This window comes from Antribacter sp. NEAU-D49 (assembly GCF_057158775.1).
This window is the reverse complement of the sequence record NZ_JBXTSN010000032.1, coordinates 1-56,990: the sequence shown is the minus strand read 5'-3', so window position 1 is coordinate 56,990 and position 56,990 is coordinate 1. Positions and strand designations below refer to the sequence as shown.

The following is a 56,990-nucleotide window of genomic DNA, read 5'->3' as shown; positions in this document are numbered from 1 at the left end:
AGGAGACGTACGACGGCGCCTCCTGGCCACCCCACAGCCGCTTGTACGAGTTCACGTACTGGTTGGTGATCGCCGTGATCTCGCTCGCGTGCACCAGCAGGCCGGCGATGAACTGGCGCGCGGTCTTGGACAGCTCGTACTGGGCGCCCGGCTCGTGGAAGGCGTTGCGGTCGTCCTCGAAGAGCGACATGTGCGTGTGCATGCCGGAGCCCGGCTCGTTCGCGAGCGGCTTGGGCATGAACGACGCGAACACGCCCTGCTCGAGCGCGACCTCCTTGACGACCGTGCGGAACGTCATGAGGTTGTCAGCGGTGGTCAGCGCGTCGGCATAGCGCAGGTCGATCTCGTTCTGGCCGGGACCCGCCTCGTGGTGGGAGAACTCCACCGAGATGCCCATGGACTCGAGCATCGTGATGGCCGCGCGGCGGAAGTCGTGCGTTGACCCGCGGGCCAGGTGGTCGAAGTAGCCGCCGCGGTCCACGGGAACCAGCTTCTCGTCCGTCGAGGAGATCTGGTTGAAGAGGTAGAACTCGACCTCGGGGTGCGTGTAGAACGTGAACCCCTTGTCGCTCGCCCGGGCCAGCGCGCGCTTGAGCACGTTGCGGGAGTCGGCGAGCGACGGCTCGCCGTCGGGCGTGAGGATGTCGCAGAACATGCGACCCGTGCCGTGCCGGTCGCCGCGCCACGGCAGCACCTGGAACGTGGTGGGGTCGGGCTTGGCGATCATGTCGGCCTCGTACACGCGCGTGAGGCCCTCGATGGCGCTGCCGTCGAACCCGATGCCCTCGGAGAACGCCGACTCGAGCTCTGCGGGCGCGACCGCGACCGACTTCAGCACGCCGAGCACGTCGGTGAACCAGAGCCGGATGAAGCGGATGTCGCGCTCCTCGACCGTGCGGAGCACGAACTCCTGCTGCCTGTCCATGGGGCCTATCCTGCACCAGATCCTGTTACGGGCGCGTATACCGGAGGCCAAGAGCTGATCGTGCCCCGCGTCACACCGCCGCCGGCGCCGGGTGCAGGGGGCGGCGCGCGAGGCCGGGCATAGGCTGGGGGAGGCATCCACGGGGCGACGACGCCCATCCCTCGACCGCAGGAGGACCATGTCCGCGCACACCCCGCCCGCCGCCGGCTCGCCCAAGAAGGTGCGGGTGCACCACCTCGCCGAGGCCAAGGCGCGCGGCGAGCGGATCACCATGCTCACGGCCTACGACGCGGTCACCGCGGCGATCTTCGACGCGGCCGGCCTGGACCTGCTGCTCGTCGGCGACTCGATCGGCAACGTGATGCACGGGCACGCCACCACCATCCCCGTCACGGTCGACGACATGATCCCGCCCGCTCGCGCCGTCGCCCGGGCCGCGAAGCGCGCTCTCGTCGTGGTGGACCTGCCGTTCGGCTCGTACGAGGCGGGCGCGCAGCAGGCGCTCGAGACCGGCGTGCGCATCTTCAAGGAGACCGGCGCCGCGGCCGTGAAGCTCGAGGGCGGACGGCGGAGCGTGGCCCAGATCCGCGCGCTCACCGACGCCGGCATCCCCGTGGTGGGCCACCTCGGCTACACGCCGCAGTCCGAGAACCTGCTCGGCGGCCCGCGCGTCCAGGGCCGGGGCGACGAGGCGGTCGAGGCCCTGTCGGCCGACGCCAAGGCGGTCGAGGAGGCGGGCGCCGTCGCCGTGGTGCTGGAGATGGTGCCCGTCGACGCCGCGGCCCGCATCACCGAGATCCTCCGGATCCCGACGATCGGCATCGGCGCCGGCCCGTCGTGCGACGGCCAGGTGCTCGTCTGGACCGACATGGCCGGGATGACGGACTGGTCGCCGCGCTTCGCCAAGCGCTACGCGGAGCTCGGCGCCGTGCTCGAGCGCGCCGCAGCGGACTTCGTCGAGGAGGTCAAGGAAGGCACCTTCCCCGACGAGGCGCACTCCTTCCAGAAGTAGGCCGGCCCGGCGCGGGCGCGCCACCGGCCATGGCGCCCGCGCCGCTCACTCCTTGCGCCAGCTGCCTTCCTCGTCCTCCCAGACGTCGTTGCGCACCCGCGCGCGCTCGAGCGCCTGCTCGGCCTCCTCGCGGGTGGCGTACGGGCCCATGAGGTGGTTCCAGGTCGATCGGCGGCCCGTCTCGACCTCGCCCGTCTCGGTGTTGTACCAGTACTGTGCGGCGTCGCTCATGAGACGATCCTCGCACCAGGCCGTGTGCGGCGCGCCGCCGGACACGCCCCCACTCGAAGCGGAGAAGCCTTGTCGGGACATCATCACGAGACCGCCCAGCTGGCGTTCGGCATCGACATCGGAGGATCGGGCATCAAGGGCGCGCCCGTCGACCTCGCGACAGGGACGTTCGTGCAGGAGCGCACCCGGATCCCCACCCCGGCGCCCTCGACACCTCAGGCGGTCGCGGCCGTGCTCGCCGAGCTCATCGGCACCTACCACCTGCCCGACGACGTGCCGGTCGGCGTCGCCTTCCCCGCGCCGATGCAGCGGGGAGTGGTCCGGTCCATCGCCAACCTCGACGCCTCGTGGACCGGGGTCGACCTGCCGGCGCTCGTGGAGCGCGCCACGGGCCGCCACGCGGTCGCGGTGAACGACGCCGACGCCGCCGGCGTGGGCGAGCTCCGCTACGGGGCCGCCCGCCAGACCGACGGTGTGGTGCTCGTGGCGACCCTCGGCACCGGGATCGGCTCCGCGCTCTTCGTGGACGGCACGCTCGTGCCCAACACCGAGCTGGGCCACCTGGAGATCGACGGGCACGACGCCGAGTCCCGCGCCGCGGACTCCGCCCGCGAGCGCGAGAACCTGTCGTGGGAGGCGTGGGCCCAGCGGCTGCAGCGCTACTTCGGCGTGGTCGAGGACCTGCTCTCCCCCGACCTCATCGTGATCGGCGGCGGCGTCAGCAAGCACCACGAGAAGTACCTGCCGCTGCTCCACCTCCGGGCGCCCGTGGTTCCCGCCCAGCTGCGCAACGCTGCGGGGATCGTCGGGGCGGCCTCGCTGGCGGCCGACGCCTGAACACAGACATCGAGCAGGCCCTCACGTCGTCGACGTGAGGGCCTGCTCGATGTTCGTCGTCGTGTGCGGAGGCAGCGGCTCAGCCGGCTACGGCTCCGTAGTGTGACCCCGAGGTCTGCGCGAAGACCGAGTCCACGCCCAGCATCTCGAGGACGTCCGACACCACAGTCGGCGGTTCGAGGAGCCGGACCTGCAGCCCCTCGCGTGTGCCGAACGTGTAGAGCTGGACCAGGAAGGCGATCCCCGTGGAGTCGATGAACGTCACGCGTGACGTGTCAATGACGACGGGTACGTCGCGTTCCAACGCATTCGCGAGGGCGGCACCGGCCTCGCCCCGCAGAGCGACGTCGATCTCGCCCCACATGTTGACCAGGCTCGCCTCCGGAGTCTCCTCCAGCGCGATACCCCCGGTGTGCCCCCCAGCATGATTCATGGTGTAGCTCACTCACATCGCCCCTGCTCCTTGCTCCCGACTGGTGCTGCCGGTACTGCTGGCCCCCCGACCCCCGGCAACTAGGGAGATGCGACGCCCTCGTCGCGATCACGGGAAGCGTACAACGGCTTCACGCGGTAGCGGAACACCGTGGGAGGGGTTTCTTTGAGGAATTTTCCCTGGTATAGGCCGGGAAATGGCTACCGTGAATCAGCATCACGGGCCAATAGGCTCTTTACGGGCGAACTGGAATAGCGTTGCGGAACAGAGCATCCCGGATGTTGGGATACCCGCACTCCGCTCAGTCGTTGCCGCGCTCCGAGCGTTCCCCGGCCCCGTTCTCCCGGCGGCGGGACCCCGTGGCGCTCTCCTTCTCCCATGCGTCGAGCTGCATCGTGAGCGCCTTCGCCAGCTCGAACACCTGCTGCGGCGGGATGCGCACGCGCGACACCACCCGTCCGGGCACCACGACGTTGGTGACCTCGCCCGTGTCCGGGTCGGTCGTCGGGCTCGGTGGCTGCTTCACCGCGATGAAGTCCAGCACGAACGACGTCGGCGTGTGCCACACCGAGGCGAAGTCGGCAGGGACGCCGGTCTCCATCTCGTCGGGCACGTCGATCTGAAACTCCTGCGGGATCTCGTCCGGCACTGTGCCTCCTGGGGTGCGGCGATCGTCCGACGCTAGCGCGCCGTGGCCCGCTCGCACGGTGGCGCGCCGCGGACTCGGGCGATCTGCAGCAGATCGGTATGAACTGCGTAGGTATCAGTATCGCCGTCCGGCCGCGATCACGTGACCTGACCGCCGCACTGACCGTGTCAGCCGACGGCGTCTGCGAGCTCCGGTGGCACGCCGGCGTCGTGCTCCAGCCAGCCCACCAGCGACGCGTGCACCACGATCCGGTGGTCGTTGCCCCACGCGCCGTCGGTCACCGAGTGGCACGAGACGAGCGTGAGGTAGCGCCCGCCGGGGGCCAGGCCCGCCGGCGCGTCGGCCACGACGTCGGCCCCCTGCTGGGGCTCGACCAGCGTGGCCGGCGCGGTCACCTCGTAGACGTACCAGGCGTCGGCGGTCTCGACGACGACGGCGTCGCCCGTGACCAGCGCGTCCACGTGGAGGAAGTTGTCGCCGTGCGTGCGACGGTGCCCGGCGAAGGCGGTGTTACCCACCTGCCCCGGCAGGTCCGACTGCGTGAACCGGCCCGCCGCCCCCGTGTTGAGCACGGCCTCTGTCACGCCCTCCTTGATGGGGGTGCGGGCGTCCATCAGCTCGCCGCGGGCGCCGGTGGTGCCCGCCCAGGACGGGACCCAGAGGGTCCCCCAGGTCCCGGACAGGTCGCCCGGGACCGGTGCGGCGTCGAGGTCGGTGCGGAGGGCCGCGGCGGCGTCGGGCAGGGGGTTCGCCTCGCTGAAGGCGGCGAGGTCCTGGGCCTCCTGGCGGTCGGCCACCCAGGTGGTGCCGACGTTCTGCCAGGTCCAGCCGCCCGCGGCGGCGAGGCCGCCCAGCAGGACGACGATCGCCACGACCTTCACGGGGTCGGGCCGACGACGGCGCGTGCGCACGGGGAGTGTCTCCTTCGGGTGCTGGTTCGCGGGGGTCTCGTCCGCCGGAGCGCGGGACGGCTTGCGCGGCCGGCTGAGCCGGTTGCCGCCCACGCCCGCGAGCGCCACGCCGCCGACGAACGCGACGGCCCACCACGGGAACCCGGCCTCGCCGTCGCGACCGGCGATGACGGCCTCGGCATCCTCCTCGGGGACGGGGTCGAGCCGGACGCCGCGCACGGCGAGGCGGTGGGAGTTGATGCCGGTGGGGGTGCAGGTGAGCAGGGTGACGAGGTCGCGGCCGGGCTCGGGCTGCATGGTGCTGGTGTCGCCCGGCTCGACGACGGTGATCTGGTCCACCTCGTAGGTGATCGTCCGGCCCACCACGTCGATGCTGAAGTGGTCGCCGAGGTCGAGGTCCTCGAGGTGGGTGAAGAGCTCGGCGTCCACCAGGCCGGACTGCGCCGAGAGCACCGGGTGGTTCCCGGTGCCGCCCACCGGCAGCGCCGACCCGAACAGGTGTCCGACGCCCCGGCTCAGCGAGTCCTCCCCCGTGCCGTGGTAGACGGGCAGCGTGAGGCTGAGGTCGGGGATGGTGAGCTGAGCCATGACGTCGCCGGGCTGGGGGGCGAGCTCGCCGCGGTACTCGGCGTCGGGCGTGTCGCCCGAGCCGGTGAGGCCCTGGGCGAGCCGCTCGTTGTAGGCCTCGGCGGACGCGAGCATCGCGTCCTGCTCCGCCGACGGCATCGCGTCGACGGCGTGGGCGCAGCCCGTGAGCTCGGAGGCCTGGTCGCGGACGGCGAACCAGTTGGCAGCCGTCGGGTAGAGGAGCAGGCCGAGCCCGAGCGCGGCGAGGACCATGACGGCGACGGTCTGTCGGTTCATGGTTCCTCCCGTGCTCGGGCTCGGTGACGTGCGCCGGGACGCGGGCCTCGCGGCCCGCGCCCCGGGTGTGGTGCGTCAGACCTCGTCGGTCTGGCGACGCGACCGGGCCACGAGGACCAGGGCCGCAGCCAGGACGACGACGCCCGCACCGGTCAGCAGGGCCGTACCCGAACCACCGGTGAGGGGCAGGGTGAACCCGGCGTTGTGCTCGACGTTCTCGACGACCACCTGGGCGTCGCCGCCCACGGCGGTGGCCGCAGCGGTGACCTGGAACTCGACCGGGTCGGCGAGCAGCTCGTAGCCGCTCGGCGCCTTGGTCTCGACCAGCCAGTAGGTGCGCGGCGTCGCGTCCGTGGCACCGTTCTCGTAGTCGCTGTAGCGCAGACCGTCGATGACGACCTGGCCGCTGCCCGAGGCGGTGGTGAAGGTGCTCACGCCGTTGATCGAGACCGGGTTGGTCTGCGCGGCGGCGTCCTCCGCGGAGGTGAACACCTGGAACTCGGCGCCCGCCAGCTTGGTGGCGCTGGTGGCGGCGTCGACCTTCTCGAGCAGGACGCCGCCCCACTTGGTGTCGACCTCGTTGGAGACCTCACCCTTGTCGTTGTCCACCGACCACTGGTTCGGGTACAGCGTCGCCGTGTTGGGGATCACGCCCGAGGCGTTGACCTCGGTGGAGATGACCACCTGGACCTGCTGGTCGCCCGCCGCAGCGGCGTCCTCGAGCTTCTCGAGGCCCGACGCGGTGAAGGTCACGGAGACCTCGGGACCGGCGTCGGTCGCTGCGGCCGGGAGGACCGTGTAGTCGGCCGGGTCGAGCGAGATCGTGCCCTCGGTGAGGGACACCGTGATCGACACGTAGTCGAGCTTGGCGTCCAGGTCGTCGACGATCTTGTAGGCGTCGATCTCCCCGTTCTCGTTCTTCGGGATGTCGGCGAGGATCGTCCACTCGACGAGGTCGTCGTTCACGACGTAGTCGTCGGCGTCAGCCACCGACTTCACGAGGTCCACCACCGAGTTCTTCGGGTAGACGTACACGTCGTACATCCACTCGTTGAGCGCCGTCGGGTTGGTCATCGGGAGGGTGACCAGGAACGGGTCGCCCTTCACGACGCCGGCCGGCGTCGCGGTCTCCTGCACGTAGTACAGGCCGATGGGCAGGTTGGCCAAGTCGACCGTGCCGTCCGCGGCCGTGGTGCCGGTGGCCGCGTTGCCGAGGGTCGCGCTGCCGAGGCTGCCCGTGCTGTTGTAGGACGCGGCGAGGTCGGCCGCGGCCTGCCAGCCGGCGTTCGTCGACAGGTCGATGCCCTCGACCTTCTGCACGGAGAACGTGACGTCCTTGATGCTTCCGACCACGCCCGGCTTCTGCGTGCCGTCGGCCTCCCCGGAACCCGGGGTCTCGGCCTTGGTGATGTGCAGGTTTCCGGTGCTCTGGGTCGGGAGCCCCTGGAGGGGCGTCGCGGACTCGGTGGGCTCCGGGTCGGCGCCGGCCGCGGAGGCCGGGAGGCCGAAGGTGCCGACGCTGAGCGCGGAGGCGGCCATCACGGCCAGGACTCCCGCCCCGGTACGCCGGTTCGATCGGATGGTGCGCATTGTTCTTTCCTTTTCTCTCTTCTATCGGTGCCCGGCGTACCCGGGCTTGGTCTGAAGGGCGCCACCGACCGCCGCCACCGCCCGGCGCAGGGCGCGCCTGGGGAGGCCGTCGGCTACAGAGGGGGGACGTTGCCGTCGGCGGGGCGACGGCGGTCGGCGGCGCGGGCGCCGTCCGGCACGGGCGAGGGGAAGCCCGGCTCAGTGACGGCGCGGCACGCTGCGTCGACGACGCAGGGCCAGTACTGCGGCCAGCACGGCGGCGCCGAGCGTCGCCAGGCCGAGGGTGCTGAGGGTGGCGCCCGGGCCGCCGGTGAAGGGCAGCGTGAGCACCGGGCGGTCGACCACCTGGAGGGTGTCGTCGATCGCGCCGCCGTCGGCCGAGGTGGCGGTGACCTGCGGGTGCCGCTCGGGGAGGGCGACCTGCACGGAACCGTCGGAGCCGACGAGGAACTGGACCGGCTCGGGCAGCAGGTCGTACCCGGTGGGGGCCTTGACCTCCTGGAGCCAGTAGGTGCCGGCCGGGATGGCCGTCAGCTCTGCGGCTGGCCGAGCTTCTGGACGGAGATGTCCGAGGCGAGGGGCGCCGTCTCAGCGGTGTTCGTCAGCCTGACGGTCAGGACGGCGCCGTTGATCAGCGTGGCCCGCTCGGGGCTGAACTCCGGCGTGCCCCAGGTGACGCCCGGGACCTGCGGCAGGTTCACCTCGGTCAGCTCGATCACGTCGCCGTGCCGGAAGGCCTCGGTGCCCGACTGCGGGCTGGTCCACGCGGTGCCGTCAGCGCTGAGCGTGAAGGTGCCCTCCTTGCGGGCCGCCACGTTGACGCTGGGCCCGGACACGACCTTCCAGCTCACGGTGAAGACGGTGCCCTCGGGGACGAGCCCGGCGGCCTCACCGACGATCTCCTTGTGCACGGAGAACCGGGCGATCTTGGGGTTGGCGGTGTTCCTGACCACCACGGCCGGCACGTCGAGCGTGCCGTCGTTGTTCGCGTCCTGGCCCAGGGTGATGGTGGACGGGGTGACGACCCCGGAAGTCGCGGCCGCCCAGTTCACTCCCGACACCGTCGGGTACGGGGTGACCTCGCTGAGCTCGACCACGTCGCCGACGGCCAGCACCGGCCCCTGGACCACGGCGCCGTCGGCCGTGATCGTCAGCGTGCCGGTGGCGCGGTCGGTCCCCGCGCTCGGGCCGGAGGTCACGGTGTACGCCACGGTGAACTCGGTGTCGCCCGGCACGAGCCCGGCGCCCGGGCCGGCGACCAGCTTCTGCACCGTGAAGGTGGCGGCCGTCAGGGCCGTGTTGGTCACGGTGACGGTGACCTGCGCGTTCTCCGCGATCGTGAACGAGCCGTTGGCGATCTGCGGCTGGCCCCAGGTCACGCCCGCCATGTCCGGGAAGGTGGTCTCCGTGACCACCACCTCGGCGCCCACCGGGATCTCCGGGGAGGTCACGACCGTGCCGACCGGGACCGTCAGAGGCGGCTGCGGTACGCCGTCGACGGTGTAGTCCACGGTGAACACGGTGCCGGGCGGCACCGACCCGGCCTGCTCGCCGCCCACCTGCTTGGTCACCTGGAAGGTGCCCGTCGGGGGCCGGTTGGCGGTGTTCTCGATGGTGACGGCCTGGTGCTCGTTCCAGCCGCTGCTCCACTGGACATAGGTGGGGTAGAGCTCGTAGTCGCCCCACGAGACCCCGGCGAGCTCGGGCATGTCCTCGGAGGTGAACTCGACACGGTCGCCCTGGAGAAGGACGGGGCCCTCGGACGGCGTGCCGTCGGCGGTGACGCGGATGCTGCCGCTGGCACCCTGGCTCGGCCCGGACACGACGGTCCAGCCCACGATGAACACCGTGCCGGGCGGCACCAGGTCGGCGGTCTCACCCCAGATGACCTTGCTGAGCGAGAAGCCCGCGGCGGGCACCAGGCTGTTGTGCATGGCGAGCTCGATCACGCCGTCGTCACCCAGGGTGAACGAGGCCCAGCCGTCGCCCGTCAGGGGCAGGGGCTGGCCGTCGACGGTGAAGACCGGCTTGGCCCACTGTGCGCCGCCGGGGGCGGCCGGCATGGGACGCTCGGAGTTCCACTGGACCTCCTGGACGTAGATCACGTCGCCGGCCTTGAGCGGGACCGGCTCCTCGCCGACCCACCCGGGGGGCGCGGTGTCCGGCGCGTCCACGATGGTGCCGTCGGCCCGGAGAGCCAGGAAGCCCACGGCCCAGCGGTCGTTCACGCGGTACTGGAGCCAGAACACGGCGTCGTCGGGCATGGCGTCCGCGGCGCCCTCCAGCTCCTTGTGCGCGGCGAACCCGACGCCGGGCCGGCGGGCGGTGTTGGTCACGGTGACCAGCACCGGCGCCTCGTCGTCGGCGGTGAGGGTCAGCGTGTCACCGGCCAGGGGCTCGCCGTTCACGGCGAACGTGACGGCGCCCCACACGACCCCGTCGAGGGCGGGCGGCGTGGCCTCGGAGAAGGTGACGGTGTCGCCGTAGGCCAGGGTGGGCCCGCCCACGACGGTGCCGTCCGCGCGCAGCGTGAGCGTGCCCGTCTGCTCGCCGCCGTTCACGGCGTAGTTCACCGTGAACTCGGTGTCGTCCGGCACGGAGCCGGCGGCCGCCCCGGTGAGGTCCTTGTAGATCGAGAACGTGCGGTCCACCGGCACCGCGGTGTTGACGACGGGCAGCGCGTAGGGCGACTGCGCGCCGCTGTGCACGGTGAAGGTGCCCTCGAGCTGGGGGTCGGCCCACTCCACGCCCGTGAACTGCGGCACGTCCTTCTCCGCGATCGTGATCACGGCGCCGTCGGGCAGGTCGGGGCTCAGCACCGTCTCCCCCGCGCGGACCGTGATCGGCTCGGCGGCGGGCACGCCGTCGACGGAGTACTCGAACGTGTACGTGGCGTCGGGGTCCACGAGGTCCGCGCCGTCACCGGCCACGGTCTTGGTCACGGCGAAGCGGGCGGGCTTCTCGGTCAGGGTGTTCACGGCGGTGAACGAGGCGCTCGGGTCGTGCCCGCCCACCGTGACGGTCTCGGGGCTGAGCGACGGCGTCCACTCGCTCGCCGGGCCGGGGTCGGGCAGCCCGGTCTCGGACACGGTCACCGTGGTGCCGGTCGGGAACAGCACCGGGCTCCCGTCCACGGTCGGGCTGACCGTCCCGCCCGCGCCGACCGTGACGGTCCCCGTCGACGCCCCGGCCACCGGGGCGGCAGGGCCGCCGGCGGCGGGCACCTGGTAGCCGGTGGCGGCTGCGCCGTCGGGCCCCGTGGCCGTCCAGGTGAAGCCGAACTGCGCGTCCGTGGTGGTGCCGACCACCTGCTTGGTGAGGTCGAAGGAGCCCAGGAGCGTGTTGGTGACGTCGACCGAGACCTCAGGCGTCTCCTCCGTGACGACGAACGTCGTCGAGGCCTGGCCGCCCACGGTGATGGTGGGCTGCGCCCAGGTGAAGCCCTGCGTGTCGAGCGGGCTGCCGTCCGTGAGGTAGAGGGCCTGGCTGCTCGGTCACTGTGCATGTGGCCCCGAAGGGGATGCCGTCGAAGTAGACCGTACGGCCGGGGGCGAGGGTCCAGTCGCGCTCGAAGAGGACGGTTCCGTCGGTGTCGGTGCAGACCAGCTCGCCCTGGGCCACCACGACGCCGGGCATCTGCGCCAGGAGGTCGTCGACGAACGACCCGGGCGTGAGGTGCTTGGTGAGGTAGACCTCGCCGGACACGGGCGTGACGGTGTTGTCGTCGCAGGCGCTGGCCGACGCGCCGTTCCACGGGTAGTTGTGGTGCTCGGCGTGCGCGGTGATGTTGGGCATCGAGTCGCCCATGTCGTAGCTGCCGCCCACGTAGACGCGTCCGTTGGTGCTGATGACGTCCGTGGTCAGGTTGCCGTCCGGCACCAGGATGCTGCCGAGGAAGTTGACCCCGTCCTGCGTGCTCGCCAGGTCGACGGAGCCGGCGTCGGGGAAGTTCCACATCACGGCGGACGACACGTTGCCGAGGTCGGCGCCCGTGGTGAGCGGGCCGGCGACCATCGTGCCGTTCACATAGGTGCTGTTGTTCACCGCTGCGACCGGGCCACCGGTGATGTTCACGACCACAGGCGGGTAGGAGCCGTCCGCGTTGACCGGCAGGCTGTCGAAGTCGACCCGGGTCGCGGCGCCGAAGTCGGCCGCGGGGACGGTGAACACCTGGCGTCCGGCCGTGTCGGGCGTGCCCGCGGTCAGCACCAGGGCGGTCTCCCCGTCCCGGGTCTCCAGGGCGCTGGTCCCGTTGGCGGCCAGCGCGTCGAGGGCCGACGACAGGGCGTCCGTCTTGGCGCCGAAGTTCTGGTACTGGGCGAGGTGCTGGGCCGCGGCCTCCTGCGTGAGGACCGGGCCGCCCTGCGTGTCGACGGTGCCCGAGATCTGCCCGACGACGGCGACGCCGCCCCCGATGATGTAGCCCACCATGATCGAGTAGCCGGGCTTGACGGTGAGGTCGCCACCTACGCTGAGCATCACGGACATGGGCTCCGGTGCGATCTGCGAGCCGACGCCGACCACGCCGAAGTTGAAGCCGTACCAGCCGTCGTTCGCCACCGTCTTGGACATGGTCACGTCGCCCATGACGACGGTGGTGCCCTCGGCCTCGGCGGTCGCGCCGGTCACCGTGAAGTCGCCGCCGACCCACGTCGAGACGGCGTTGTCCGTGTAGAGAGGACCGTCGCCGGGCAGGTTGGTCCACGAGGGGATGTCGCCCGACGGCGGGCAGACAGGCGCCTGGGCGGCGGCGGCCGGCTGGACGGTCCACGAGGTGGAGACCACTGCGCCACTGAGCGCGAGCGCGGCGGTCGCGAGGGCGGCGGCGGCCTTCCGCAGGGGCGACGACACCCTCCGCGCATGAGGTCTGACCTCATGCGCCGAGCGTCCGCTCCCTACGCCCTACATCGCTCCCCACTCCTCCGCCGCCCTCGTTGCCTCGGGCGATCGAGCCGCTGGTCTCCGGTGGTGCCCGGAACTTCAACGACTCCAGGCTTGCATGCTTGTGCATGCTTTCACAAGCGATGGCGGTGTGGGTTCCGTCACCTCGGGCGGATGTGTCAGAAACCCGGCGGAGTCAGCGAGGCTTGTTAGCACTTGCCCCGCGCCCGATCGGGAGCTGACGAACGCGAGTCTCGTCCTCACCGACAACGGCGATCGCGCCGGCTTCGAGGTCCTCGGCGATGGCAGGGAGGTTCGCCACCAGCAGTGCGGCGAGATCCTCGGCTCGGCGACCGTTCGTCCGTCGCAGCAGGACGAAGGACGGCCGCGACCGGTTCCCCGCCGCTAGCAGCGCGCCAAAGTCGGAGTCGGCCGACACGAGTACCTGGTCCGACGACGCCGCCGACTCGAGCACGACTGCGTCGGTGGCTGCAGCGAGCCCAAGATCTCGGACGTGCTCCACCTCATGACCCGCCGCGGCGGGTCAGGTGGACCAGCCGCACGGACAGGTTGTTGTCCAGCAGGAGCCTCATGCTGCCGAGGTCAGAGGCAGGTGCCGTTCGCGTGCGAGATCCGCCGCAAACCGAAGCGCAGCTGCGACATCCTCGGCAGTGAGGTCCGGCAGGTCGGCGACGACCTCGTCCGCCGTCATCCCGTCCGCGAGCATAGCGACGACCGTGGCGACCGGGATGCGGAGCCCGCGGATGGTCGGAACCCCGCCCATGACAGCGGGATCGACTGTGATGCGCGAAGTCGTCATGGGAACACCATAGGACTCCAGTCAGGGCTCGTCTCCCCCGGCACGCCCAGGGGCCCGCGCTACCGGCCGCTGCCGATCTGGCCCTCGACCGGTGCGCCCGACCCCGGGTGCACCACGTACGGCATCGGCACGCCGACCCGGTCCGCGTAGTCCGCCCCGTTCAGCAGGTCGGCGATCGACCCGGCGTCGCCGTCGGCCATCACGGTGACCACCACGGTCGGCGCGTCCGCCGACGGCGCCACCCGCCGGGCACCCACCGACCGCACACCCTCGACGGCGGACAGCTCGACCAGCACGTCCATCACGTCCGCGTGCGGCATGCGGCCCTCCGGCCAGCCCTCGACCAACCCGCCGCCCGCGATCGCGAGCGTCCGGACCGGGCGGTCCTGCTCCCGCGCCACCGCGACGACGGAGCGGGCGGCGCTCGCGGACTCCACGGTGACGTGCGTGCCGTCGAAGTCGGTCCGCACCCGGGTGACCGCTCCCCCGTCGACCCCGAGGAGGGTGACGGCGGCGCCGAGCGCGTCCCCGCCGAGCCGCTTGGCCTGCGGGAACTGCGTGGCGGGGTACAGGAGCGACACGTCGAGCGTCGCGGTCTCCTTCGTCTGGGACGTGCCGGTGAGGAGCCGGAGGTTGATGTAGTCCGTCAGCGGTGTGCCCGGCAGGTCCACGGGTGACGCGGCGGCGATGACGTCGAGGATCTGGTCCGCGAGCGCCGTCGCCTCACGCGGCGCGGGAAGCGGCTCGGCGAGGTAGACGTCGATGCGCGGGTAGGCCCAGTCTTCGCTGGACCCGGCGTCGGCCACCCCCGGGATGGCCTTGAGCTGCTCCACCACCTCGGGGTACGGGCCCACCGGCTCGGGAGAGGGTGGCGGTGTGGGGCTCGGTGTGGGCGACGGCGTCGGGCTGGGACTGGGGCTGGGCGGCGGAGGCGTGGGCGAGGCGGACGGCGGCGTGGCCGCCTCGCCCTCGGTCAGGCTCCCCAGCAGCGGCAGCACGAGGGCGAAGAAGGCGGCCAGCACGACGACGACCGCGGCGCCGACGATGAGGACCGACCGTGGCACGGGCATCCGGCCCTCACGCGGCGACGTCATGCGGCGGAAAGTACCAGCCGGTGAGAGCAGGTGAACAGGCTTCTCACGGCCCTCCGCCGATCCCCGAACGTTTTCACCCGGCCGCGGGAGTAGCGGCCGGCCGCGGCCGAGCCCCTCGGTCGACTACCTCACCCGACCACGAGGACGGCGACCGACACGACCGCCGACACGACGAGGAGGCTGAGAACGACCCGCTCGTACCGCGAGGCGCCGAAGCGGTGGAACGCCCGGGCACCGGCCAGCTGGCCGAGGAGCGCCGCCGCGATCAGCGGCGCCCACCACTCGTAGGTCTCCCACGTGCCGGCGAGGAGGAGCGCCGCGACGCTCAGGGGCAGGCGCACCAGGGAGAGGGAGACGAGCGTGTCGCGCATCGCGTGCGGGCCGAGGTCGCGGTGGATCAGGTAGTAGACGCTCGGCGGGCCGCCGAGGGACGTCGACGTGCTCAAGATCCCCGAGAGCAGCCCCGCCGGGGCCGCCCACGCCGGCCTCACCACGGCACCCCGGTCACGGGAGCGGACCCGCAGCACCACGGCGCCGAGCACCACGCAGGCGACGAAGACCTGCAGCCCCGACGGGGGCAGGGACGCGAGGAGCCAGGCGCCCGCCAGCATCCCGGGCACGGACCACGCAGCCAGCGCCCACACCTCACGAGCGACGGGGCGGGGGACGCTGCGGCGCATCACGAGGATGGCGACGTCGCAGGCGGTGCCGGTGAGGATGATCGTCGACACCGCCTCCGGACCTCCGACGGTCACGGCGAGGAGCGGGGCGCTCAGCAGCGCGAACCCGAAGCCCGACAGGGACTGGAGGACGGCGCTCAGGAAGATCAGCGCGAAGAGGAACGCAAGGAGCGTGCTGCCCTCGAGAAGCATCTGCCGCACCCCCTCCCCCCGCAGCGCCCTACGGCAGCGTGGCGGCCGCGACCCTAGCGCTGCCGCATCACGAACCCCGCGTGGTGCAGCACGCCGTCCACGAACTCGCCGAACGCCCAGAAGCCCTGGTCGTCCAGGTACGTGATGCGGTCGCCGTCGAGCCAGAACCGCCCCGTGTACGCGTCCCGCCGTCCGCTGCGGGTCTCGCTGTACCGTCCGTCGGCCGTGAGGTGCCGCTCCAGGGCTTTCCCGGGGTCCACCCAGGTGCCGAGCCGCGGGTCGTCCGGCGCGGTCCCTGCCGCTCCCGCATGCCGGGTCGGCTCGCCGTGCGACGCCACGAGCGTGCCCTCCACCAGGACGGCGAGCAGGTCGCGCGGCGGCACCACGAGCATCTGCGTGATGCGGGACTCGTCGACCCGCCCTCGGACGGCGGCCAGGGTCGCCGCGTTGCCGGGTGCGAGGTCGTATGCGCTCCGGGCGGCGGACCGCTGCGCCCGCAGCGCGCTGTCGACCTGCAACGGGACCAGGGTTGCCCCGGACGCGTCGGTCACCAGCGCGTCGTCGGGGTAGGGCGGCCTGGGCGGCCCCACGTGGGTCACGGTCCCGTCGATGGCCCACAGCTCGGCGTCGACGGTGCGGGACGGCGCCACGCGCACGCTCGCGTCGGTGAACACGATGGTCCGGGGCTGCTCGGTGGCCGGTGAGGAGCTCATGACGTCAACTCTCCCGGTTCGACGACGGGCCACCAAGGCCGTGGCTCTCCGGGGTGCGGTGCTCCCGGGTGGGCCGGGGCCACCCTCACGTCGTCCCGGGGGATGACGGGGATCAGCCCTGGGACCGATGCCCTGCGCGACGACGCTCGATAGCGTCACGCCATGACCGCCGCCACCCGGACACCGCATGCCGCCGCGCCTCCTCGCCTCCTGCTCCGGGCCGGGATCGTGGTGCTCGTCAGCTTTCTGCTCGGCGGAGCGACCTCCTGGGCGCAGGGCTTCCTGCCGAGCGCGCTCGCGTCGTTCGCGAACTCGGCCAGCGGCTGGACCGTGCTCACGGCGCTGCTGGTGTTCTGGTCCCGGGCACGCACCGCGCCGGCCGCCGTGCTCGGCGCCGTCAGCTTCGTCCTGCTCGTGCTCGGCTACTCCGCCGCATCCGAGCTACGGGGCCTCTCCTACGACCCGCTCCTCTTCTCTGCCGTCGGGGTGGCGGCAGGGCCGTTCGTGGGGGTGGCGGCGTCATGGCTGCGTTCCGGGGGTGTAAGGGCAGCCCTCGGCGCAGCACTGCTCGCGGGGATCGGCATCGGCGAGGCCGCCTACGGGCTGACGGTCGTCCATGAGACCACGAGCCCGGTGTACTGGACGCTCATCGGCGTGACCGGTCTCGCGCTGCTGGCCGTCACGCTCGTCCGTCACGTCCGCGGGGCGCTGCCCGTCGCGCTGGCCGTCGGTGGCACGGCCGTCGTGGGGACCACCTTCTACCTCGCCTACTCGAGCCTCAGCTAGACCGGCGGAAGCGCACCGCCGGCCTGTCCCCCGTGCGAGCTACCTGCGAGTGTCCACCCTGCGGTGACGACCCTGGGCTGCCCGATCCCTAGCGTCGGGGTAGCCCGCGGCGCTCAGACCGCGGCTTCTCGCGAAGGAGTCATCGTGCGCCTGATCTGGCAGCTCGTGGCAGTCCTGGCCGTCTCTCTCCTCGGCAGCCAGGCGGTGATGGCGGTCCAGGGCAACCCGTGGCTGACGCTCGTCGTCGGGGCGGCGACGGCGGCGCTCGCCGTCCTGACCTACGCCTGGGTGGTGCGGCGGACCGAACGCCGCAGCCCGGTGGAAGTAGCTCTGCGGGGCGCCGCGCCGGCGGTCGGCTGGGGCACGCTGATCGGCGTCGGGCTGTTCAGCCTGGTCATCGCGAGCATCGCCGTCCTGGGCGGGTACACGGTTCACGGCCTGGGCACGCCGACGGGTGCCGTCGGGCTGCTCGGCGCCATGACGGCGGTCGCCGTGACGGAGGAGCTGATGTTCCGTGGCGTCCTGTTCCGGGTCGTCGAGGGGTGGACGGGGACGTGGGTCGCCCTGGTACTGACCGGCCTGCTGTTCGGGCTCCTGCACCTGATCAACCCGAACGCCAGCCTGTGGGGCGCGATCGCGATCGCGATCGAGGCGGGCGGGATGCTCACCGCCGCGTACGTCGCCACGCGCAGGCTGTGGGTGCCGATCGGCCTTCACCTGGGCTGGAACGTGGCCGCGAGCGCCATCTTCAGCACCGAGGTCTCGGGCAACAACACTCCGCAGGGCCTGCTCGACGCGACGACGTCGGGCCCTGCGCTGCTGACCGGCGGTGCCTTCGGGCCGGAGGGCAGCCTGTTCTCCCTGGTGTTCTGCGTGCTGGTCGCCGCCGTCTTCATGCGGCTGGCTTACCGCCGCGGCCACGTGGTGCCCCTGCGACGCGCCGCACGGCCCGACGCGGCCGTTACGCTCGCGGAGTGATCGATCTCGGGCGGGTCCCGGAGCGCTGGCACCGGCTCCACGTCTCGCTCCGGGACCTGCCGCTCGCGCTCGGGCTCGCGGGGGCGGCGTTCGTGCCGTTCCTGCGGGACTACGGCACCCAGGTGGGCGAGGCGCCCGCCCGCCCGCTGGACGGCTGGACCGTGGTGGTCGTCGCCCTCGAGTGCCTCCCGCTCGCTGTGCGGCGGCGGTTGCCGGCGGTCTCCGTGGTGCTGGTGGCGCTCGGCTTCGCGCTGGGCCAGGTTTCCGGCGCGCACACGTTCGCGGGGAACGCGCTCGGTATCGCGCTGGTGAGCGCGGGGGCGCACCTGGGGCGCCGACGTCGGCTCGTCGCCGCCGGTCTCTCGGTGGCGTACGTGGCACTGGCCGTCGTGCTCGACCGGCTGACCGGGGCCGAGCGGGTGGACGAGCTCGTGACGTTCTACCTGGTGATGGCGCTCGCCTGGGGAGTCGGCACGTGGCTCCGCACCACCCGCGCGGCCGAGGCGGAACGCCGGCTCCGGGTCGCCGACGAGACCCGCGCCGCCGAGCGGACCCGGATCGCCCGCGAGCTGCACGACGTCGTGACGCACCACGTGACAGCGATGGTCGTGCAGGCCGAGGCCGCGCGGTACCTGACCGCCGCGCCCGGCCGGCTCGACGAGACCCTGACCGCCGTCGCAGACACGGGCCGCCGTGCCATCACCGACCTGCGGGACCTGCTCGACCTGCTCGACCCGGGCCACGAGGGCGGAGCCGTCCGGACTCCGCCCGGCGGCGGTATCCGCCGGCTCGTGGAGCAGACCCGGCAGGCAGGCCAGCCGGTGGAGCTCACCGAGGTGGGCGCGCCGTCGGAGCCGGCCGGAGGCGCCGAGCGGGCCGTCCACCGGGTGGTGCAGGAGTCGTTGACGAACGCCCTCAAGCACGCCCAGGGCAGCCCGACGGCGGTCAGCGTGCGCTACGACGACAGGGAGATCACGGTGACGGTCAGTACCGAGGGGCCCCGGCCGGGCCCGCTCTCGGCGGCCGGGCAGCGGCCGTCGCGCGGCGGGTCGCCCGCAGGGTCGCGCGTCGTCCCGGCCGGAAGCGGCCGGGGCCTCACCGGGCTCCGCGAACGGGTCGCCGCCCTGGGCGGCGAGCTCGACGCACGACGACGGGACGACGGCGGCTTCGTCGTCCAGGCTCGTATCCCGACGCGGAGCCGGCCATGAGCGCGGCCACCCGGGTGCTGGTCTGCGACGACCAGGTGCTGATCCGTACGGGCTTCACGACGATCATCGACGCCCAGCCCGACCTGGAGGTGGTGGGCTCGTGCGGGGACGGGCGGGCCGCCGTCGACCTGGCCCGCCGGCTCAGGCCCGACGTCGTGGTGATGGACGTCCGGATGCCGGTGCTCGACGGCATCGAGGCGACCCGGCTGCTCGCCGGCGCCGGGGTGGAGCACCCCATGAAGGTGCTCGTGGTGACGACGTTCAACCTCGACGAGTACGTGTACGAGGCACTGCGTGCCGGGGCGAGCGGGTTCCTGCTCAAGGACGCCCCGGCGGCGCAGCTGCTGCACGGCATCCGCACCGTCGCGGCCGGGTCCGCGCTGCTGGCGCCTGAGGTGACGAGACAGCTCGTCGGCAGGTACGCCGCACGGATCCGGCCCGTCGACGAGGCGCACGACGACACGGCGCTGACCCGGCGCGAGCTGGAGGTGCTGCGCCTCATCGCCGACGGGCTGTCCAACTCCGAGATCGCCGCGACGCTCGTGATCAGCCAGGAGACGGTCAAGACGTACGTGTCGCGCCTCCTGGCCAAGCTGGGGCTGCGCGACCGGGTGCAGGCGGTGGTCTACGCGTACCGCCACGGGCTGGTGCTGTGACGGTGGCTCGCCTGCCGTCTCCGGCTCCCTGAGCGGGCCGTCGCCCTCAGCGGTGCTGGTCCGCGCTGTCGTGGTGGGCGAAGATCCGGCGGGTCGTCAGGTCGGCGCCCGTGAGGATGCCCGCCCGGCCGAGCAGGCGCCCGTTCTGCCAGTTCGACAGGCCGAGCTCCGGCTGGTGGAGGGCGTACTGCCCGTCGGCCCAGCGGGTGAACCCGTCGCCGACGAACGGGGCGTTCACCGTCTCGCGGAAGCGGGCGTGGGCAGCAGGGTCCTCGGAGACGAGCGCGGCGACGAACTGCGGGCTGTAGGCGTTGAAGAGCCGCACCGCCTCGTCGACGTCCTCGACCACCACGAGGCTCAGCTCGGGGGTCTCCTCCCACTCCCACTCGGTGCCGAGCTGGTCCACGTCGAGGAGGGTGGCGCGGGGCTCGGCCACGGTGCCCTCGGCGCGCCGGACCTCGATGGGGCGCGCCAGGTCGCCGTCGGGCAGCCAGGCCTCGCTGCCCTTGACGACGTGGACCCGGGCGACGCCGCCCCGGGCAGCGGCGGCCTCGTCGGCTGCCGCGAGCAGCAGCGGGACCAGCTCGCCCGCCCGCTCGCGCACGACGACGGCCACGTTGAGCGTGTTGCACACCTTCCGGTCGAGCGAGTGCCGCACCACGCCGGCGAGACGCTGAGGGTCGGCGGTGCGGTCGGCGACCAGCCAGGCGCCGCCCGTGCCGTGCGAGCTGACGGGGATGCCGCTCTGCCGGGCGACGCTGCTCAGCTCCGTGACGGCCGAGCCGGAACCGCGCACGACGGCGAGCGCCAGCCGGCTGTCGCTGAACAGCGCCCAGCCGGCCGAGCGTTCCCGGACGGGGACGAGGCAGACGGCGCCGTCGGGCAGGCCTGACGACTCCAGTGCCGGCCGGAGAGCGTGCTCGTGGATCGCCTGGGCGGTGGCGAGCGCGTCGCCGCCGATCCGCAGCACTGCGGTGTTGCCTGTGGCGAGCACCCCGGCGGCGTCGGCGAACACGTTGGGGCGGCCCTCGAAGACGAAGGCGATGACGCCGAGCGGCGCCGTCACGGTCTCGACGACCCAGTCGTCGTGCTCGACGCGGGAGACGACGTCGGTCCCCGGGCTCGCCTCGACGTGCGCGGCCCAGCCCCGCAGCCCGGCGACCATGTCCTCGCGCATGCGGTCCGACACCCGGAGGCGGGTCGTCGACCGGCCCAGGGACTCGGCGCGCGCGACGTCGGCCGCGTTGGCCTCGGCGACCCGCGACCAGACGGCGTCGTCGGCCAGCGCGTCCGCGAAGGCGACGTAGAAGGCGTGGACCGGCCCGGGACCAGCCGTGCGGAGGCGCTCGAACGCGGCCACGGCCGCGTCCACCTGCTGGCCGACGGCGGCGCGCACGGCCGCCGGGACGTGGAGCAGGGCACCCGTGGTCTGCACGACATGGAGGTGGTCACCGGGCTGGAAGGCGGCAGCCACGTCCGCAGGAACCGTCGTGAACCGGTCGCCGCCGAACGGGATGACGGCACCCGCCTCGAGGTGGGTGAGACTGCCCGGGGTCATTGCGGCCTCCTGCGTGCGAAGGGTCTGGGATGCGGCTCATCCTAGGACGGACGCGGATGTCGCCGGGTCTTACGGGCCCGGACTATGCTCCCCGTATGACTCTCCGGCGGAACTGGTGGTGGCTGCGCACGCAGCCGTGACCAGACGCGCCCGACGCCCGTCCCGAGCTGCCTGCCGCAGCCCGGGACGCTTCTGTTTTCAGGGAGCCGACGGCGGTGGCAGGCCCGAACCCCTTTTGAGGAGCCACCGATGACCACCGAGACAACTGCACGCGCCGACGAGCGGGTCCACTCCACCGAGTCCGTCCGCACCGCGCGCGAGCGCTCCGCCGTGCTGGAGCAGCAGATCGCCACCGACCCCTCCCGCTTCCGGGTGCTGACCGGCGAACGGCCCACCGGAGCCCTGCACGTGGGCCACCTGATCGCCACCCTCGACAACCGGGTGCGGCTCCAGGCCCGCGGCGTGGAGGTCTTCCTGATCGTGGCCGACTACCAGGTCATCACCGACCGCGACGTCGCCGGCGACCTGCCCGCCGTCATCCGTGAGGTGCTGCTCGACTACCTCAGCGCAGGGATCGACCCGGGCGCGACGACGATCTTCACGCACTCCGCCGTCCCGGCCCTGAACCAGCTGCTGCTGCCCTTCCTGTCGCTGGTCACCGTCGCGGAGCTCGAGCGCAACCCCACCGTCAAGGCGGAGACGCTCGCTGCGGAGGCGCGAGGACGACACGGGATGTCGGGACTGATGTTCACCTACCCGGTCCACCAGGCGGCGGACATCCTGTTCTGCCACGCCAACCTCGTGCCCGTCGGGCAGGACCAGCTGCCGCACCTGGAGATCAGCCGCACGATCGCCCGCCGCTTCAACAACCGCTATTCCGCCGGGCGGCCCTACTTCCCCGAGCCGGACGCGCTGATCGTCCAGACCCCGACCATCCTGGGGAACGACGGAGAGAAGATGTCGAAGTCGGCGGGCAACGCGCTGGAGATCCGGGCGTCGGAGGATGACACGGTCCGGTTCGTCAAGTGTGCCAAGACCGACTCCGAGCGGCACATCACCTACGAGCCCGACCGCCGGCCCGAGATCGCGAACCTCCTGACCATCGGCGCGCACTTCGCCGGGACGACGCCGGAGGCGCTGGCCGAGTCCGTCGGCGCTGCGGGCGCCGGACGGCTCAAGCAGGTCGTCACCGAGGCGCTCGTCGAAGGGCTGCGCCCGATCCGAGCCCGCCGGGCCGAGGCGGCGGAGCGCGGTCCCGAGTACCTGCAAGCCCTGCTCGCCCGCGGCAACGAGCGGGCGAACGAGATCGCCGACCGCACCCTGAACGACGTGCGTGACCTCATGGGGATGCGGTACTGAGCCGCAGGGCGGGGCACGTCGGCGATACGCCGCCGACGTGCCCCAACAATTGGAATGCCCGAGAGCCTACCCGTGGCCGGGCGAACCCCCGCGCGCGAGCGCCCGCTCAAGCCAGTCAGCGGGCCTGTGCATCCTGTCTGCTGGGATGTCGTAGAAGATCAAGCCGTGCTTCGCTGCGAGGCGTGCGACCAAGGCATGCATAGCGCCAGCACGCGAGTAGACCATTTGAAGGTACATCCAGTCCGGACCGTGTTCGAGGGGCGTGGCAGTCCACGGGCTGACTGCGAGTTCGTCGTCGTCCATGTCCTCGTCGTCTGGATGGATCGACGTGACCTCTGCATGGAAGGCAGCGATCCGCGGGTCCGAGTGCGACGGGTCATCCACGTCGTCCTCTGTCCCGTCCTCAAGGGACTCAAAGATCGCGTCCACGCGCGCCCGCACGGCATTGTCATCGCCGTCGACTGCAAAGACGGCCAGGTCGTAGCTCATCGCCTGAGGGTAGCGGTGACGTCTGGCGCGTTGATTCCGCAGATCTCCGGCTCGCCGTGGCGTGGTCGCTGCTCCGCCCGGGCCACCCCGTGTGATCGGCAGCGGCCGACGGGCGGCCGGCAGCGTGCGGCTGGATGCATGGGAGCGGACGAGTCGGTCTGTACGCCGGGTTCTGTCCCCGCGCGCGGTTGCCCCCGCGCGGGTGACGGCCATCCATCTAGGCCCTGCGTTGCCGCAGGGCTCGAGCGGTCTACCCGACTGTGTCTCTCCGAGGAGAGTCGGGCGGGCAGCCCTCAGACACAGTCTGTCTGACCTTGCTCCAGGTGGGGTTTACCTAGCCGCCCCCGTCACCGGGAGCGCTGGTGGTCTCTTACACCACCCTTTCACCCTTACCGCCGGCCCTGGGGCCGGAGGCGGTCTGCTCTCTGTGGCACTGTCCCGCGGGTCACCCCGGGTGGCTGTTAGCCACCACCTTGCCCTGTGGAGCCCGGACGTTCCTCGCCCCCGGTTGCCCGGGGCCGCGACCGTCCGACCGACTCGTCCGCCTCCCAAGACTACCTGGTCAGGGCCCTCCGGTCGGCGGCGGCGGTCACACCTCGACGCGGTAGCTCAGCGCCAGCTGGTCCCCGCTCACGCCCCGGATCCCCCAGTTCTCGCGCGGGCTCTCCACGATGATCAGCTCGAGGTCGTCGGCCGACAGCCCGAGGGCAGGCGCGACGTCGTCGTACATCGCGGCGATCAGGGCGCGGCGCGCCTCGCGGCTGCGGCCCGTGAAGCACAGCACCTCGACCACGAGGTAGGCGTCGGAGCGCGGGGCGACCAGGTCGTCGTCGTCCAGGAGGAGGAAGCGCTGGAAGCGCTTGTCCTCCGGGAGCCGCCACGTGGAGACCAGAGCCGCGTGGAGGAGGTCGGAGACCTCCTGCCGCCGCGCACCCCAGACCGACCGCCTGCCGTAGACCTTCACGTGTGCCATCCCGCCACCGTAGTGACGCCCGTCGCGCCACGGCCAGGACGCCCGCCGGCCGGGCGCGCTTAGGCTTGACGCGTGCTCCTCCTGCTCCCGCCCTCCGAGGGCAAGACGCCCGCGCCCGACGACGCCGCTCCCCTCGACCTCGCGGCCCTCGCGCACCCGGAGCTCACGGCGCAGCGCCACCTCGTCCTCGACGCGCTCGCCACTGTCAGCGCCCGGCCGGACGCCACCACGGTGCTCGGCGTGAGCGACGGCCTCGCCGACGAGGTGGCCCGCAACACCGGCCTGCGCACCGCTCCCGCCGCCCCCGCCACCCACGTTTACACCGGGGTGCTCTACGCGGCGGCCGGGCTCGCCCGCCTCGAGGGCGCGGCTGCAGCCCGCGCGCAGGAGTCGGTCCGGATCTTCTCCGGACTGTGGGGTGTGGTCGCCCCTGGGGACCGCATCCCGGCGTACCGGCTGAGCATGGGCGTCACGCTGCCCGACGGCGTCGGCCCGCTCGCCCGGGCATGGAAGCCCGCCCTGGCCTCGACCCTCGACGGGCGGGCGGCGGGCGACGTCGTGGTCGACTGCCGGTCGGCAACCTATGTGGCGGCGTGGCGCCCGCGCGTGACCGGCGACGGCGCCGCCGACTGGGTCGAGGTGCGCGTGCTGCGCGAGGTCGACGGGAAGCGGTCGGTCGTGTCGCACAACGCGAAGCACACGCGCGGCGTGCTCGCGGGCCACCTGCTGCGGCGGGAGGTGGAGCCGATGTCGGCGGAGGACGTGCTCAAGGCCGCCCAGGAGCTGGTCGGGACGGTCATCCTCACGGAGATCGGGAGCGGGCGCGACCAGACCCTCATCGAGGCGAACCTCCTCGACGGCCGGGCGCGCGGGCCGCGCACGCTGGAGCTCGTCCTTGCCTGATCTCCTGGCCTGATCCACCGTCGGCTGGTTGTATTCGCCCATGAGCAGCCAGGGGAACCTTCGCACCGCCCGAGTGGCGGTCGCCGCGGCCTTCTTCGCCCAGGGGTTCGTGTACATCAGCCTGACGACGCGGCTCCCGCGGTTCCAGGAGGCGTGGCTGCTCGACGAGGTGATGCTCTCGCTCCTGCTCCTCATGATGGTGCTGCTCGCCGGGCTGGGCTCGGTCGTGGCCGAACCTGCCGCCCGGCGCCTCGGCAGCGCGACCGTGCTCCGCGCGGGACTCCTCCTCGCCGCGATGGCCGTCCCCGTGCTGGCCCTCGCGCCCAGCCAGGCGGTCTTCATCGCGGCGATGGCGGCGTACGGGGTGGCCCTCGGCCTCGTGGACGCGGCGTCGAACATGCAGGCGGTCGCAATCGAGCACCGGGCCGGGCGCCCCATCCTCCCGTCCACGCACGGGTACTGGACCGTCGGCGGAGTTATCGCCGCGGCGCTGGCGCTGGCGTTCGGTGCCATCCCGGTAGCGGCCAGCGCGGTGGTCGCCGTGGTGCCGCTCGCCATCACCTTCGCGCCGTACCTCGCGCGGGCCGACGTCGCCGCGGCGGCGCCTGCCGAGGTGACGTCGCCTGCCGCGGGGACCAGGCCGGCGTCGGGCGCCATGCCGGGCACCGCACCCGTTCCGGTGCCGTGGCGGCCCATCATGCTCGTCGGCCTGGGGCTCGTCGTGTTCTACATGGTCGACACCGCCGCCACGACGTGGGGGCCGTCGCTGCTGGCGCGGGTGTTCGACACGCCGTCGGGCCTCGTGGCTCTGGCGACCTTTCCCTACCTGGTCGCGACGATGCTGACCCGCCTGGCGGGCGACCGCCTCGTGGTGCGGTTCGGCGTGGCACCCGTGCTCCGCGTCGGGGCGCTCGTGGCGTGCGCCGCCCTGGCCCTGGTGGTGCTGGCACCCTCGTGGCCGGTGGCCGTCGCGGGCTTCACGCTGCTCGGTGCGGGCGTGGCGGTGGTCGCGCCGCTGAGCTTCTCCGCCGCCGCCCGGATCGCGGGCGGCGGGCGCGAGCGGGTCGACGCCGTCATCGCCCGGTTCAACCAGTTCAACTACGCGGGCGCGCTGCTGGGGTCGGTGCTGACGGGGCTCGTGGGCTCGGACTCGCTCCGCGTCGGGTTCGCTCTCCCGGCGGTCCTGGTCCTCGCGCTGGTCCCGCTGGCCCGGGCCTTCGCGGCGCCGCCGCGGGTGCTGTAGGCCTCGGCTGCGGTAGACCGCTGGTGCCGTTGCCCGGGCCGGCGGGCGATGTCGGCCGCGGGCGCCGCGGCGCTCAGCCGTCCGTAGGGTACCCCGCCACGGTGACCTCGCTGGTGCCGTCCGACCAGAGCCGCAGCACGGACAGCGACGCCGGCGGCACCCGCAGGCGCGACCAGTGCGACGCCGGCGCCCCGTACGCCACCCCCACCGCCGTGCGGATCTGTACCGCATGCCCCACGACGACGACCGTGCGACCCGCTCCCCCGTCGGCCAGGGCGGTCAAGCCGTCCCAGACGCGCAGCCCGCACTGGGCGTACGACTCGCCGCCGGGCGGCGCGTACGTGCCCGTGGAGTGCCAGAGCGCCAGCTCGCCGGGCCACCGCTGCTCGATCTCGACCCCGGTGAGGCCCTCCCACTCGCCGAACCGGCACTCAGCGAACCGGTCGTCGGTGGTGACGGGCAGCCCCAGCCGACGACCGATCGCCGCCGCCGTCTCCTGGGTACGCACCAGCGGCGACGCGACGATCTGGGTGGCCCGGGGAAGGTCCGGCCACAGGCGGCGGCCCTGCCCGCGGCCCATCCGGAACACGGCGTCGGCCGCCTGGGCGGCCTGGGTTCGCCCGCGCTGCGACAGCGGCGGGCCGGGCACGTCCGAGCCGGAATAGCCGCGCGCCTCGGTCATCGGCGTCACCCCGTGGCGCACCAGCACCACGGTGAGCGGCTGGGCGTCGTCGAACCGGGTGACCGCGCCCAGCGGGCGCACGTGGGTGTCCCTGCCGGGTGGGGCGCCTGCCCCCGAACCGGTCGGGTCCCGCCTCACCGTCATGACCTGCCCGGGCGGGCACCGCCCCGGCCGGAGCGGTGCACCCGGGTGCGCGCTGCGTCGTCGGGCACCCGTTACTCCTTGACGCCGCGAACCAGGATGCGCCCGCACTCCTCGCAGCGCACCACCTGCTCCGGCGGGGCGGTGCGCGCGACCTGGAGGTCGGACGGGTTCAGGTCGAGGCGGCAGCCCTCGCACCGGCCGCCGCGGAGCGCCGCGGCGCCGAGGCCGCCGAGCTGCCCGCGCAGCTTGTCGTACAGGGTGACGAGGCCCTCGTCCAGCCCCTCCGCCAGGCGGGCCCGCTCCGTGGCGAGCGCCGCGACCTGGGTGTCGAGCTCCGCCCACGCGGCGTCCCGCTCGGCCTCCACTGCCGCCTTGTCGGCGAGCAGCTCGTCGTTCGCCTTCTCGAGCTTGGCGAGCGCGTCCTCGTGCGCCTCGAGGCGCTCCATGACGTCGAGCTCGACCTCCTCCAGCGCCGCCTGACGGCGGCCCAGCGAGGCCAGCTCGTCGGTGAGGGCCACCGCGTCCTTGGCCCCCACACCGCCGCTCTCCAGGCGCGCCTGGTCGCGGGCCGCACGGGTGCGCACCTGCTCCACGTCGGCCTCGGCCTTGGTGAGCTCGCGGCGCAGGTCGGCCAGCCGGGTGCGCGACTCGACCAGCGAGCCGTGCAGGTCGGCGATGCGCCCGTCCAGCTCGGCGATCTTGGCGAGCGCGGGCAGGTTGCGACGCTGGTGGGCCAGCTGCTGGGCACGCGTGTCCAGCGCCTGGACCTCCAAGAGCCTCAGCTGGTCGGCGGGCGGTGCAGTGGTCACCGGCGGTTCCTCTCGGTCGATGCAGTTGTGTGGTTCCGCGGGGTCGGGCTGCGGGCTGTCCGGCCGCGCTGCCCTTTCCGGCTTTCCGGCCGGGGCCGTCAGCGACCCGGGGACGCGACGCGCGCGGTCCAGGGGTCGGTGGACAGCGTGCTCACGCGCGTCTCCACGGTGGCCACGCTACCGTGCGCGGCCGTCAGGGAGGCGACGAGGTCGGCGGCCGCGTAGGCCAGCCACGGCCACTCGCTGGCGAAGTGGGCCACGTCGACGAGGAAGGGGGTGCCGGCCCGGGTGCCGGCGATGCTCCGCGACGCCTCGAAGGCGGCGCGCTCGCGAAGCTCCGAGGCGGGATGGTGGCGCAGGTCGGCAGTGACGTACACGTCGGCCTCGGCGGCACGCACCGCGTCGAAGAGCGAGTCTCCCGAGCCACCGACGACGGCGGCGCTGGTCACCAGTGCGTCGAGGTCGCCCGCCACGCGGATCCCCTGGGCGGTGCCGGGCAGGGCCGCAGCCACCCGCTCGGCGAACGCCGCCAGGGTGACCGGCTCGGCGAGTCGACCCACGCGGCCGATGCCACGCTCCTCGTCCGCGGCCGAGACGACCAGCGGGCGGCGGTCGACCACGCCGACGAGATCGGCGAGAGCGTCTGCCACGCCGCGCGGCGCGGAGTCGGCGTTGGTGTGCGCCACGTGCAGGCCGACGCCGGCCGAGACCAGTCGGTGCACCACCGAGCCCTTGAAGGTGGTGGCGGCGACCGAGTGCACGCCGCGGAGGAAGAGGGGGTGGTGGGTCACGACGAGGTCGGCGCCCCACTCCAGGGCCTCGTCCACGACGGCGGCGACCGGGTCCACCGCGAACAGGACCTTCCGGACCGGCGCGGCAGGGTCGCCGGCGACCAGCCCGACGGCGTCCCAGCCCTCCGCGGTGGTGGGCGGGTACAGGTCGTCGAGGACGGCGACCACCTGCGCGAGGGACGGTGCGGGGGCGGGTGCCGGCGTAGCGCTGCTCACGTCGGCAGCGTAGCCCGGCGGGTGCACCGCTGATCGCTTCGGCAGGCCGACGCGGCCGCGCGCACATTGCTTCGGCAGTTTGTCGTGGCCACGCGCACCTCACATCGGCAGTTAGTCGTGGCCACGCGCACATCACTTCGGCAGTTTGTCGTCGGATCGGCAGTTCGAAGTGCCGATCCGACGACAAACTGCCGAAGTGATGTGCGCGGGCCCCCCCCCCCCCCCCCCGGCGGGGGGGGGGGGGCCCCCCCGCCCCCCCCCCGCCCCCCCCCCCCGACAAACTGCCGAAGTGATGTGCGCGGGGCCGAAGTGATGTGCGCGGGGCGTCGTGGCGCGGGCCGCTGGCGCCGGGTGACATTGCGTAATCGTTTAACAGCCTCGATTCGACAACGTTTTCGTGCCACGCTCGCCGCGACGCGGTCCCGCCGCCAGCGACGGGTCGCTCACCACCGATGCACCTCGACGAGGAGGACGACATGAAGGACCTCAGCCCGCACGGGGCGAGGCGGTTCCCCTGGCGCAGCCTGGCCGGAGCCGCCGGAGCGCTCGCGATCACGGCGAGCCTCGCCGTCGGCGCCAGCACCTCAGCACAGGCCGCCGGCAGCACGCTGCAGGCCGCAGCCGCGGAGTCCGGCCGGTACTTCGGTACGGCCATCGCCGCGAACCGGATGAGCGACAACACGTACATCACCATCGCGAACCGTGAGTTCAACATGATCACGGCCGAGAACGAGATGAAGATGGACGCGACGGAGCCGTCGCAGAACCAGTTCAACTACACCAACGGCGACCGCATCGTCAGCTGGGCCCGCTCCAACGGCAAGCAGGTGCGCGGCCACGCGCTGGCCTGGCACTCCCAGCAGCCGGGCTGGATGCAGAACATGAGCGGCACCGCGCTGCGCAACGCCATGCTCAACCACGTCACCCAGGTCGCCACGCACTACCGCGGCCAGATCCACTCCTGGGACGTGGTGAACGAGGCCTTCGCCGACGGCTCGACCGGCGCCCGCCGCGACTCGAACCTGCAGCGCACGGGCAACGACTGGATCGAGGCCGCGTTCCGCGCCGCCCGCGCCGCCGACCCGGGCGCCAAGCTCTGCTACAACGACTACAACACCGACGACTGGACGCACGCCAAGACCCAGGCCGTGTACAACATGGTCCGCGACTTCAAGGCCCGCGGCGTGCCCATCGACTGCGTCGGGCTCCAGTCGCACTTCAACGCACAGAGCCCCGTGCCCAGCAACTACCAGACCACGCTGTCGAGCTTTGCCGCCCTGGGCGTCGACGTCCAGATCACCGAGCTGGACATCGAGGGCTCCGGCACCGCCCAGGCGGACAACTACCGCCGCGTGGTCCAGGCCTGCCTGGCCGTCCCGCGCTGCACCGGCATCACCGTGTGGGGCGTGCGCGACACCGACTCGTGGCGTGCCAGCGGCACCCCGCTCCTCTTCGACGGCAGCGGCAACAAGAAGCCGGCCTACACGGCCACGCTGGACGCGCTGAACGCGGGCGGCACCGGCACCCCGACCCCCACGCCCACGCCGACCCCCACACCGACCCCGACGCCCACGCCGACGCCGACCCCCACCCCGACTCCCACCCCGCAGCCGGGCGGGTGCACGGCGGCCTTCCGGCTCGTGAACTCGTGGCAGGGCGGCTTCCAGGGTGAGGTCGTCGTCACGGCGGGCTCTGCCCGCACGGGGTGGACCACGTCGTTCACCCTCCCGAGCGGCACCACCATCAACCAGCTCTGGAGCGGCACGCTGACGTCGTCCGGAACCACGCACACGGTCCGTAACGTCTCGTGGAACGGCAACCTCGGTGCCGGCCAGAGCACCACGTACGGATTCACCGGCACCGGCCCTGCGCCGTCGGCCACGACGGTCACCTGCAGCTGACCCTCCTCCCCCGGTGGCCGGGGCGCGCCGAACCCCTTCTCGGCGCGCCCCGGCCACCGGCCTCTCCGGGCGACGGCCCGCCCTTGCCGGCCCTGCCAGCCCCTGCCGGCCCCGCCCGCCCTCGCCGATCCGACCGCTTGGCACGCTATTTTGCGTCAGCGTAGCTCTCGACGACCGCGACGCTGAGCGGGAAGTCCACCGGGAACCCCGCGAACAACAGCTGCCCCGCCTCCTCGGCCGCGGCGCGCACCTCGTCGGCCACCGCTGCCGCGAGCGCCGCCGGCGTGTGCACCACCACCTCGTCGTGCAGGAAGTAGACGAGGTGCGGCCTCCGTGCGAAGGGCTCGGGCGTGAGGCCCGGCTCGAGGTCCGCCTCGCCGAGCGCCCAGAGTCGCCGCCGGATCGACGCCACCCAGCACAGCGCCCACTCCGCGGCGGTTCCCTGGACCACGAAGTTGCGCGTGAACCGGCCCCAGGCGCGCGTCTGGGACCGGGCCCTGGACTGCGCGTCGGCCCCGGCGTCCTCGTCGAAGGCGCTGCCCTGGACGCTCGCCCAGGACTCGCCGGGCGGCGGGGACGAGCGACCCAGCCGCGTGCTGACCACCTCGCCCCGCTCCCCCGCCCGTGCCGCCCGCTCCACGAGGTCGATCGCGGCCGGGAACGCCTTGGCCAGCTTGGGCATCACCTGCGCGGACACGCCGGTGGTGCCGCCGTACATCGCCCCGAGCATGCCGACCTTGGCGTGCTCGCGCGTCTCGACCGCGCCTGTGGCGACGATGCCCGCGTACAGGTCGGTGGGCGTCCCGTCGTGGGTGCGGCCCGCTGCGGCCATGCGCTCGTCGCGGGCGAGCCCGGCGAGGACGCGCGGCTCGAGCTGCGCCGCGTCGGCCACCACGAAGGTCCACCCGGGGTCGGCGAGCACTGCCTGGCGCACGTTCTTGGGAAGCTGCAGGGCGCCGCCGCCGCTGGACGCCCACCGTCCCGTCACGACGCCGCCCACCACGTACTCCATGCGGAACCGGCCGTGCGGCGCCCAGGTGTCGAGCCAGGACCAGCCGTTCGCGGTCCAGAGCCGGTACAGCGACTTGTACTCGAGCAGCGGCTCCACCACCGGATGGTCGAGCCGTTCGAGCTCCCACTTGCGCAGGCTCCGCGCGCCCACGCCCGCGTACTCCATGGCCTTGAGCAGGTCGGGGTGCGAGTCGGGGTTGAGGGTGGGCGGCGCGTCGAGCGCTTCCCGGATGCGCTGGGCCAGCGCCTCCAGCCGCTCGGGGCGCGCACCCAGTCGCGGACGCGGGCCGAGCGCGTCGGTGAGGATCGCGTCGTGCACGTCGGCCCGCCACGGCAGCCCGGTGTGGTGCATCTCGGCGGCGGCGAGGGCGCCCGCCGACTCGGCGGCGAGCAGCAGGCGCAGCCGCCCCGGGTCCGCACTCGCCGCGACGGCGGCGAGCTGCGCGGTCAGCTCGGCGAGCGGGTCCAGCCCGTCGCTGGATGCCTCGCTGCCCGACGCCGGTGCCTCGCCCCCCGTACCCGGCCCACGTTCGCCGGGCCTACCCGGGCGGAGGGTGCCGAGCCGCCGGACGGCCGCGGCGCCCTCCAGCTCGAACAAGGGCTCCGCTGCGGGCTCCCCGTGCAGACCGGCGCTGGTGGGCCCGGGCGGCGTGGGCGCGAGCCGGTCCCACGGTCCCCGAGGCGCCGTCGCGAGCGTCGTGCCCGCCGTGAGCGCGGAGGCGCGGAGGATCGCGTGGGCCAGCCGCAGGTCGTACGAGCGGTCCACCCGCACCCCGGCCGTGAGGAGCTCGGAGTACCACCTGTTGGTGTCGTCCCACGTCCACCGGACCGGCCCCGGGGCGGACCGGACCTCCTCCGCGAGGCGGGCCGCGGGCAGGTGGCGCGTCTCGCCCAGCGGGGCGCCGTCGTCGGGCACCGCGATCTCGGGGACCGCGACGGAGCCCACCATCCCGGCGGGCTCCTGAGTGAGGACGACATGCACGCGGCCAGTGTCCCCCGAGCCACTGACACCCGTGCCCCGCCTCTCCCTTACCCCGTGTGATCGGCAGAACGTCGGATGATCGGCAGCCCGGGCTGCCGATCATCCGACGTTCTGCCGATCACACGGGCGGAGCAGCGGCGACGCGGGGAGGTCACACGGGGCGGGCGTGGCCCGACGCCGCAACCCGGCGGGGCGGGTCCGTCAGGAGGGGCACGGCGTCGACCCACTGCTCCACGGCGCCCTCGGCGGGCAGCGCCCGGACGGCGCCGTCGGTGATCGCCTCGGCGAGCGCCTCGGGGACGCCGCGCACGCCGTGGAAGGGCCGGTCGTAGAACGGGCCGGTGGCCGGGCCGTCGAGCGCGGGGAGACCCGTCTCCCGCTGCCGCTCGTGCACGGCCTCGCACGCGGCGGCCAGGGCAGCGTCGCGCTCCTGCCAGGTGGCCGCCGCGAGCGCCGCGGCCAGCGGCGGCCCGGCCGTGGCCGCGACGGGGAGCCGGGCGAACAGCGTGCCCGACCACTTGGGGTACGGCGGCCAGCTCCGCTCCAGGAGGAAGCCGAGGCGGACGAGGCTCCCGGCTACGCGGGCTGCGACGACGCGGGACCCGAGGTCGTCGCCCCGGTCGCCCGCCCGGCCGACGAGGGGCAGCTCCTGGCCCACGCGGCGCCACTCGGCGGCGAGGACGTGCAGCCAGACGTCGTGCGGGTACCACGCGAGGCGTTCCCGCACGCGGGTGATCTCACCGGGCCCGTCCTCGAAGACGGGGCCGGCGACGACCTCGAGGACCGACTGCCCCGTGAGGGCCAGCCAGTCGCCCGGCGCCAGGTCCTGGCTCACGTCCAGGCCGGTGCGGGACCGGGCGAAGCCCGCGGCGTCGGCCACCTCGACCCGGTGCGTCACCCGGGGATCCCAGGTGGTGGCGAAGCGTGTCGGCAGGCCGCGGAAGGTGGCGGGGAGCCCGGCCTCGAGCAGCGCGTCGATGTCCGCCACGCGGTCGGCGGGGACGATCAGGGTGAGCCGCAGGCCCCAGTCGTGGTCGCGCGAGGTCTCGTCGTCGAGGCCGAGCACGTCGGAGCCGGAGCCGAGCCTGCCTGCGGCTCTCGGCAGGCCGGGCGCCGCCCGGTCAAGGAGCGGCCGCACCACCTCCGCCCAGTACGCGCAGGCGAGCTCCGTCCCGGGACCCTGGGGCACGGTGTCTGTCACGGCCGTGATCCTGTCAGCCCGTGGCGCCGGGTCGCCACCGCATTCCCTCCCGCCGCCGAGCCTGCGACAATGCGTCGGTGCGCAAGATCCGTCAGAGCCAGAAGCTGCGTGGCGTCCGCTACGACGTCCGCGGGCCCATCCTCGTCGAGGCCGAGCGCCTCGAGGCGGAGGGGCACCGCATCCTCAAGCTGAACATCGGCAACCCGGCGCCGTTCGGGTTCGAGGCACCCGAGGCCATCCTGGCCGACGTGATTCACCACCTGCCGCAGGCGCAGGGGTACAGCGACTCACGGGGCATCTACTCCGCGCGCACGGCGGTGGCGCAGTACTACCAGTCCCGCGGGCTGCACGACGTCCACGTGGACGACGTGTTCATCGGCAACGGCGTCTCCGAGCTGATCTCGCTGGTGCTCCAGGCCTTCGTGGACGACGGCAACGAGATCCTCGTGCCGGCGCCCGACTACCCGCTCTGGACGGGGGCGGTCACGCTCTCGGGCGGCAAGGCCGTGCACTACCTCTGCGACGAGTCGAACGGCTGGATGCCCGACCTCGCCGACATCGAGTCGAAGATCACCGAGAACACGCACGCGCTCGTGATCATCAACCCGAACAACCCCACGGGCGCGGTCTACAGCAAGGAGATGGTGGAGGCGCTCGTCGACATCGCGCGTCGCCACGAGCTGGTGGTCTTCGCCGACGAGATCTACGAGAAGATCCTGTTCGACGACGCCGTGCACCACCACGCCGCGACAGCCGCCGGCTCCGACGTGCTGTGCCTGACGTTCAGCGGCCTGTCGAAGGCCTACCGGGTGTGCGGCTACCGGGCCGGCTGGGTCATGATCTCGGGCCCCACCGAGATCGCGGAGGAGTTCCTCGAAGGCCTCACGCTCGTGGCCAACATGCGCATGTGCGCCAACGTGCCGGCGCAGCACGCGATCCAGACGGCGCTCGGCGGGTACCAGTCGATCGACGAGCTCATCGTGCCCGGCGGCCGCTTCTACGAGCAGAGCATGCTGGCGCACCGCCTGCTCAACGAGATCCCCGGCGTCACGTCGGTGAAGCCGCGCGGCGCGCTGTACTGCTTCCCGCGGCTCGACCCGGAGGTATACCCGATCGACGACGACCAGCAGTTCGTCATCGAGCTGCTCCGGGCGAAGAAGCTTCTCGTCACGCACGGCTCCGGGTTCAACTGGCCCCGGCCCGACCACTTCCGCCTCGTGACCCTGCCCGACGTGGACGTGCTCGAGGACGCGATCACCCGGATCGCCGAGTTCCTCGCGGTCCGCCGCGCGGGCTGAGGAGTCCCTGGGCTGCGCACCTCGTCACCCCGCCTGAACCTGCACGACGGCGCGCGCCCGGCCCACCACGAAGGCGGTCCGCAGCACGCTGCCGGGGTCGAGCGCCTCGGCGCCGTCCACCAGGTCGGCGGCCGTGCGCTCCAGGGTCACCAGCCCGAGGTCTCGCGCCAGGGTGCGGGCCTGCTCGGCGTCCGACCTCTGCCGCGCGGAGAGCCGCGAACGCCCCGTCGCCGCGACCGCGGTCAGCACCTCGCCCAGCAGCAGGCAGGCCCGTTCCGCAGGAGCGGGCGGCGGACCCGACGGCGCCACGACGGCCGCCTTGCTCCGGAGAGCCCTGAGCCGCGCCACCCGACGACGCCAGCCGACCCACCACCGGGCGCCTGTCTCCAGGCGCCAGGCGGGAGTCACCGTCGGGCTCACGAGCACGATCCGTCCGCTCGTGTCCCGGGTGAACAGGCCGACGGGCTCGTCGCGGCCGTCGTGCCGCTCGACCGTCACGGCTACCAGCGGGTGCCCGGCCGCCACGACCGACAGCAGCGTCTCGCACGCTCTCTCGTCGGCGGCGGGGAGGCGGAGGAGGACGGCCGCGCCGTCGGACCCTGTGACGCGCCACGTGAGGTCCTGCCGCACCTCGTCGACCCCCACCTCCCCCGCGTCGCGGACCATGACGAGCCGCACCTGGGCGGGCCGCCGGCCGAAGCCGACCACGTCCCGTGCCGCCGTCCCCGCTCCGGTCCGGGTCGCGACGTCGACCAGCTCGTCGGGTTCGAAACCGCCGAGGGCCGTCAGCCGGGGGCTCCCGCCCGCGCCGAGGGCGCCGTCGGGCCGTAGCCGGACGTCCCGCAGCGCGACCGGGCCCGCGGTGAGCCGCTCGAGCGACGCTCCCCACAGCACGGGCGTGTCCCAGCTGCGCTGGAACGACGGGTCGGTGCCCGACGCGCGGCCGGTCACCACGGTGCGCACCCGTCCCTCGGCCGGGTCCCAGCCCACGTACGACAGGCCGCGCGAGCCGCTGGGCGCGGTCCACCACCGCACCCCCAGCGGCAGGAACCGCTCGAGGTCGGCCTCGTCATGGTCCTTGCCGGTCTCGTCGCCGCCCGGCGCCGAGGGCGGCGAGCCGGGCGCGCCGGCAGTGCTCGGCGTGGCGAGCACCTCGCACAGCGCCCACACCTCGGCGAGGGCGTCGAGGACGTCGCTCTCGTCCACGCTGTCGTCCCGGGTGACGAGGTCTTCCACCAGCCCGGCCGCGGTCCGCACCAGAGCGTCGAGCCGCACGCCGTGGACCCGCTCGAGTCCCGCGAGCCGGGAGCGGCCCGCGACAGCGCGGAGCTCGTCCGCGTCGTCCCTGCCCAGGTGCGACAGGCCCGTCTCCACGAGCTGCGCGACGGCCGAGCGCACCTCCGCCAGAGTGTCCTCGCGGCGGCGGGCGGCGGCCTCCTGGGCAGCCGCGCGGGCGGCGAGGGTGCGGGCGGAGACGGCGCGCGGAGCGGGGGCGGCCTGCGCCGTGACCCGCGCACCTGCGGCCTCCCCTTCGGGGACCGCGGGTGCGACCTCGCGCGCCCAGAGGCACGCGGCGACCACGTGCTGGCAGACGCCGGCCGTGGGGCAGTCGCACGCCACGGCCGCAGGGCCCCGGCGGTCCAGCCGCACCCGGAACGCACCGACCGAGAGGGTCGCCCCCTTGGTGTCCTCCTCCGCGACGGCGACCTCGTCCTTGCGGGCGCGGCGCAGCAGGCCCGCGTTGCCGAGGGCGACCAGTGCCGCGTCGTCCAGCCCGGCGTACGCCGCCGCCCAGGCCCGTGTCCCGGTCCCGCTCACGTGAGCACCTCTCCCAGCCACTCGGCGAAACGCTCGGGGGTGAGCGCCGCGATCTCCATGCCCGCGTCGGCGAGCCGCCGCGCGGTGGTGCGGTCGTAGACGGGCTCGGCGGCCTCGTCGAGCGCCGCGAGGCCCAGCAGCTTCACGCCCGACGACGACAGCCGCTTCACCGCCGCCAGCAGGCCGGACAGGGAGCCGCCCTCCTCGAAGTCGCTGACGAGCGCGACCACCGTCCGCGACGGGTTGCGGACCTCCTGCTCCGCGTAGCGCACGGCCTTGCCGATGTCGGTACCCCCGCCCAGCTGGGCGGTGAGGAGCACCGACACCGGGTCGTGGGCCAGGTGCGACATGTCGACGACGCTCGTGTCGAACAGCACCAGCCGCACGTCGATGCCGGGCAGGCTCGAGAGGATCCCCGCGCACACCGCCGAATAGAGCAGCGACGCCGCCATGGACCCCGACTGGTCCACCAGGACGATGACGTCCCACGTGAGCGCGCGCTTCGACCGGGCGGAGAACCGGAGGTCCTCGACCACCATGCGGCCCTGGCCGTCGATCCGGCCGAGGTTCGCCCGCAGGGTCCGCTTGCCGTCGAAGTTCCGGGCGACCCGGTGCATCGACCTGCGGGAGCGGTCCAGGCGCCCGCCGACCGCCGTGACGAAGCGCGGCCGCAGGCGGCGCACCACGTCCTCGACGACCCGTTCGATCACCCGGCGCAGGCCCGCCGCCACGCCCGGCTCGAGGCGTCCCCGGACCTGGAGGAGCGCCGTGGCGAGCTCGCGGCTGGGCTCCAGGGCCTCGACCGCTCCCTCGTCGGCCAGCAGCTCCGTGAGCCCGTACCGGCCCACCGCCTCCACCTGCATGCGTTCGAACGTGTCGCGCGGGAACAGCGACCGGGCCTCCCCCAGCCAGCCCAGCGCGCTCCAGTCCACGCCGCGCGGCGACGACGGGTCGAGGGACCCTCCGCCACCCGGCCTGTCGTGCTCGCTCCGGCCGGTCCGGTGACCGCGGGCCGTGTACTCGCGGTCGTAGAGGTAGCGCAGCGTGCGTTCCAGGCCCGCGTCCTGCTGCGGTACGGCGAGCTGCTCGGCGGCGTACCGGCCGAGGACCAGCCGCCAGCGCCGGGCCGCCTCCTCGTCGGAGACGCCCGTGGTCGTGGGGCCGGTCGTGGTGCCGGTCGTGGTGCCCGCGTGGGCGTCCGTGCTGCTCATCGCTCCGCTCCGCTCCATCGCGCGAGCCCGTCGCGGGCCAGGACGGCCGCCAGCTCACGCTCGAGGACCAGGCCGGCAGCCAGGTCCTGTTCCGTCAGGTCGACGCGCACGTCGACGTCGTGCGCCCGTACGCCCGTGCTCGCCGCCACCCGCTCGGCGAGCCGGTGCGTCTCCGTGGGGCGCAGCCAGGTGAACGCCCGGCGCAGGTCGGGCAGCACTGCGAGGAAGGCCTCGGGTGCCAGGTGGCGCAGCGCCTCGTCGACCGCGTCGAACAGCTCAGGCGTGTGCAGCAGCAGGTCGGGCACCGCCCGCAGCACGCCACCGAGGAACCGGGCCGCCAGGCTCGGGTCGGCGCCCGCCTGGAGAGCACCGCGGACCCGGGCGACCAGGACGTCGTCGGGCACCTCGCCGTCCACGGAGCCGAGGGCCACCAGCGCGCCCCGGACCGACGGCGCCGTCGCCGCATCCTCCCGGAGGCGCGCGAGCTCGCGGGAGGCGGCGGACCCGCCAGGTCGGCCGGTTGCCGCAGCGTCGGTCGGTAGGTCGACCGACCCCGCGACAGCCGGCCGGCCGCGCGAGTCGCTGTCCCGCACTGCGCGCGCCGCCTCCCGGACCAAGGTCCGGAGCGCCACGACCGTGGCGACGGCGGTGTCCTCGTCCTCGGGCCGCGCACGGCCGAGGTCGGGCACCAGGTACGCCGCGGTGGCGAGCGACTGCTCCACGAGGTCGAGGAGCGACGCGGCGTGCGCCTCGGCCCCGAGCTCGGTCCGGGCCCGCCAGAGGTGGAGCAGCCGCTGCCCGCCCGCGACCACGGACGCCAGGTCACGGTCCACGTCGAGCGACGACCGCAACAGGTCCGCCAGCCGGGGCAGGTGGTCTCCCAGGCCCATGACGAGGGCCTGGGCCATCAGGGTGGCGGCGCCGTCGACCGCCCGGGAGCCGAGCGCCGGCTGGCCCGGTCCCTGCACGCTGCCCGGCGCCCCGCCCGACGCGGGCGCGCCGGACGCCGCCGTGCCGGCGGCGGGCGTCCCGCCGGACCCGCCCGACGCGGCCTCCGCCAGGCGCGCCTCGGCCGCCCGTAGCCGCGCGAGCGCCACGGCGTCGAGCGTGGCACCCAGGTGCGACAGCTCGACGAGCCGTGCCTCCACGAGCGGTGTCCACGCGTACTCCCACTCTTCGAGCAGCAGCCCGAGGCCGCGCCCCGCCACGTGGTCGGGGCCCGACACCCGGCGGCCGAACCCGCTGCCCACGAAGTCGAGCAGGGCCAGCACCTCCCGCCGCTCCCGGTGAGCCGGGGTGCGGCGGGCGTCGAGACGCGTGGTGCGTGGCACGGAGTCGTCCACGGTGAGGCGGACCCGCCGAACCCGCTCGCGGGCGTCCCGGACGAGCGGCGGGGACGTGCTGCCGGGCGGGACGTCGCCCAGCTCCCTGCCGCCGAACACCTCCGCGACGGCCAGCCCGAGCGGCCGGTCCACGCCCACGCCCCCGTCGTCCTGGAGGAACGACGACGTGATGGCGTCCAGCACGTCCGTGCGGCCCGGGAAGGGGCGTCCACGCAGGTCGGCGAGCCGCACGGCCTGCTCCGCTCCCGCCGACACCTGCGGCAGGCTCACCGCGTGCCCGCGCGCGACGGCCGCGCGCGCCACGTCGACGAGCAGCTCGGTCGCGAGCCCCGCCGCGTCGGTCCCTCGTCGCGGTGCCGGTCGGTCGAGCGGCCGACGCCGCGACGACGGACCCGCGCCGCGACCTCCCTCTGCGTCAGGACCGGGACCCGCCGCGCGTGCGAGCGCCGCCTCGTGCGCCGCGAACAGCCGCTCGTAGTAACCCGGCGTGGGCATGCCCGCGCCGTAGCCCCGCAGGCCGTCGAGCCGCTCGTGGTCGTAGCGCACCAGCCAGGCCTCGGCCGAGGCGACGTCGCCGTAGCCGCCGTCGGGCCACCGGTCGCGCACCGGGGCGCCCTCGGCCGCACCGGCGAGCGCCTCCACCAGGGCCAGGGTGTGGAACGCGCCGGTCACGACGAGCACCGGCCCGGAGCCGGCGAGCCGCTCGGCGTGCTCAGCCACGCGGGCCGACATGCGCGCCTCGCGGTCGAGCGAGCCGTCGGCGGCCAGCACGGCGTCCTCGTAGTCGAGCCGCGCGAGCGCGGCCCAGGCGAGGACGTCGTCGAAGAGGACGCGCCAGTCGCTGAGCTCGCCGGCGGTCCGCGCCTCGAACAGGTGGTCCCAGACCTCGTCGTGGTCCCGGCAGCCGAGGCGCCGCGCCACGGCGGCGATCGACTCCGAGTGGGCCAGGTACCGCTCCGACATGAGCGTGGTCTGGCCGTCCTCGCCGCCCTCCGGCGGCCCACCGGGCCCGCGCTCGCCCGGCCCTCGCTCGCCCCACGGGCGGTCCACGAACGCGAGCTCCGCGCCGACGGCGTGGCCGGTACGCAGCGCCACCCACTCCGGCGAGAACCGCGCCAGGGGGTAGAAGCCCGAGCCGGAGTCGCCGAGGCTCAGCACCGCCACAGGAGGCCGGGTCTCCTCGTGCAGGAGCGCCGGGATCAGGGCCGTGTACTCCTCCGGTCCCTCGACCAGCACCGCCGACGGCCGCAGCTCCTCGATCGCCGCCCGCACCGCGACGGCGCAGGCCGGGCTGTGGTGACGCACGGGGGCGAGGTGGATGCCGCGGGCACGCAGCACGCCGATCGCCTCCGCCGCCCGGCGGAGCCGGTCGGGAGCGGCGCCCCATGCGGCCCGGACCGTGTGCGCCGCACCCGGGACCTCGGGGGCGGTCACCGGCGTCACCGCCACAGCGGTTCGGCCGCGGTGAAGAAGTCCTTCCACCGGGCGTCCGAGCGGGCGCGCTCGCGCACCACGTTGTCGACGTAGTGGCGCAGGCGACGGGCGTCCTCCTCGTCGCCCTTGAGGGCCACTCCCGCGACCTGGCGCGCCACCTCCCCGGCGGTGACCACCCCGTCGCCCAGGTAGCGGGCCTCCAGGCTGGCCGCGACGGCGACGTTCACGGCCTCGGCCGTGGACATCACGGTCTCGGGCCGCTTCACGGGCGCGCCCTCGCGGGTGGTGCCCACCCGTAGGTCCTGGAACACCGTGACCAGCACCTCCAGCACGTCGCGCGAGAGGGGCGGGCGCTGGCCCGCGGGCCCGAGCTCCGCCGTGAGCTGGCGCTCGACCAGCTCGATCTCGAAGTCCCGGTCACGCACCGGGGCCACGGTCTCGAAGCTGAAGCGGCGCTTGAGGGCCGCCGACATCTCGTGCACGCCCCGGTCCTTCAGGTTTGCCGTGGCGATGACGTTGAAGCCGGGCCGCGCGGCCACGCGCGCCTCGCTGCCGAGCTCCGGGACCATGAGCTGCTTCTCCGAGAGGATCGACACCAGTGTGTCCTGGATCTCGGGCGCGCAGCGCGTGATCTCCTCGAACCGCACCACCTTGCCGTCGCGCATCCCGCTGTAGATCGCCGACGGGACGAGCGAGCGCTCGCTCGGCCCTTCCGCCACGAGCAGCGCGTAGTTCCACGAGTAGCGCACGTGGTCCTCGGTGGTGCCGGCCGTGCCCTGGACCGTGAGGTTCGAGGTGCCGGACACCGCGGCCGCGAGGAGCTCGGAGAGCATCGACTTGGCGGTGCCGGGCTCGCCCACCAGCATCAGGCCCTGCCGCCCGAGCAGCGACACGACCGCCCGGTCGACGAGCGGGTCGTCGCCGTAGAACTTGCGCGACACCCCCAGCGTCTCGTCACCCACGATGAACGCGCGCACGGCACGCGGGCTCAGCCGCCAGCCCGGCGGCAGCTCAGCGCCCCGGTCGGCGTCCCAGCGCGTCAGCGTGGCGAGCTCGTCGGCGTAGCGGACCTCCGCCGGCGGGCGGAGCTCGGCGGCGGGCGCGGTGGTGGTCTCGGTGGTCATGTCGTCCTTCGTCGTGGTGGTCATCAGTGTCCTTCGTGGCGTCCGCCGGCACTGTCTCGCTCGGACCCTGCGGGAGGCAGGGGTCAGTACTGGCTCTTTCGCTCCCAGTCGGCGTCGAACGCGCCCGCCTCGGCCACGGTGACGTAGTCGCGGTAGGCCTCGGCCACGAGCACCGGCGGCACGTCGGCGACGGGCACGAGCCCGCGGTCCCCGTAGGTACCGGTGCGGCGGAACACGAGGTCGGTCACGGCGGCGGCGATGTTCTCCTCCGGCAGGAACGCGCCGGTGAACTCGATCTCCACGGTGATCCCCGCGCTCGGGTACTCCTTGGTGTAGGCCGTGAACCAGCCGGCGTCCTCAGCCTGGGACCGGGAGTAGCCCAGCTTGGTGGCGCGGCCGCGCACCGAGAAGCTGTCGGTCAGCCAGCCGCGGTGGTCGCTGATCCGCACGGCGTCCTTCGCGAGCTCCGGCAGTGCCACCCCGAGCTGGTCGAACAGCGGCGTGATCTCGTAGTCGGCAAGGTGCTCGCGCCAGGCCGCCGCGTCCTCGCCCGCCTGGCCCGCGGCCAGGGTGACGGCGTGCGCGAGGGCGACCGTGGCGTCGTCGGGCAGCGTCACGTCCTCGTCGTCGACGGCGATGAGCGCGCCGCCGTCGCCGGGGCGGAACGCCCGCTGGGCGTCGGTGCCGGGGGCCACGAGCCAGACGAGACGCGCCGCGAGGCGCGACATCACGGGGTGGTCGAGCACGAACTCGCGCCACTCCTCGGCGGTCCAGCTGCGACCGGTGCACATCGCCTCGTAGAGCCGCTGGGTCTGGAGCGTCACCACGGCCTTGAGCTCCTTGCGGCTCGTGGCGAGCTGAGACTTGGCGGCGGCGTACTCCTCGGCGTCGTCGCCGGCGCGCTGCGCCGGCAGGGCCTTGATCACCTTGCCCTCGGCGTTGCGCAGCTCCACGGTGTACGACGGCGTGATGCGGCCGGTCACCTCGCGACCGCCGAGGTCGAACCGGAGGATGCCGTCGTCGTCGAAGCCGGCCGTCTGGACCGTGCGGTCGGCGAGCTGGTCCGCACTCCACCCGCGGCGCTCGGCGAGCTCGGCCGCGAGCGCCCCCGCCACCTCCTGGACGGTCTTCTGCTTGAACCGCCGGGACACGGCGAGGAGCTGCTGCACGGCCGCCCGCTGGCCGTTCGCGGCGAGCGCCCGGACGAGCGACTCGGCCTGCGACCGGCGGCCCTGGTGCGCCTTGAGGTACTGCTGGGTGACGGTGGCGAGCACCGCGCCGTCGGCCCCGACGGTGAGGGCGAGCAGGCCCTTGTCCTTGGTCGCGGAGCCGAGGTACGTGCCCTGGTGCTCGCGGTACAGCTCGCGGTAGTGGTCCTCGACGGACTTCGTGGCCTGGTCCCCGTAGTACTGGGGGTACTGCTTGGCCAGCCGCTGGGCGCTGTCGTAGCGGCGCTGGGCTCCGGCCTCGGCGTGCTGGCGGCTCTCCTCGGCGGTGGGGTTCCGGGTGTCCTGGGCCACCCAGGCCCGGAGCACGAACGAGCCGAGCGCCGCGCGGGACGGCTCGTCGAGCAGCGAGACGTAGCGCGCGATCAGGCCCTCGCCGCTGGGGTCCTTGAGCTTGCAGGCGAGCACCACCCACCAGCGGGCCACCTCCCGGGGCACGGCGCTGCCCGTGGCCCAGCGGAGCTCCGGGAGGCCCTCGAACGGGAACCAGGTGAGGCTCGCGGGCATCCGCGCGCGGAGGCCCTTGGTGGCCTCGGCGAGGAGCACGTCCGGGGCGAGGTCGGCCGAGATGTCGGCGCCGAGCGACTCCAGGGCGGTGAGGAGAGCCGCGCGGACCGCCTCGCGGCGCTCCGTGGTGAGCGCGGCCCGGAGCGCCGGGACGGCCGCGGGGTCGCCACGTCGCGCGAGCCAGGCCGCCGCGGTGACCCGGATCTCGCTCTTGCCGTCGCCGAGGCCCTGCTCGGCGAGGGCGCGGGCACCCGCGTGGGACTCGAGGGCCTGCTGGGCGGCGAGGCGGTACGTCTTGCCCTCGCCGAGAGCCAGCGCTGTCACGCGCGGCAGCAGGAGGGACGGGATCGCCGGGAACTCGGCGAGGATCCGGAGCACCCTGGCCGGCGAGCCGCTCATCTGGCTGCCCTCGGAGCGGCCGAGATAGCGGTCGAGGGTCTCGACACGCTCGGCGAAGTAGGCCCACATCGCCCGCGGAGGGATCTCCTCCACCCCCCACCAGCGGTGGAACACGAGCTCCTCGATCGACGTCTCGGGCTGCCGGTCGCCGAGCCGCACCAGCACCTCGTGCAGCTGGCGCAGGTCGGTCACCTCGCCCAGGTGCTCGCGGACGTGCCACCACAGCCGGTTCTCGGACCGCCCGACGAGGAACACCACCCGCAGGCGGTGGACCAGCGTGGCGTCGGGGACCTGGGCGAGCGAGCGGTCGAACAGCCAGGCCGCGGCGGACGTCTTGCCCGCCCGGGACCAGGCTGTGACCGGCTCCCGCCCGGAGAGCAGGTCGGCGAGGTGGCGCAGGTCGCCGTCCGTGATCTCCGAGAGCTGCTTCAGCGTGGCCAGCGCACCACGCAGGGGCCACTTCTTGGGGTCGGCGTCGGGCAGCTTCCTGGCGTTCTCTACGGCCTCCTTCGCCTTGGCGATCTGCTCGTCGAGCAGGCGGCGGGCGGTCACCGGCCAGTCGGGCCCGAGATCGGACTCGGGCAGCGGCTCGTACGGCGGCACGTCGATCGCCGGCGGGGCACCGGGCGAGCTCCCGGCCCCGGCCTCGAGGGCGTGGGCCCGCTCGATGGTCTGGGTGAGGAGCTTGAGACGTGCAGCGGAGGCCTTCTGGCCGGCCGCCTCCGCGGCAGCCGTCTCCAGGGCGGCGATACCGCCCTCGGCGGCCGCCAGACGTGTGACCACGGTCGCGAGCCGGGCGGGGGGCGTGCTGGCGAGGAGCGGGGCCAGGAGCCGCACCTGCTCCTCGTCGGGCAGTGTCACCAGCAGGGAGTCGGCCGCCTCGCGGACCGACTTGGCGGGGTCGGCCGCCAGGGTCGCCACCAGCTCCGCATGGGCGGCCAGGTTGCCGGACTCGCGAACGTACCCGCAGACATCGACCCGGCCGTGGGAGGTGAGCGACGGCACCGTCGCGGCGACGGCTCCGGCGTGCGCCACCAGGAACTCCGTGGCGCCCGGCGCCCGGAGCAGCCCGGCGAGCGGGTTGGGGCGCCAGGACGGCGCGGAGTCGCGGTCGAACAGCGCGCGGACGACCACGGGCACCACGTCGTCGTCCGCCACACCGCCGTCGCGCGCGAGGCCCGCGATGAAGGCCGGCGTCCACCGCTCGCGGACGACGGCGTGCTCCGACCCTGACGCCCGCCGCTTGTCGTTCGAGTAGCCGATCATCGCCACGTCGTTGACGAGCACGGCGAGCCAGGCGGGCAGGCGGTCCGAGGCCCGGTCGACCTCGGCGGAGGTCGCCGCGAGGAACCTGCCCAGGCGCACGAGCTGCGGCACCGTCGTGTCGCCGTGCGCGTAGAACCGCACCCTGGCCTGCCGGCTCTGCTCGGCCGTCCACCCCGCGTCGACCGTCTTGAGCCGGACCGTCAGCGTGTCCGGCACCCAGCTGTACGGGGAGAGTGAGCCGGGCCTGATCAGGAGGTGATCGAGGTCGGTGGTGGACCGGCCGCTGAGCTCGACGAGGAGCTCCGCCCCCGAGCCGTCACGCACGAAGGCGAGCGCCCGCTCGTACAGGTCGTCGCCCTCGACCCGCAGCACCCGCAGCGCGTCGGCGAGCGCCCTCGCCCCGTCGTCCTTGCGGCCGAGCAGCCGGTCCGTCAGCTCCTGGAACATGTCTCCCCATCACCTCGTCGTCCACGCCCCGCGGGTGCACGTCGGTGCACCTGCCGAAAACCGGGGCCCGCCGCATCAGGCGGCGTGCGGCACAAGGTAGCGGTCCCCACCGACACGCAGGTGAAGTGGTTCAGACAGCGACGTCGATGTGGGTGGCGGGGCGTAGCGTCGGCCCGATGGACGACCTGACCTCCTACCGGCTCCACACCACCGGACGGCTCACCCTGCGGGCCGTCTCCCTCGACGACCTCGAGACGCTGCACGCCCTCCACGCCGACCCGGCTGTGTGGAAGCACTTCCCCTCCGGAAGGCACGAGACCCTCGACCGCACGCGGTCCGACGTCGCGCGGTTCGTCGCCGGCTGGGAGGCGGACGGGCTCGGGTACTGGACGGCCTGGCGGCGGGACACGGGCGAGTTCGTCGGCGTGGGCGGGGTGTCCGTCCGGCTGGGGGTCGCGTGGAACGTCTACTACCGGCTGTCACCAGCGCAGCAGGGTCACGGGTTCGCGCGCGAGCTGGCGGCCGCCGCGGTCGCCGCCGGCAAGGCGGTGCGGCCCGACCTGCCCGTCACCGCCTTCCTGCTGGAGCACAACACAGCGTCACGCGCGGTGGCCGAGAAGTCGGGCCTGCAGGTCGTCTGGCGTGGGCCCGACGTGGGGAACCCCGACCCGGCCGCCGTGCGGCTCGTCCTCGGCGACCGGCCGGTCGAGACCGGCACGCTCACACCGCTCGTCACGCACGCGTGACCTCGGCGGCGGGCTCGGGCGTCACCGCCGAGGACGTGCGGGGCCAGGTCCAGGCGGAACGCAGGACGAAGACGAGGAGGAGCACCTCGAGGCCGATGGAGAGGCCGTAGAAGGCGGTCCAGGACTCACCCACCCCGTTGAACACCGAGACGGGGATGTACAGCGAGGCCACGACGAGGTTCGCTACGCGGCTGACGCGGGCGGGCAGCGTCATGGAGAGCATCACCATCAGGCTCGGGACCGCGACGAGCGCCAGGAAGGCGACCAGCAACGTCTGGCTGACGTCGAACTCCCACACGACGCCGCCCCGGATGTCGTCGATCGCCCCGGGCTTGTACAGGTGGAAGTAGTCCACGTAGATGTACAGGAACATGAAGCTGGTCCAGGCGGCTGCGAGCTTCGCTCTGACGGGTGCCGGCGCATCGTGCAGTTCCGCGGCGGACCTGGGGTCTGTGCTCATGGGTCTCTCCTCGTGATGTAGGGCGCGTGGACGCCGTTTCGTACACCGTACGTCGTACGCTGTACGATCCTCGTACGCTGTACGGTTGTCAAGGCCGTTCGAGCTGAGGAGTACGCGTGTCCGCGAGAAGAGAACGCCAGGTCGCATCCGATGCGGGGCTGAGCAAGCAGCGGGTGATGGTCGAGGCGGTCCGCATCGCCGACCGCGAGGGGGTCGACGGACTGAGCATGCGCCGGCTGGCCGGGGCGCTCGGCGCGGGCGCGATGTCGCTCTACCACTACGTGGCCAGCAAGGACGAGCTGCTCGACGCCATGATCGACCTCGTGTTCGAGGAGATCGAGCTCCCGTCCGAAGAAGCCGGCTGGCAGCCGGCGATGCGACGGCGAGCGATCTCCGCACGACAGGTTCTCGCACGCCACCCGTGGGCGATCGGCCTGATGGAGTCGCGCACCTCGCCGGGGCCGGCCAACCTCCGCCACCGCGAAGCGGTCACCGCCTGCCTGCGGAGGGGCGGCTTCTCGGTCGTGATGGCGACGCACGCCAACTGGCTGCTCGTCAGCTACGTCTACGGGTTCGCCCTGCAGGAAGCCAGCCTGCCGTTCGACACCGCCGACGAGCTCGCGGACCTGACCGAGGACGTCTTCCTGCCCCAGCTCCCGCCTGACGAGTTCCCCTACCTCAACGAGTCCGCCGCCGCGCTCGTCGCTGCCGGCTACGACCCGGCAGAGGAGTTCACGTTCGGCCTCGACCTCATCCTGGCAGCCCTCGAGCCCTTGAGAACGTCCGCCTAGCGGCGCCCAGCGGAACGGGGCCCCCGCCTGTCGGCGAGGGCCCCGCGAGAGAGGTCGTGACGGTGGGTCAGTCGGTCCAGCCGCCCCGCTCGGACGACTCGCCCTGCTCCGTCTCCTCCGAGCCGCCGGACTGCTCCGACCCGTAGCCGGTCGAGCCGGACCCGAACTCCTGCTCCTCGCCCGTGCCGACGCTGTCGGCCGGCTCGGACGACTGCGGCACCCCCGACGGCCGCTCGCTCGACGTGCCGCCGCCGGACGAGCCCGCCTCATAGCCCGACGGAGCGCCGACGGACTCGGACCCGCCACCGAACGGGGAGCCCTCGCCCTCCGAGGAGGTGCCCTGCGTGCTGCCGAACGACCCCTCGGACGAGCTCTGCTCACCGCCGAACCCGCCCGACGAGCCCTCCTCCTGGGAGTACCCGCCCCCGGACGAGCCCTCCTGCGAGTAGCCGCCGCCCGACGACTCCGACGAGCCGAACTCGGTGGTCTCGTCCGCCTCGAGGCCGCTCCCGGCGCCGTAGCCGGTCGACGCGCCCTCCGAGGTGGTGTCGGACGAGCCCTGCTCCGAGAAGGTGCCCGACGACTGCTGCTCCTGCTCCGACTGCTGGGAGAACTCGTCGGCCTGGTCGCCCTGGCCCTCGTAGCTGTTCTCGCTCATGGTCGACTCCTTGCTGATCGCGCCCAGGGCACGCCTGGAGGCCCGCCCCCCTGCGGGTCCCGGAGGAGTTCCAGGCCCGTGCCGAAACTACCGCCGCTTTCACCCGTTCGCATCAGTTGACCCCCCGGCTGCAGCCTCTCGCAGGTCAGCCGCGCGGCAGGCGAGAAACCGGTGCGCGCCCCGGCGACGACGCCTAGCCTGGACGTATCGCCACGACCTCGACACGCCCCGAGACCGCGGGCGAGGCGCTGTCCCTCGCGGTCCGAGGGCTCGTGCGCCGGATCGAGGACGGCATCCCTGCGGCGCTCGCCGACGAGCCGGACGCCGTGCACCGCCTGCGCACCTCGATACGGCGGTTGCGCAACGTGCTCGCCGCGTTCCGCAGGTACCTCGACCGGGACGCCACCGCGGCCCTCCGTGCGGAGCTGAGGACCTGGGGCGACGCCCTCGGCACGGCTCGCGACCTGGAGGTCCGAGCGGGACAGCTGGCGGAGGCGGCCGACGCCGTCGGCCTGGACGTCGAGGACCGCACGGCGCTCCTCGACGAGCTGCGGATCGCGCACGAGCGGGCGCACGCCGCGGCGGTCCGCTGGACCAGGTCCCGCCGCGGCCGGGACCTTCGTGCAGCGCTGGCGGCGTGGGCGGAGTCTCCCCCGCTGACCGACCGGGCGGACCGGTCCGCGAAGAAGGCGGCACGGCGCGCGGTGCGGCGTCAGGCCGACCGCACCGTCGACGCCGCGGGCCGGCTCGACGAGCCCGAGTCCGTCCACGACCTGCGCAAGGCGGCGCGGCGTCTCCGGCACACGGACGACGCCGTCCGGTCGGCCGGGCTGCTCGGCAAGCGCGCCAAGGCGCTCGGCCGGGCGGGCCACCGGATCCAGTCGCTCCTCGGCGACCACAGGGACGCGCTCCTGCTCGCCGAGCACGTCCGGTCCCGGCCGGGCGGGCCCGCAGCACCCGCGCCCGCAGCACCCAGGTCCACGACGCCCGGTTCGGCCGCGGACGGATCCCCGGCGCGCGACGCCGTCGTCGGCTGGTGCCAGGAGCGGGCCCTGGCCGCCCTGGCGGACCTCCCCGCGGCGCTCGCCGACCTCCAGGCCCGCCGCGACGCGCTGCGCTGACCGCCCAGCCCTGCACGGCCGGGGGGGGCGGGGCGGCCCCCGGCCCCCGCGGCGCGGGGCGGGGGGCCCCCCCCACCCCGCCCCGGCGGGGCCCCCGCCCGGTTCGGCCGCGGACGGATCCCCGGCGCGCGACGCCGTCGTCGTCCCTCAGGAGGGCGAGGTCAGCTCTCGCCGCCCGCGCTGCCGGACGTGCCGGCCGTGACGTCGAGGAGGCGGTACTTCTCGATGGCCTGGCCCACGACCTCGGCCGGGACCTCGCCGCGGCGGGCGAGGACCTGGAGGGTCTTCACCACCATGGACGGGCCGTCGATGAGGAAGTGGCGACGGGCCGCGGCGCGCGTGTCCGAGAAGCCGAAGCCGTCAGCACCGAGCACCGCGTAGTCGCCCGGGACCCAGGCGCGGATCTGGTCGGGGACCAGGTGGTCGTAGTCGCTGGAGGCGACGAACGGGCCCTGGGCCTCGGACAGGCGGGCCGTGACGTACGGGGTGCGCGGCTCGGCCGCGGGGTTCACGAACGCGTCGTGCTCGGCGGCGAGGGCGTCGCGGCGCAGCTCGTTCCAGCTGGTCACCGACCACACGTCGGCGGACACGCCCCAGTCCTCGCGCAGCAGGTGCTGCGCCTCGAGCGCCCACGGCACGCCCACGCCGGAGGCGAGGAGCTGGGCCTTGGGGCCGTCGGCGTCGGAGACCGAGATGCGGTGGATGCCGCGCTTGATGCCCTCGACGTCCACGTCCTCCGGCTCGGCCGGCTGGACCATGGGCTCGTTGTAGACCGTCAGGTAGTACATGACGTTCTGGTCGCGGCCGTCGGACCCGTCGCCGTACATGCGCTCGATGCCGTCGCGGACGATGTGGCGGATCTCGTACCCGAAGGCCGGGTCGTACTGCACGATCGCCGTGTTGGTGCCCGCGATGAGCGGTGAGTGGCCGTCGGCGTGCTGCAGGCCCTCACCCGTGAGGGTGGTGCGGCCGGCGGTCGCGCCGATGATGAAGCCGCGGGTGAGCTGGTCGCCGGCGGCCCAGAACTGGTCGCCGGTCCGCTGGAACCCGAACATCGAGTAGAAGATGTAGACCGGGATCATGGGCTCGCCGTGCGTGGCGTACGCCGTGCCCACCGACTGGAACGCGGCGGCGGAACCGGCCTCGTTGATGCCGGTGTGCATGATCTGGCCCTGCTCGGACTCCTTGTAGCTCAGCATCAGCTCGCGGTCGACGGCGAGGTAGTGCTGGCCGAGCGTGTTGAAGATCTTGGCGCTCGGGAAGATCGAGTCCAGGCCGAAGGTGCGGGCCTCGTCCGGGATGATCGGGACGATCCGGTTGCCGAACTCCGGGGCCTTGAACAGGTCCTTGAGCAGGCGGACGAACGACATCGTCGTGGCGACCTCCTGCGTGCCCGAGCCCTTCTTGAGCAGCTCGTACGTCTTGTCGCCCGGCAGGGTCAGCTTCTTGGCCGAGTCACGGCGCTCGGGGACGTAGCCACCCAGCTTGCGGCGGCGGTCCTGCATGTACTGGATCTCCGGGGCGTCGGCGCCCGGGTGGTAGTACGGCGGCAGGTAGGGGTTCTCCTCGATCTCCGCGTCGGAGATCGGGATGTGCAGCGAGTCGCGCAGGGACTTGAGCTCCTCGCCCTTGAGCTTCTTCATCTGGTGCGTGGCGTTGCGGCCGGCGAAGCCGGACCCCAGGCCGTAGCCCTTGATGGTGTGGGCCAGGATGATCGTCGGCTGGCCCGTGTGGGCGCGCGCCGCCGAGTAGGCCGCGTAGAGCTTGCGGTAGTCGTGGCCGCCGCGCTTGAGGTTCCAGATGTCGTCGTCGGTCATGTTCTCGACGAGCGCCTTGGTGCGCGGGTCGCGCCCGAAGAAGTGCTCGCGGATGAACGCGCCCGACTCGGCCCGGTACGTCTGGTAGTCGCCGTCCGGCGTGACGTTCATCAGGTTGACGAGCGCACGGTCCTTGTCGGCGTTGAGCAGGGCGTCCCACTCGCGGCCCCACACGACCTTGATGACGTTCCAGCCCGCGCCGCGGAACTGCGCCTCGAGCTCCTGGATGATCTTGCCGTTGCCGCGCACCGGGCCGTCGAGACGCTGCAGGTTGCAGTTCACGATGAACGTGAGGTTGTCGAGCTGCTGCTGGGCCGCGAGCTGGATCATGCCGCGGCTCTCGGGCTCGTCCATCTCGCCGTCGCCGAGGTACGCCCAGACGTCCTGCTGGCTGGTGTCCTTGATCCCGCGGTTGTGCAGGTACTTGTTGGTCCACGCCTGGTAGATCGCCGACGCCGGGCCGAGACCCATCGACACCGTCGGGAACTCCCAGAAGTCGGGCATGAGGCGCGGGTGCGGGTACGACGGCAGGCCGCCACCCGGGTGCGACTTCTCCTGGCGGAACCCGTCGAGCTGGTCGGCGCTCAGGCGGCCCTCGAGGAACGCGCGCGCGTAGACGCCCGGCGAGGCGTGACCCTGGAAGTAGACCTGGTCGCCACCGCCCGGGTGGTCCTTGCCGCGGAAGAAGTGGTTGAGGCCCACCTCGTACAGCGTCGACACCGACGCGTACGACGAGATGTGGCCGCCCACCGACAGGCCCGGGCGCTGGGCGCGCGTCACCATGACGGCGGCGTTCCAGCGGATCCACGAGCGGTAGCGCCGCTCGATGGCCTCGTCGCCCGGGAAGTACGGCTCCTCGTGGACGCCGATCGTGTTCACGTACGGCGTGGCCATGGACGCCGGGATGTGCACGTTGCGCTCACGAGCCCGCCGGAGCAGGTTGAGCATGACGTACCGGGCCCGCGGGCCGCCCTTGTCGTCGATCAGGCCGTCGAACGACTCGACCCACTCCGCCGTCTCGGCGGGGTCGATGTCCGGCACAGCGCTGAGCAGACCGTTGATCAGCGGTCCGGTCTCGTCAAACGAAGCCACCAGCAACCCTTCTGTCTTGACTTCGCGGCGTCGGCCGCGTCGTCCAGATTCGTGCGGCCGAGCGAGGCGATGTTGCCTCGGGCCGCCCTGTCAGCGTCCCATCCCGTCAGGTGCACCACCAGGTGGTAAGCCCCGGTGCCCTCCCACGCGACAGGTGGTCATCACACATTCTGTCCCCTTCCCAGCGGGGTTGACACCATGGGCGGGTCAAGGCCGCGTGATCTGCGTTACTTATGCCCGGAATGAGACGGGGTATCAGGGCGGTGAGACCCGGTCTTTAGGTCGTGAACGGGTCATGCGCGCGATGTCGGACCGCGCGGCGGCGCGCCGTGGCGGAGGGCTGGTGAGGCACGGGGACTGTGCGTGCACTACCTTTGCGACGACAGGACGGCACCGCCGTCCAGACCAGCAACGGAAGGAACGAAGGACCAAAGTGGGACAGACCACGGATCCCCAGGGCAGTGCTGATCCCCAGGGCGCAGAACCGACGGGCGGAGCACGGCTCGGCTTCACCGCAGGCCAGGTCGTGCAGGAGTTCGGCTGGGGGGACGACGTCGACGACGACCTGCGCGCAGCGGTCGAGGACATCATCGGCGCCGAGCTGGTCGACGAGGACTACGACGACGTCACCGACGGTGTGATCCTGTGGTGGCGCGACGGCGACGGTGACCTCGGCGACGCGCTCGTCGACGTCCTCACCGTCCTCGACGACGGCGGTCTCATCTGGCTCTTCACGCCGAAGCCCGGCCGCCCCGGCCATGTGGGCCACAGCGACATCCAGGAGGCCGCGACCACGGCCGGCCTGCAGACCACCAGCACCATGTCGATCGCCCCCGACTGGTCCGCGACGCGCCTCGGGTTCCGTGGCCGTGGCCGCTGAGGCACTCGCCGCAGCCGCACCACGCCCCGGCGACCCGGCACCCGACCTGACGCTGCCCGACACGCACGGCACGCCCGTGCACCTCGCCGACCTGCGCGGCGAACCCGTGCTCGTCGTGTTCTACCCGTTCGCGTTCTCCGGGACGTGCACCGGGGAGCTCTGCGAGCTGCGCGACAACATCGAGGACTTCGAGACCGCCGGCGTGCGCCTCCTGGCCGTCTCCACCGACCCGGTCTTCACGCTGAAGGCCTGGCAGGAGAAGGAAGGCTTCAGCTTCGACCTCCTCTCCGACTTCTGGCCCCACGGCGAGGCCGCGCGCGCGTTCGGCGTCTTCGACGAGAACAGCGGCCACGCGCTGCGCGGATCCTTCCTGATCGACGCTGACGGGATCGTCCGCTGGGCCGTGGTGAACCCTCGCGGGCAGCGCCGCGACCTCGAGGGCTACCGCCAGGCGCTCACGACCATCTGACCGGCGTTCCGGTGGTCGACCCGTTCGCGGGGCTGCCACCGGAACGCCGTCGGGCAGGTATTCTGAGGCGCTGCCAGGGCCTGTAGCTCAGCTGGTAGAGCGCCACGCTTACACCGTGGATGTCGTCGGTTCGAACCCGGCCGGGCCCACCACCTGCACGAATCCTGCTCTGACCTGCACCGATGTTCATCCGCTCGATGGACAGAAGATGGCGGCCCCGAACGCGACCGCGCTGCTGATGGAGCCCGTCCGGTCGCTCGGCGTCACCGTCAACCCTGCCTCCCCGTCGTGGCTCGACGTGACTCCGGCCGGGCTGTCCAAAGCCTCGGCCCTGAACGCCGTGCGTCGCCACGTCGGGATCGCACCCGAGCACACGGTGTTCGTGGGCGACGACGGCGTGAACGATCTGGAGGCGATGGAGTGGGCAGCCCGCTCCTACGCATGGGCCACGCCCCGATGGTCGTCCAGGACGCCGCCGACCACATCACGGGAACCCTCGCCGAGCACGGCGCTGCGATGGTGCTCCGAGACCTGCTCACCGGACCAGACACGACGTCCGACGTTGAGGCGCAGGCGCTGGCCGGGGCGGGCTCATGACCGCTGCGCCGCCGGTCGAGCTGCTGCGCGAGGTCCGCGACCTCGCGGCGAGCCTGCACCCGCGCCTGCACCCCGTCTCCGTCCGCGTCCGGCTGGACGGCACGGGTCCGGCGCTGGCGTCGTGCGAAGTCTGGACCGGTGACGGTGACGCAATGATCGCCCACCACACCGACCTACCTACCGCGGTAGGGGCGACGATGCTCGACCTCGAACGCGCTCTCGTGGCGGCCGGGTACGCGTACGCCCTGACCGGCAACGGCCGTCCCACGTGGCGCTACGACGCGAACACCGGCGGCCTCTACACCCTCGACGTCGCCCGGCCCCTTCGACCCCCTGATCTTGCGGTCGGGTGCCTGCCCCCCGCCTGGCCGCGAGCCCGCCGACAACGGCGGGAACCGGACCGGGCCCCCTTCCCGGGGGCGGCCCGGCCCGCCGACCTCCGGAGCGCCGATCCGACTGCGCTCCGATCGCACAACCACTCACGAGAGGGACACCACATGCTCGATCACCGTGCCGGGACTCGACCACTTCGGCTCCCACCACCACCCCCGGTTACCGGCCCCGGACCGACCTCGACCACCTACCCTGGGACCATGCGCGCTTCTCGATTCATCCCGTGGTTGACCCAGCTCCTCGAACCCCACCTGCCCGAGGGCGTGAAGCTCGTCGAGTGGTCCGAGGCGGGAGTGACCCGTGACGCGGGCATGGAAGCCACGACCGGGATCGTGCTCCAGGCGCCCGGCGGAGGCGCCGTCTACCTCCAGGCCGTGCACAGCGGTGGCGACTACTCCACTGAGGAGGTCGTCGTCGAGGGCGAGCCGCCCGCACCCGTCCCGCCCGCCGACCTGGCGATCCAGCCGGGCGGCCAGGTCCGCATGGCCGACGTCGAAGGGTGGATCACCGCGCTGGTCGTCAACTCCCAGCTGCGAGAGATCGCCGAGGTCCAGCGGTACTCGACCCGGCCCAACCAGGGTGCGCACCCCTTCGGGTTCAACATCGCCTGGCACTCAGGTGCCGCGTCGCACGTCCACCTGCTCCACACCCTGCGCGCCGGCGAACGACGCAGCGCCGACAACAAGTACCGCGTCCTGGAGGTCGTCTGACCATGGCCACATCCGTCGTCTGCCCCGGCTCCGGCAAGAGCGAGAACTCCGGCAGCAGCCCCGCATAGCCAGCAACCGGCGCCCTCCGCGCCAAACCCACGGCGGCCCACCATCCCATGAGCGGAGATGGTGGGCCGCAGGCACGCCACTAGGGCGTGTTTCGGAAGTGGCCTGTGACCTGCAGTTTCGGCATGCTTCGGGTTCGTGGTGGACGCGGCTGGGCGACATGATCTGACGGATGCGGCGTGGGCGGTGGTCGGGCCGTTACTGCCGGTCGGGCCGTTACTGCCGGTAGCGGCGCGTGGTCGTCCGGCGCGGAATCTGCGGAGACAGGTCGACGGGATCCGGCACCGGGTCCGGGCGGGGTGCCCGTGGCGGGACGTGCCGGACCGGTACGGGCCGTGGTCGAGCCTGTATCGCGTCTTTCGCCGTTACCAGCGGGAAGGTGTCTGGGACCAGGTCCTGGACGCGTTACGGACGCTGGCCGACGGTGGCGGGCAGATCTGCTGGGAGGTCAACGTGGACTCCACGATCGCCCGGGCGCACCAGCACGCAGCTGGTGCCAGGCGGGACCCGGACGCGCAGAAGGAACCGCCCCACGGCCCCGAGACGTCCGAGCCGGCGGATCATGGGCTGGGTAAGTCGCGTGGTGGGTGGACCACGAAGATCCACGCGGCCTGCGAGCAGGGCCAGAAGCTGATGGGGATGGTCGTGACCGCGGGACAGCGGGGAGACAGCCCGCAGTTCGGCCCCGTGCTCGCGCAGGTACGTGTGGCGCGACCGGGCGGGACCGGGCGTCCGCGCACGACGCCGGACCGGGTCCGTGGTGACAAGGCCTATGCCTCGGCGGCCAACCGTCGTCTCCTGCGCAGGCGTGGGATCCGCGCGACGATCCCGGACAAGAAGGACCACCGCGCCAACCGCCTGAAGAAGGGCTCGGCGGGTGGGCGGCCACCGAAGGTCGACTACGAGGACTACAAGAAGCGGCACGCGGTGGAGTGCATGTTCAACCGGCTCAAACGCTGGCGGGCCGTCGCGACCAGGTTCGACAAGCTCCAGGTCCGCTACGAGGCGAGCGTGAAGGTCGCCGCGATCGACGACTGGATCGTCGCCGTCGTCCGGGCGGGCCAACCGCTGGCATCCTGGTCGCCGTGAGCTACTACGCCGACGCCGAGGGCGGCGACCACGTCCCGCGCCCCGACCACGCCGCCCTGGTCAGGCTGATCGGGGAGCTGAACACCAGCGACAACACCTTCTTCGTGGTCTACCCGGACGACGAGGACCTGGAATGGGCTATCGCTGTGCTCACCCGACGTGGAGGCCTGGGCGGCTACGACGTCGAACACCTCGACCCGGTCACTGGTCAGGACGACACGATCACCGCTGCCGATCCCACCACCATCGCCACCGACGTCCTGGACTGGATCACACAGCGCTGACCACTTCCGAAACACGCCCTAG

General features: G+C 73.2%; 49 protein-coding genes, 1 tRNA gene, 1 other RNA gene and 3 pseudogenes (1 of these 54 running past the window's edge). 22 read left to right on the top strand and 32 right to left on the bottom strand.

The window, feature by feature from the left end; all coding sequences use genetic code 11:
• Positions 1 to 925 carry the 5' portion of a type I glutamate--ammonia ligase gene (glnA, locus tag AC060K_RS19915; RefSeq protein WP_483767087.1) on the bottom strand. It extends 413 nt beyond the left edge of the window, so 925 of the gene's 1,338 nt are visible here — the first part of the coding sequence; the start codon lies at positions 923 to 925; its stop codon lies off the left edge, out of view.
• Positions 926 to 1,103: 178 nt separating this feature from the next.
• On the opposite strand from glnA, the gene panB reads away from it, so the two are divergent.
• On the top strand, positions 1,104 to 1,937 hold the full coding sequence (gene panB, locus AC060K_RS19910; RefSeq protein ID WP_483767086.1) for a 3-methyl-2-oxobutanoate hydroxymethyltransferase: 834 nt from the start codon (positions 1,104 to 1,106) through the stop codon (positions 1,935 to 1,937).
• A 45-nt stretch (positions 1,938 to 1,982) separates the two neighbouring features.
• Here the strand turns inward: panB and AC060K_RS19905 are convergent, their stop codons facing one another.
• A complete protein-coding gene (locus AC060K_RS19905) occupies positions 1,983 to 2,168 on the bottom strand; it encodes an SPOR domain-containing protein (protein WP_483767085.1) in 186 nt (61 codons plus the stop codon).
• Positions 2,169 to 2,237: 69 nt separating this feature from the next.
• Between AC060K_RS19905 and ppgK the strand changes: the two genes are divergently transcribed.
• On the top strand, positions 2,238 to 3,005 hold the full coding sequence (ppgK, locus tag AC060K_RS19900; protein ID WP_483767084.1) for a polyphosphate--glucose phosphotransferase: 768 nt from the start codon (positions 2,238 to 2,240) through the stop codon (positions 3,003 to 3,005).
• A 79-nt stretch (positions 3,006 to 3,084) separates the two neighbouring features.
• Here ppgK and AC060K_RS19895 read toward each other — a convergent pair whose 3' ends face one another.
• The 13 genes and pseudogenes from AC060K_RS19895 to AC060K_RS19835 all read right to left on the bottom strand — a co-directional run bounded on the left by AC060K_RS19895 (position 3,085) and on the right by AC060K_RS19835 (position 15,832).
• The gene (locus AC060K_RS19895; protein ID WP_483767083.1) at positions 3,085 to 3,438 is read right to left on the bottom strand and encodes an STAS domain-containing protein; all 354 of its coding nucleotides are present in this window, start codon (positions 3,436 to 3,438) and stop codon (positions 3,085 to 3,087) included.
• Positions 3,439 to 3,739: 301 nt separating this feature from the next.
• Entirely contained in the window at positions 3,740 to 4,087 is a 348-nt protein-coding gene (locus tag AC060K_RS19890; RefSeq protein WP_483767082.1) for a DUF3467 domain-containing protein, read from the bottom strand.
• A 167-nt stretch (positions 4,088 to 4,254) separates the two neighbouring features.
• Entirely contained in the window at positions 4,255 to 5,862 is a 1,608-nt protein-coding gene (locus AC060K_RS19885; RefSeq protein ID WP_483767081.1) for a class C sortase, read from the bottom strand.
• 75 nt (positions 5,863 to 5,937) lie between these two features.
• The gene (locus tag AC060K_RS19880; protein ID WP_483767080.1) at positions 5,938 to 7,452 is read right to left on the bottom strand and encodes a SpaH/EbpB family LPXTG-anchored major pilin; all 1,515 of its coding nucleotides are present in this window, start codon (positions 7,450 to 7,452) and stop codon (positions 5,938 to 5,940) included.
• A 198-nt stretch (positions 7,453 to 7,650) separates the two neighbouring features.
• A complete protein-coding gene (locus AC060K_RS19875) occupies positions 7,651 to 7,878 on the bottom strand; it encodes a hypothetical protein (protein ID WP_483767079.1) in 228 nt (75 codons plus the stop codon).
• A gap of 48 nt (positions 7,879 to 7,926) precedes the next feature.
• A pseudogene (locus AC060K_RS19870) lies at positions 7,927 to 7,977 on the bottom strand (hypothetical protein); the annotation flags it as partial.
• 5 nt (positions 7,978 to 7,982) lie between these two features.
• Positions 7,983 to 10,865: a DUF5979 domain-containing protein gene (locus tag AC060K_RS19865; RefSeq protein WP_483767078.1), complete on the bottom strand. Its 2,883-nt coding sequence runs from the start codon at positions 10,863 to 10,865 to the stop codon at positions 7,983 to 7,985.
• Complete coding sequence (locus AC060K_RS19860) at positions 10,816 to 12,303, bottom strand: choice-of-anchor A family protein (protein ID WP_483767077.1); 1,488 nt, start codon at positions 12,301 to 12,303, stop codon at positions 10,816 to 10,818. The genes AC060K_RS19865 and AC060K_RS19860 overlap by 50 nt, the downstream gene beginning before the upstream one ends.
• 226 nt (positions 12,304 to 12,529) lie before the next feature.
• Positions 12,530 to 12,859 (bottom strand): annotated as a pseudogene (locus tag AC060K_RS19855) (DUF5615 family PIN-like protein); the annotation flags it as partial.
• Between the two features lie 63 nt (positions 12,860 to 12,922).
• Complete coding sequence (locus AC060K_RS19850) at positions 12,923 to 13,153, bottom strand: DUF433 domain-containing protein (protein WP_483767076.1); 231 nt, start codon at positions 13,151 to 13,153, stop codon at positions 12,923 to 12,925.
• 59 nt (positions 13,154 to 13,212) lie between these two features.
• A complete protein-coding gene (locus AC060K_RS19845) occupies positions 13,213 to 14,247 on the bottom strand; it encodes a hypothetical protein (protein WP_483767075.1) in 1,035 nt (344 codons plus the stop codon).
• 128 nt (positions 14,248 to 14,375) lie between these two features.
• On the bottom strand, positions 14,376 to 15,119 hold the full coding sequence (locus tag AC060K_RS19840) for a sulfite exporter TauE/SafE family protein (RefSeq protein WP_483767074.1): 744 nt from the start codon (positions 15,117 to 15,119) through the stop codon (positions 14,376 to 14,378).
• Between the two features lie 53 nt (positions 15,120 to 15,172).
• Entirely contained in the window at positions 15,173 to 15,832 is a 660-nt protein-coding gene (locus AC060K_RS19835) for an Atu4866 domain-containing protein (protein ID WP_483767073.1), read from the bottom strand.
• Between the two features lie 162 nt (positions 15,833 to 15,994).
• On the opposite strand from AC060K_RS19835, the gene AC060K_RS19830 reads away from it, so the two are divergent.
• The 4 genes from AC060K_RS19830 to AC060K_RS19815 all read left to right on the top strand — a co-directional run bounded on the left by AC060K_RS19830 (position 15,995) and on the right by AC060K_RS19815 (position 19,460).
• Positions 15,995 to 16,618 (top strand): DUF6518 family protein, encoded by a 624-nt coding sequence (locus tag AC060K_RS19830; protein ID WP_483767072.1) that lies wholly within the window; start codon positions 15,995 to 15,997, stop codon positions 16,616 to 16,618.
• Between the two features lie 144 nt (positions 16,619 to 16,762).
• Positions 16,763 to 17,596, top strand: coding sequence for a lysostaphin resistance A-like protein (locus AC060K_RS19825; protein WP_483767071.1), 834 nt, complete (start codon positions 16,763 to 16,765; stop codon positions 17,594 to 17,596).
• Entirely contained in the window at positions 17,593 to 18,804 is a 1,212-nt protein-coding gene (locus tag AC060K_RS19820) for a sensor histidine kinase (RefSeq protein WP_483767070.1), read from the top strand. The genes AC060K_RS19825 and AC060K_RS19820 overlap by 4 nt, the downstream gene beginning before the upstream one ends.
• Positions 18,801 to 19,460, top strand: a complete 660-nt coding sequence (locus tag AC060K_RS19815; RefSeq protein ID WP_483767069.1) for a response regulator — start codon at positions 18,801 to 18,803, stop codon at positions 19,458 to 19,460. The genes AC060K_RS19820 and AC060K_RS19815 overlap by 4 nt, the downstream gene beginning before the upstream one ends.
• Before the next feature lie 46 nt (positions 19,461 to 19,506).
• Here AC060K_RS19815 and AC060K_RS19810 read toward each other — a convergent pair whose 3' ends face one another.
• Positions 19,507 to 21,018 carry an aldehyde dehydrogenase family protein gene (locus AC060K_RS19810; RefSeq protein WP_483767068.1) on the bottom strand — a complete coding sequence of 504 codons (1,512 nt, stop codon included), beginning with the start codon at positions 21,016 to 21,018 and terminating at the stop codon, positions 19,507 to 19,509.
• A gap of 249 nt (positions 21,019 to 21,267) precedes the next feature.
• Between AC060K_RS19810 and trpS the strand changes: the two genes are divergently transcribed.
• Positions 21,268 to 22,377 (top strand): tryptophan--tRNA ligase, encoded by a 1,110-nt coding sequence (trpS, locus tag AC060K_RS19805; RefSeq protein ID WP_483767067.1) that lies wholly within the window; start codon positions 21,268 to 21,270, stop codon positions 22,375 to 22,377.
• Between the two features lie 66 nt (positions 22,378 to 22,443).
• Here trpS and AC060K_RS19800 read toward each other — a convergent pair whose 3' ends face one another.
• The 3 genes from AC060K_RS19800 to AC060K_RS19790 form a co-directional block, all read right to left on the bottom strand.
• A complete protein-coding gene (locus AC060K_RS19800; RefSeq protein ID WP_483767066.1) occupies positions 22,444 to 22,866 on the bottom strand; it encodes a hypothetical protein in 423 nt (140 codons plus the stop codon).
• Between the two features lie 145 nt (positions 22,867 to 23,011).
• Positions 23,012 to 23,406: RNase P RNA component class A (rnpB, locus tag AC060K_RS19795), an RNA gene on the bottom strand.
• A 49-nt stretch (positions 23,407 to 23,455) separates the two neighbouring features.
• The gene (locus AC060K_RS19790) at positions 23,456 to 23,839 is read right to left on the bottom strand and encodes a tautomerase family protein (protein WP_483767065.1); all 384 of its coding nucleotides are present in this window, start codon (positions 23,837 to 23,839) and stop codon (positions 23,456 to 23,458) included.
• A 72-nt stretch (positions 23,840 to 23,911) separates the two neighbouring features.
• Between AC060K_RS19790 and AC060K_RS19785 the strand changes: the two genes are divergently transcribed.
• Complete coding sequence (locus AC060K_RS19785) at positions 23,912 to 24,742, top strand: YaaA family protein (protein WP_483767064.1); 831 nt, start codon at positions 23,912 to 23,914, stop codon at positions 24,740 to 24,742.
• Positions 24,743 to 24,782: 40 nt separating this feature from the next.
• The gene (locus AC060K_RS19780) at positions 24,783 to 25,985 is read left to right on the top strand and encodes an MFS transporter (protein WP_483767063.1); all 1,203 of its coding nucleotides are present in this window, start codon (positions 24,783 to 24,785) and stop codon (positions 25,983 to 25,985) included.
• Between the two features lie 73 nt (positions 25,986 to 26,058).
• On the opposite strand, the gene AC060K_RS19775 is transcribed toward AC060K_RS19780, so the two are convergent.
• From AC060K_RS19775 to AC060K_RS19765, 3 genes are all read right to left on the bottom strand, one after another.
• Positions 26,059 to 26,748, bottom strand: coding sequence for a histidine phosphatase family protein (locus tag AC060K_RS19775; protein ID WP_483767062.1), 690 nt, complete (start codon positions 26,746 to 26,748; stop codon positions 26,059 to 26,061).
• 134 nt (positions 26,749 to 26,882) lie between these two features.
• A complete protein-coding gene (locus AC060K_RS19770) occupies positions 26,883 to 27,620 on the bottom strand; it encodes a zinc ribbon domain-containing protein (RefSeq protein WP_483767061.1) in 738 nt (245 codons plus the stop codon).
• Positions 27,621 to 27,718: 98 nt separating this feature from the next.
• Entirely contained in the window at positions 27,719 to 28,627 is a 909-nt protein-coding gene (locus AC060K_RS19765) for a Nif3-like dinuclear metal center hexameric protein (RefSeq protein WP_483767060.1), read from the bottom strand.
• A 476-nt stretch (positions 28,628 to 29,103) separates the two neighbouring features.
• Here AC060K_RS19765 and AC060K_RS19760 point away from each other — a divergent pair, with 476 nt between their 5' ends.
• Positions 29,104 to 30,528 carry a glycoside hydrolase family 10 protein gene (locus AC060K_RS19760; RefSeq protein ID WP_483767059.1) on the top strand — a complete coding sequence of 475 codons (1,425 nt, stop codon included), beginning with the start codon at positions 29,104 to 29,106 and terminating at the stop codon, positions 30,526 to 30,528.
• Positions 30,529 to 30,673: 145 nt separating this feature from the next.
• On the opposite strand, the gene AC060K_RS19755 is transcribed toward AC060K_RS19760, so the two are convergent.
• Positions 30,674 to 32,521: a bifunctional 3'-5' exonuclease/DNA polymerase gene (locus AC060K_RS19755; RefSeq protein WP_483767058.1), complete on the bottom strand. Its 1,848-nt coding sequence runs from the start codon at positions 32,519 to 32,521 to the stop codon at positions 30,674 to 30,676.
• 151 nt (positions 32,522 to 32,672) lie between these two features.
• The gene (locus AC060K_RS19750) at positions 32,673 to 33,722 is read right to left on the bottom strand and encodes a DUF4037 domain-containing protein (RefSeq protein ID WP_483767057.1); all 1,050 of its coding nucleotides are present in this window, start codon (positions 33,720 to 33,722) and stop codon (positions 32,673 to 32,675) included.
• Between the two features lie 77 nt (positions 33,723 to 33,799).
• On the opposite strand from AC060K_RS19750, the gene AC060K_RS19745 reads away from it, so the two are divergent.
• Positions 33,800 to 35,020 carry a pyridoxal phosphate-dependent aminotransferase gene (locus AC060K_RS19745; protein WP_483767056.1) on the top strand — a complete coding sequence of 407 codons (1,221 nt, stop codon included), beginning with the start codon at positions 33,800 to 33,802 and terminating at the stop codon, positions 35,018 to 35,020.
• A 24-nt stretch (positions 35,021 to 35,044) separates the two neighbouring features.
• Here the strand turns inward: AC060K_RS19745 and AC060K_RS19740 are convergent, their stop codons facing one another.
• Genes AC060K_RS19740 through AC060K_RS19720 form a run of 5 tightly spaced genes read right to left on the bottom strand, consistent with a single transcriptional unit; the run spans position 35,045 to position 45,795 of the window.
• Positions 35,045 to 36,838 (bottom strand): hypothetical protein, encoded by a 1,794-nt coding sequence (locus tag AC060K_RS19740; RefSeq protein ID WP_483767055.1) that lies wholly within the window; start codon positions 36,836 to 36,838, stop codon positions 35,045 to 35,047.
• Positions 36,835 to 38,049, bottom strand: a complete 1,215-nt coding sequence (locus tag AC060K_RS19735; protein WP_483767054.1) for a VWA domain-containing protein — start codon at positions 38,047 to 38,049, stop codon at positions 36,835 to 36,837. The genes AC060K_RS19740 and AC060K_RS19735 overlap by 4 nt, the downstream gene beginning before the upstream one ends.
• The gene (locus AC060K_RS19730) at positions 38,046 to 40,826 is read right to left on the bottom strand and encodes a DUF5682 family protein (RefSeq protein ID WP_483767053.1); all 2,781 of its coding nucleotides are present in this window, start codon (positions 40,824 to 40,826) and stop codon (positions 38,046 to 38,048) included. The genes AC060K_RS19735 and AC060K_RS19730 overlap by 4 nt, the downstream gene beginning before the upstream one ends.
• Positions 40,827 to 40,831: 5 nt before the next feature.
• Positions 40,832 to 41,974 (bottom strand): ATP-binding protein, encoded by a 1,143-nt coding sequence (locus tag AC060K_RS19725; protein WP_483767052.1) that lies wholly within the window; start codon positions 41,972 to 41,974, stop codon positions 40,832 to 40,834.
• A 59-nt stretch (positions 41,975 to 42,033) separates the two neighbouring features.
• Entirely contained in the window at positions 42,034 to 45,795 is a 3,762-nt protein-coding gene (locus tag AC060K_RS19720; protein ID WP_483767051.1) for a DUF4132 domain-containing protein, read from the bottom strand.
• 176 nt (positions 45,796 to 45,971) lie between these two features.
• Here AC060K_RS19720 and AC060K_RS19715 point away from each other — a divergent pair, with 176 nt between their 5' ends.
• A complete protein-coding gene (locus AC060K_RS19715) occupies positions 45,972 to 46,541 on the top strand; it encodes a GNAT family N-acetyltransferase (protein ID WP_483767050.1) in 570 nt (189 codons plus the stop codon).
• On the opposite strand, the gene AC060K_RS19710 is transcribed toward AC060K_RS19715, so the two are convergent.
• On the bottom strand, positions 46,528 to 47,001 hold the full coding sequence (locus AC060K_RS19710; protein ID WP_483767049.1) for a DUF6326 family protein: 474 nt from the start codon (positions 46,999 to 47,001) through the stop codon (positions 46,528 to 46,530). The two genes, AC060K_RS19715 and AC060K_RS19710, sit on opposite strands and share 14 nt — an antisense overlap.
• 116 nt (positions 47,002 to 47,117) lie before the next feature.
• Between AC060K_RS19710 and AC060K_RS19705 the strand changes: the two genes are divergently transcribed.
• Complete coding sequence (locus AC060K_RS19705) at positions 47,118 to 47,792, top strand: TetR/AcrR family transcriptional regulator (protein ID WP_483767048.1); 675 nt, start codon at positions 47,118 to 47,120, stop codon at positions 47,790 to 47,792.
• Positions 47,793 to 47,859: 67 nt separating this feature from the next.
• Here the strand turns inward: AC060K_RS19705 and AC060K_RS19700 are convergent, their stop codons facing one another.
• Positions 47,860 to 48,450 (bottom strand): hypothetical protein, encoded by a 591-nt coding sequence (locus AC060K_RS19700; protein WP_483767047.1) that lies wholly within the window; start codon positions 48,448 to 48,450, stop codon positions 47,860 to 47,862.
• Positions 48,451 to 48,722: 272 nt separating this feature from the next.
• Here AC060K_RS19700 and AC060K_RS19695 point away from each other — a divergent pair, with 272 nt between their 5' ends.
• Positions 48,723 to 49,571, top strand: coding sequence for a CHAD domain-containing protein (locus AC060K_RS19695; RefSeq protein ID WP_483767046.1), 849 nt, complete (start codon positions 48,723 to 48,725; stop codon positions 49,569 to 49,571).
• 161 nt (positions 49,572 to 49,732) lie between these two features.
• Here the strand turns inward: AC060K_RS19695 and aceE are convergent, their stop codons facing one another.
• Complete coding sequence (gene aceE, locus AC060K_RS19690; protein ID WP_483767045.1) at positions 49,733 to 52,480, bottom strand: pyruvate dehydrogenase (acetyl-transferring), homodimeric type; 2,748 nt, start codon at positions 52,478 to 52,480, stop codon at positions 49,733 to 49,735.
• 433 nt (positions 52,481 to 52,913) lie between these two features.
• Here aceE and AC060K_RS19685 point away from each other — a divergent pair, with 433 nt between their 5' ends.
• From AC060K_RS19685 to AC060K_RS19650, 8 genes and pseudogenes are all read left to right on the top strand, one after another.
• The gene (locus tag AC060K_RS19685) at positions 52,914 to 53,360 is read left to right on the top strand and encodes a DUF3052 domain-containing protein (RefSeq protein ID WP_483767044.1); all 447 of its coding nucleotides are present in this window, start codon (positions 52,914 to 52,916) and stop codon (positions 53,358 to 53,360) included.
• Positions 53,350 to 53,829: a peroxiredoxin gene (locus AC060K_RS19680; protein ID WP_483767043.1), complete on the top strand. Its 480-nt coding sequence runs from the start codon at positions 53,350 to 53,352 to the stop codon at positions 53,827 to 53,829. Before AC060K_RS19685 ends, AC060K_RS19680 begins: the two co-directional genes overlap by 11 nt.
• A 76-nt stretch (positions 53,830 to 53,905) precedes the next feature.
• Positions 53,906 to 53,981: transfer RNA gene (locus AC060K_RS19675), tRNA-Val, on the top strand.
• A 56-nt stretch (positions 53,982 to 54,037) separates the two neighbouring features.
• A pseudogene (locus AC060K_RS19670) lies at positions 54,038 to 54,211 on the top strand (HAD family hydrolase); the annotation flags it as partial.
• 38 nt (positions 54,212 to 54,249) lie between these two features.
• Complete coding sequence (locus AC060K_RS19665; RefSeq protein ID WP_483767097.1) at positions 54,250 to 54,426, top strand: hypothetical protein; 177 nt, start codon at positions 54,250 to 54,252, stop codon at positions 54,424 to 54,426.
• Positions 54,427 to 55,019: 593 nt separating this feature from the next.
• Entirely contained in the window at positions 55,020 to 55,529 is a 510-nt protein-coding gene (locus tag AC060K_RS19660) for a hypothetical protein (protein WP_483767042.1), read from the top strand.
• Between the two features lie 207 nt (positions 55,530 to 55,736).
• Entirely contained in the window at positions 55,737 to 56,684 is a 948-nt protein-coding gene (locus tag AC060K_RS19655) for an IS5 family transposase (RefSeq protein ID WP_483767096.1), read from the top strand.
• On the top strand, positions 56,681 to 56,968 hold the full coding sequence (locus tag AC060K_RS19650; RefSeq protein WP_483764940.1) for a hypothetical protein: 288 nt from the start codon (positions 56,681 to 56,683) through the stop codon (positions 56,966 to 56,968). The genes AC060K_RS19655 and AC060K_RS19650 overlap by 4 nt, the downstream gene beginning before the upstream one ends.
• Positions 56,969 to 56,990 lie beyond the last annotated feature (22 nt).

Bases quoted from the DNA above. Each gene is read 5' to 3' on its own strand.
- panB (WP_483767086.1), top strand. From the start codon at position 1,104: ATGTCCGCGCACACCCCGCCCGCCGCCGGCTCGCCCAAGAAGGTGCGG.
- AC060K_RS19905 (WP_483767085.1), bottom strand. From the start codon at position 2,168: ATGAGCGACGCCGCACAGTACTGGTACAACACCGAGACGGGCGAGGTC.
- AC060K_RS19895 (WP_483767083.1), bottom strand. From the start codon at position 3,438: ATGAATCATGCTGGGGGGCACACCGGGGGTATCGCGCTGGAGGAGACT.
- AC060K_RS19885 (WP_483767081.1), bottom strand. From the start codon at position 5,862: ATGAACCGACAGACCGTCGCCGTCATGGTCCTCGCCGCGCTCGGGCTC.
- AC060K_RS19880 (WP_483767080.1), bottom strand. From the start codon at position 7,452: ATGCGCACCATCCGATCGAACCGGCGTACCGGGGCGGGAGTCCTGGCC.
- AC060K_RS19850 (WP_483767076.1), bottom strand. From the start codon at position 13,153: ATGACGACTTCGCGCATCACAGTCGATCCCGCTGTCATGGGCGGGGTT.
- AC060K_RS19845 (WP_483767075.1), bottom strand. From the start codon at position 14,247: ATGACGTCGCCGCGTGAGGGCCGGATGCCCGTGCCACGGTCGGTCCTC.
- AC060K_RS19840 (WP_483767074.1), bottom strand. From the start codon at position 15,119: ATGCTTCTCGAGGGCAGCACGCTCCTTGCGTTCCTCTTCGCGCTGATC.
- AC060K_RS19835 (WP_483767073.1), bottom strand. From the start codon at position 15,832: ATGAGCTCCTCACCGGCCACCGAGCAGCCCCGGACCATCGTGTTCACC.
- AC060K_RS19830 (WP_483767072.1), top strand. From the start codon at position 15,995: ATGACCGCCGCCACCCGGACACCGCATGCCGCCGCGCCTCCTCGCCTC.
- AC060K_RS19815 (WP_483767069.1), top strand. From the start codon at position 18,801: ATGAGCGCGGCCACCCGGGTGCTGGTCTGCGACGACCAGGTGCTGATC.
- AC060K_RS19810 (WP_483767068.1), bottom strand. From the start codon at position 21,018: ATGACCCCGGGCAGTCTCACCCACCTCGAGGCGGGTGCCGTCATCCCG.
- trpS (WP_483767067.1), top strand. From the start codon at position 21,268: ATGACCACCGAGACAACTGCACGCGCCGACGAGCGGGTCCACTCCACC.
- AC060K_RS19800 (WP_483767066.1), bottom strand. From the start codon at position 22,866: ATGAGCTACGACCTGGCCGTCTTTGCAGTCGACGGCGATGACAATGCC.
- AC060K_RS19790 (WP_483767065.1), bottom strand. From the start codon at position 23,839: ATGGCACACGTGAAGGTCTACGGCAGGCGGTCGGTCTGGGGTGCGCGG.
- AC060K_RS19780 (WP_483767063.1), top strand. From the start codon at position 24,783: ATGAGCAGCCAGGGGAACCTTCGCACCGCCCGAGTGGCGGTCGCCGCG.
- AC060K_RS19760 (WP_483767059.1), top strand. From the start codon at position 29,104: ATGAAGGACCTCAGCCCGCACGGGGCGAGGCGGTTCCCCTGGCGCAGC.
- AC060K_RS19735 (WP_483767054.1), bottom strand. From the start codon at position 38,049: ATGAGCAGCACGGACGCCCACGCGGGCACCACGACCGGCACCACGACC.
- AC060K_RS19725 (WP_483767052.1), bottom strand. From the start codon at position 41,974: ATGACCACCACGACGAAGGACGACATGACCACCGAGACCACCACCGCG.
- AC060K_RS19720 (WP_483767051.1), bottom strand. From the start codon at position 45,795: ATGTTCCAGGAGCTGACGGACCGGCTGCTCGGCCGCAAGGACGACGGG.
- AC060K_RS19715 (WP_483767050.1), top strand. From the start codon at position 45,972: ATGGACGACCTGACCTCCTACCGGCTCCACACCACCGGACGGCTCACC.
- AC060K_RS19710 (WP_483767049.1), bottom strand. From the start codon at position 47,001: ATGAGCACAGACCCCAGGTCCGCCGCGGAACTGCACGATGCGCCGGCA.
- AC060K_RS19700 (WP_483767047.1), bottom strand. From the start codon at position 48,450: ATGAGCGAGAACAGCTACGAGGGCCAGGGCGACCAGGCCGACGAGTTC.
- AC060K_RS19660 (WP_483767042.1), top strand. From the start codon at position 55,020: ATGCGCGCTTCTCGATTCATCCCGTGGTTGACCCAGCTCCTCGAACCC.